Source organism: Salinicola sp. MIT1003, assembly GCF_001858555.1.
Taxonomy (GTDB): domain Bacteria; phylum Pseudomonadota; class Gammaproteobacteria; order Pseudomonadales; family Halomonadaceae; genus Salinicola; species Salinicola salarius.
This window is the reverse complement of record NZ_MCAP01000003.1, coordinates 57672-114328: the sequence shown is the minus strand read 5'-3', so window position 1 is coordinate 114328 and position 56657 is coordinate 57672. Positions and strand designations below refer to the sequence as shown.

Below are 56657 nucleotides of genomic sequence, written 5' to 3'. Positions count from 1 at the left end.
AACGCTGCATTGGTAACCGATGCATTCATGAATGAGCCTGTTGATGACGAGGATCGATTCATTCAAGCGTAGGCGGTTTGGCTACAACTTTCGTCGCGGCAGGCAGTTTTGTTCGAGAGCCTTCGCGGCTCGCAGGCAAACGCGCCCGCCCGGGAACCCGAGCGAGCGCGTGGGGCAGGTTACGGTTACTGGGAAAGCCCGATCTGGCGCGAGATGTCTTCGATCTGGGCGATCTGGTCGTTGACGAACGTGGTGAAGGCTTCGCCATGCATCTCGAAGGGCATCAGGCCGTTCTGCGTCATGACGCCTTTCCACTCGTCACTCGCGTACAGCGTGTCGACGGTGTCCACCCACCACTCATAGGCGTCTTCGGAGACGTCCGCCGGCATGTAGAACCCGCGCCAGTTGGGGGCGATCGTGTCGATGCCCTGTTCGCGTGCCGTCGGCCACTGGTGCAGTTTGCCGGGCAGGCGCTCTTCGGAGAGGATCGCCAGGGGGCGCAGGTCGCCGGATTCGATGAAGCTGACCACCTCCGAAATGTCGCCGGTGAAGGCGTCCACATGGCCGCCCAGGGTCTGGGTCACTGCCTCGCCGCCGCCGTTGTAGCCCAGGTAGGCGATGCGGGCCAGATCATCGACGCCGGCCTCGTTGGCGGTCATCAGCAGTTTCAGGTGATCCCAGCCGCCGGAAGCAGTACCGCCGGTGAAGGTCAGCGCGCGCGGGTCTTCCTTGAGCGCTGCCATGACTTCATTGAGCGACTGATAGGGAGAGTCGGCGGCGACCGCAATCACGCCGTAGTCCGCTCCCAGCGTGCCGATCCAGTTGACCATGCCGGCGTTCATTCCCGGGAACTGGCCGCGTGCCAGGCCTGTCGTGGTCACGGTGCTGGCGGCGACGATCAGGTTCTCCTGTCCGGCGCGCTTCTGGACCACGTGGGAGAAGCCGACGCCGCCGCTGGCACCCGGCATGTTGGTGGTCTGCACGTTGCCGTCGACCAGACCGAGATCGCCGAGCACCCGGCCGACGGAGCGGCAGGTGAAGTCCCAGCCGCCGCCGGGATTGGCCGGGGCGATGCAGTCTACCTTGCCGCTCTGCTCGAAGGCCTGGGAAGTGCTGGCGGCGCTCAAGAGCAGGCCGCCGGCGATCAGCGTTTTCAGGCTACGTGGGGTCATGGCGTGTTCCTCTTCGTGTTGTTATCGAGCTGCGCTTTCGCTCGTTGCTCGTTGCTCGTTGCCTTCTGGCCGCTGCTCACGATCGATCGACAGCGAACATGGCGCAGCGGTGTGTCTCGAGAGGACTCTAGCGAGCGGCGTCGGCGGGAAAAATTGGCATTTGAACAAGCGAGCCTTCGCGCTTTTCGAAGGGTTTACACCTTCGTCGTAACACCAGCGGAAGCCGAGTTGCGGGCGTCTTCGGCATCGGCACCGACATCGGCATCGGCGTCAGTATCAGTATCGGGGCCGGGATCCCGCGAACTGGCGCCGGCGAGGTGCTCGACCATCTGGCGGGCGATCAGCGGCAGGGCCTCCAGATCGCGGACGCCGATGACCAGTTCCCGTTCCGCCCACTCGTCGATCAGCGGAATCGTCGCCAGCGACAGGCTTTCCCGATAGGCGGCGACGGCGCGGGCCGGGAGAATGCCGATGCCCATGCCGCGATCGATCATCCGGCAGATGCCTTCGAAGCTGCGTACCTGGATGCGCATCCGCAGCGGCTGCGCCAGACGTTGGGAATCCTGGTGCAACAGGGCGTGAAGCGAGGAGTCCTGCTCCAGGCCGATGAAGTCGTAATCCAGCGTCTCGGCGAAGGCGAGGCGCTGGCGTGTGGCCAGCGGGTGATCCCGGGCCGTGACCAGGACCAGCCGATCCCGGCGATAGGGGTGGATCGACAATCCTTCGGCGGGAATATGAGCGGAGAAGATGCCGATATCGGTGAGGCCGTCGCGCACCGCTGCGATGATCTCGTGGCTCAAGCGCTCCTGCATGTCGATGCGGATCTGCGGGTAGCGCGCGGTGAAATCGCTCAGGTCGTCGGGAAGGAATTCGATCACCGCCGAGGTGTTGGCATGCAGGCGCACGTGGCCACGGATCCCCACGCTGTACTCGCTCAAATCGGCGTTGAGATGATCGAGGCTGTCGAGCATGTGGCGGGCGTGATGGAGCAGGGCGTGGCCGGCGGGCGTCAGCTCGACGCCACGCGGGCGCCGGTAGAGCAGTGTCGTCGAAAGCTGCGTTTCCAGATCGCTGATCCGCTTGCTGACCGCCGCCAGCGCCAGGTGCTCGCGTTCGGCTGCACGGGTCAGGCTGCGCGAATCGGCAATCGCGACGAATAGCTTGAGGGTGACGAAGTCGAGTCGTTTCATGGCGATTGGCATCGGAGCGGAGCGATTGACGCCCTACTGTAGCGTTCGTCGCTGACGAAGCCTAGCTTGACGATCGCCTAATTGTTGCCGCGCGTCGGCTGGGTCAACCTCTGACCATCGATAGAAGACACATCATTAGCGGTGTTTCGACACCGTTGGACATTCACGGAGGAGAGCGACATGGCGACCGGCGACGACAAGGCGGTCAGCGACAATGCACAGGCGCTGGCGGGACTCAAGGTGGTGGAGCTGGGCCAGCTGATCGCGGGGCCTTTCGCCAGCAAGTTGCTGGGGGAATTCGGCGCGGATGTGGTCAAGATCGAGCCGCCGGGAACGGGCGATCCGCTGCGCAAGTGGCGCGTGCTCAAGGACGACACTTCGCTGTGGTGGCACGTCCAGACTCGCAACAAGCGCTCGCTGGCACTCGACCTGCGCTCCGAGGAGGGCCAGGAGATCGTGCGGCGTCTGGTCGACGAGGCGGACATCGTGATCGAGAACTTCCGCCCCGGCACGCTCGAGAAGTGGGGCCTGGGGTGGGAGACGCTGAGTCAACGCAATCCCGGCCTGATCATGGTGCGTATCTCCGGCTACGGCCAGACCGGCCCCTATCGCGACCGCCCGGGATTCGGCGTCATCGGCGAGGCGATGGGCGGGCTGCGCTATCTTTCCGGCCACCCGGACCAGCCCTCGGTGCGGGTGGGTATCAGCATCGGCGATTCGCTGTCCGCGCTGTACGGCGTGATCGGCGCCTTGCTGGCGTTGCAGGAGCGTCATCGCAGCGGGCAGGGGCAGTACATCGATGTCGCGCTCTACGAATCGGTGTTCGCGATGATGGAGAGCCTGATCCCCGAATACGACGGCGCAGACGTGATCCGCGAGCCCAGCGGCAGCGCCTTGCCGGGCATCACGCCCTCCAATGCCTATCCCTGCGCGTCGGGCGAAGGCGTGGGTGAGGAGTACGTCCTGATCGCCGGCAATGGCGATAGCATCTTCAAGCGCTTGATGACGGCGATCGGCCGCCAGGATCTCGCCGACGACCCGCGCTTCGCCCACAACGATGGCCGCAGCCGCCACGCCGAACTGATCGACGGGGCGATCGCGGACTGGACCCGGCAGCACGAGCGCGACTACGTGCTCGACGTGCTGGAGAGCGCTCACGTGCCGGTGGGCTACCCCTATACGGCCAAAGACATCGTCGCCGATCCGCACTATCTGGCGCGAGAGATGATCGAGACCATTCGGCTGGGCGATGGCGAATCGCTCAAGGTGCCCGGCGTGCTGCCCAAACTGAGCCGCACGCCGGGTCGGATCGAGGGTGGCGGCCCGGCGCTGGGGCAGCATACCCAGGATGTGCTCGACGAGCTGGGGATCGACCGCGAAACCCAGGCGAAAATGCGTGAAAGAGGAGTGATCTGATGACCGATTCGATGACCGGGACGAACACCCAGACCCGCGTCGCCATCAATGACGTGGCGCCGCGAGACGGTCTGCAGATCGAATCGCGCTTCGTGCCGACGGAAGAGAAGATTCGGCTGATCGACGCGCTGTCCCGTACCGGGTTGGCGAAGATCGAGGCGACGTCGTTTACCTCGCCCAAGGCGATTCCCAACCTGCGCGACGCCGAAGAGGTCATGCGTGGCATCGAGCGCGTGCCGGGGGTCGACTATGTCGTGCTGGTGCCCAACGAGAAGGGGGCCGAGCGCGCGCTGGCCTGCGGTGTCGACGAGATCAATCTGGTGCTGTCGGCCAGCGACAGCCATGGTCGTGCCAATCTGCGCATGACGGCGGAACAATCGCTCGAGCGCTTCGCCAATATTCTCGAGATCACCAAGGGTAGCGATGTGTTCGTCAACGCCTCGATCTCGACGGCCTTTGGCTGCCCGTTCGAGGGCGAGGTGCCGTTCAAGCGGGTGCTTTCGATCACCGAAAAGCTGTTGGCGCTGGGCGTGCAGGGGATCTCCCTCTGCGATACCACCGGCATGGCCAATCCGCGCCAGATTGCCGATCTCTGTCGTGAGACGCTGAGCCGCTGGCCGTGGCTGCCGGTAACGCTTCACGTCCACAACACGCGCGGCATGGGGCTAGCCAATGCGCTGGTGGCGTGGCAGAACGGCATCACCCGGTTCGACGCCTCGCTGGGCGGCCTGGGGGGCTGTCCGTACGCGCCCGGCGCCACCGGCAACGTCTGCACCGAAGACCTGGTTCACATGTTCGAGCAGATGGGCGTCGATACCGGCGTGGATCTCGAACGGCTGATCATCGCCGCCGAACTGCTGCCGGCGATGATCGGCCACGACGTGCCGGGCCAGGTGGTCAAGGCCGGCACCTCGGACCGCCGTTATCCGCTACCGGAGGCAGCGATCGGCTAGGAAGCCGCGGGATACGCGCGCACGGGAATCGGGAGTCAGAAATCGAGAGTCACGCCGCTACCGCATCGCGGTCGTGAACCAGGCGCCCGTTGGCCCAGCTTGCCGCGACCGTGCGGTCGTCGCCCAGCATCATCATGGCGAACAGGCGCTCCGACAGGGTCTTGGTCTGCGACAGGCGGCGCGCCATCAACGGGGTGGATTCAGGGTCGAGAACGACGATATCCGCCTCGAACCCCGCCTGCAGGCTGCCGATCCTGTCATCCAGATGCAGCGCCCGCGCGTTGCCGAGGGTGAGACGGTAGAACCCCTGCCAGCCGGTCAGCGCCTGGCCGAGCAGAGCACCGACTTGATAGGCGCCCTGCAGGGTGCCGAACCCCGAGAGCGAAGTGCCGCCACCGACATCGCTGGCCAGCGATGTCGCGAGCCCCGCGTCCCGACACGCCAGGCGATCCATCAACCCGCTGCCCAGAAACAGGTTCGAGGTCGGGCAGAAGGCGACGTTGGCGCCACGCTGGGCCAGCCGCCGACGCTGCTCGTCATTCAGGTGAATGCCGTGGGCGAAGGTGCTGCGCGGCCCGACCAGATCGTACCGCTCGTAGACGTCGAGATAGTCCCGGCTTTCCGGGAACAGCTCCGCCACCCAGGCGACCTCGCCGCGATTCTCGGACAGGTGAGTCTGCAGATAGAGATCCGAAGCGTTGCGCAGCACGCCGCCCACGGCGTCGAGCTGCTCGCGGGTGGAGGTCGGCGCGAAACGTGGCGTCAGGGTGTAGCTGAGCCGATCGCGGCCGTGCCAGTCGGCGATCAGGCGTTCGCTGTCGCGCACGCCGCCCAGCGTGTCGTCGGTCAGCGCCTCCGGGGCGTGGCGATCCATCAGCACCTTGCCGGCGATCATGCGTAGCTGGCGACGCTGGGCGGCGCTGAAGAAGCTGTCGACCGACACCGGATGCGAAGAGCAGAACACCTGGGCGGTCGTGGTGCCGACGCGCAGCATCTCGTCCAGGAACCGCTCGGCGCCGGCCTGGGCATAAGCGGCGTCGGCAAACCGGCATTCGGCGGGGAAGGTGTAGTCGTTGAGCCAGTCGAGCAGCTGGCGGCCATAGGACGCCATGATGTCGAGCTGCACGTAATGCACGTGGCTGTCGATGAAGCCCGGCATCATCAGCTTGTCGCGGTAATCGACGATCTCGATGCCTGCCGGCAGCCGGTCGACCAGCGCCTCGAAAGCGTCGACGGCCTGGATATGGCCGTCGACGATCCAGATCGCGCCATCCTCCAGATATCGCGTGGTATCGGGCAGCGGCGTCGCCTCCTCTCCGGGATCGCCGAGGCAGGTGAACAGGGGGCCGCGGAGCAGGCGTTGGTACGTGTTCATGATCTCTACCTATGATTTTCGACCGAAGATTCACGGTCGTGTCGCTCAGTGTCGAGCGGCTGAAAAGGTGTGACGCAGGGTTTCCGGTGCGATGCCGCGCTGCGCCGGCTTGTTCGAGGGTCGGGGTTGGGCCAGCAGTTCGGCGGCGACGCTGATCGCGATCTCCCGGGGGCGCTTGGTCACGGTCGCGCCCAGGCCGATCGGACAGCGAACCCGAGCCAGCGCGGCGTCGTCGAATCCGGCGGCGGTGAGCCGCGAGCGGAAGCTGGCCCATTTGCTCTTCGAGCCGATCATGCCGATGGATTTCAACGCCTCGCGACCCGGGTTTTCAGGCGATAGCAACGCCGCGATCAGGTCGCGGTCCTGTGCGTGGTCGTGGGTCATTATCAGCACGTTACTGGTGGGTGGAATGGCCGCGATGGCCCGTGCCACGCCTTCGGCATCTGGTGATAGCCGAATGGGTCGCACTCGGGCGGGATAGCCTTCGTGGCCGTTCTCATGCTCGCTCTGGTGCGGAAAGGCCTCGGCCCGGCTGTCGTACCAGTCTATGCGCCAGGGCAACGGCGCGAGCAGTTCCACCAGCGCCTGGCCGACATGCCCCGCGCCGAACAGCGTCAGGTGGCTTTCGGCGCCGGCGAAGACTTCGATCAGCACATGCACGAACCCGCCGCAGCACTGTCCGGAGCGCCCGCCCAGCGGGAACGCTTCCAGATAGGTGCCGGACGAGACGGGTGTCGTTGCCAGATGCTGGCGGGCGATCTCGATCACCTGCTGTTCGAGGTGGCCGCCGCCCAGGGTGTCGATCACGTCCGTCGGCGTGACGACCAGCTTGGCGCCGGGCTCACGCGGGGTCGAACCGGCGGCGCCGACCACGCTGGCCAGCGCATGGGGCGTTCCGCTCTCCTGCAGCCGATGCAGCGCGGCGTGCCAGCTTTCGTGCCGATCCTGGGCTTCGAGAGAGCTGCCTCGGGTTTCGAGATAGCCGCCAGCGCTCATCGCGACGCTCCGGCGTTCGGATTCTCGGCTCGCAGTGCTTCGGCTCGTATTGCCTCGGCCGTCATCAGTACGCGTTCCGGCGTGGCGGGGGTGTCCAGCGGCGGGCTGACACGATAGTCGGCAAGGCTCGACAGGGCGTCGCGCAGTGCCGACCACACTGAAATACCGAGCATGAACGGCGGCTCGCCCACGGCCTTGGAGCGATAGAGGCTGGCCTGGGAATTGGGATGGCCTTCGAGCAGTTCGACATTGAAGACTGGCGGCAGGTCACCGAAGGTCGGGATCTTGTAGGTCGCGGGGCCGTCGGTGAGCAGGCGGCCCGCGTCGTTCCACTTCAGCTCCTCGCTGGTCAGCCAGCCCATGCCCTGGATGAAACCGCCCTCGACCTGGCCCAGGTCGATCGCCGGGTTGAGCGAGTCGCCAACGTCGTGAAGGATATCGACGCGCTCGACGCGGTACTCGCCGCTCAGCGTGTCGACGCGGACTTCGCTGACCGAGGCGCCGTAGGCGAAGTAGTAGAACGGCCGGCCCTGCCCGCTATCGCGATCGTAATGAATCAGCGGGGTGGAATAGAAACCGGTCGCCGACAGCGAGATGCGGCCGAGATAGGCGGCCTGGATCAGTTCCCCCCACGATACCGCGGGCGTCACCGCGCCGATGTCGGAGACGAGTTGCCCATTCTCGAGACGCAACCCTTCGCGATCCAATCGGTAGTGCTCGGCGGCGAAGTCGAGCAGGCGCTGGCGGATCTGCGTGGCGGCATCGCGTGCGGCCATGCCGTTCAGATCCGCGCCGCTGGAGGCTGCCGTCGGCGAGGTGTTAGGCACCTTGTCGGTGCGCGTGGCGCTGATGCGCACCGATTCGAAGTCGATGCCGAGTTCCCGGGCGACGACCTGGCACACCTTGGTATGCAGCCCCTGGCCCATCTCGGTGCCACCGTGATTGATCATCACGCTGCCGTCGGTATAGACGTGGAGCAGGGCGCCGGCCTGGTTGAGATGCTTGGCGGTGAACGAGATGCCGAACTTGACCGGCGTCAGCGCCAGCCCGCGCTTGATCACGGCGCTATGGCGGTTGAAGGCACGAATCTCCTCCCGCCGCTGCCAGTAGTCGCTGCTGCGTTCCAGCCGCTCGATGATCTCCACCATCAGCGGATGCTGGTCGACGTGCTGGCCGTAGTGGGTGGTGTCGCGACCGCTGCGATAGAGGTTGCGCTTGCGCACGGTCAACGGATCTTCGCCGATGTGGCGGGCGATATCGTCCATCGCCCGCTCGACGATCATCATGCCCTGGGGGCCGCCGAAGCCGCGAAACGCGGTATTCGATGCCGTATGGGTGCGGGCGCGATGGCCGGTCACCCGCGCGGCGCCCAGCGAGTAGGCGTTGTCGGCATGGAACATGGCGCGATCGACCACCGCTTCGGAGAGATCCGGCGAATGGCCGCAGTCGCCGATCAGGGTCATCTCGCCGCCGATGATCACGCCGTCGTCGTCGAAACCCAGCCGATAGCGGTTGTGGAACGGGTGACGCTTGCCGGTGGCACGGGTGTCGTCGGCACGCGGCAGGCGCAGGCGGATCGACCGGCCGGTGCGGCGTGCCAGCAGCGCCGCCATGCAGGCCCACGGCGCGGCCTGGGTTTCCTTGCCGCCGAAACCGCCGCCCATGCGCCGGTTTTCCACCGTCACCGCATGGAAGGGAATGTCGAGCACCTCGGCGACCAGCTTCTGGGTCTCGCTGGGATGCTGGTTGGATGTGTAGACGGTGACGCCTTCGTCTTCGCCGGGCACGACCAGACAGGCCTGGCCTTCGAGGTAGAAATGCTCCTGGCCGCCGATGAACTGCTCCGCCTCGAGCACGTGGGGTGCGCGCTCCAGCGCCTGCTGCCAGTCGCCGCTCATCTGCACGTGCGTCGGGCGCACGAACTCGCCGGCATCGGCGGCGGCAACCGGATCGAATCGGGGCGGCAGCGGCTCGATCTCCACGACCGCGGCCTTCACGGCGCGGCGTGCCTCGAGATAGCTGGTGGCGGCAACGGCGAACAGCGGCTGGCCGACGTAGCTCACTTCCTCGTCGGCGAACATCGGATCGCCAGGGAAGACCGGGCCGATATCGCGATGCCCCGGGATGTGCTGCGCGGTGATGACGTCGATGACGCCGGGCATTGCCCGCACCGCGCCGAGATCGAGTCGCGTCACCCGACCGTGGGCCACGTCGCTGAGGCCCACCATGGCGTGCAGTGTGCCATGCGGCGCCGGCAGATCGTCGATGTAGCGGGCGCGTCCGGTAACGTGCTTGATGCCGCTTTCATGGGCCTGGGCGTGGTTGACATCACGTCGCTTCGGGCGCGGTGCGACGGTGTCGCGCGCCACCGGCTCGTCGCCTTCGAGGCGGCCGATCGCTTCGTCGGCGCCGGTCGATTCGGATTCGATCCGAGGCGCCAGCGAGGGTTCGGTCATGGGCGCTTGCTGCGGCTGGTCCGCACCGGCCGTGGCGGTTTCGGCGGTGGCTTGTGAATCCGTGGCACGCGAGGCATCGAAGACCCGTTTAGTGAGCGTACGCATCGAGAGCGACCTCCTGCGTGGGCGTGGTCGAATCGGTATTGGCCAGCGTCAGCCGCCAGCGTTCCAGCAGATTGGCGGCGGCGGTCAGGCGATAGTCGCAGGAGCCACGGGCGTCGCTCATGGGAGTAAGCGACTCGCGCAGTGCCTGCCTGGCGGCATCGAAGGTCTCTGCGTCGGGCTTTTTGCCTTCCAGTGCGGCCTCGATGGCAGTCACTCGCAGCGGTATCGCTGCCATGCCGCCGTAGGCGACACGCACGTCGGCCAGCACGCCGTCTTTCAGTCGCCAGCGGAACGCCCCCAGCAGCGTCGAGATATCGTCTTCACGCCGCTTGGAAAGCTTCCAGACGCGTTGCTCGAGATCGGCTTGCGGCTTGGGGAGATAGATGGCCGCGACGCATTCGCCCGGTTCGAGTGCGGTCTGCTTGTAATCCAGGAAGAACGATGCGAGCGGCAATTCGCGCACGCCCTCGGGGCCGGCCAGCCGCAGCGTGGCATCCAGCGTCAGCAGCACGGGCGGGGTATCGCCGATGGGCGAGGCGTTGGCGATGTTGCCGCCCACGGTGCCTCGGTTACGGATCTGGGCCGAGCCCAGCCGGGTCAGCAGATGCGCGAACGCCGGATAGTGTTCAGCCAGCAGCGGCTCCCACTCCCGGTAAGTGACCGCCGCGCCGATCCACCAGCCGTCGGCGGTTTCCTCGATCTGGCGCAGTTCCTTGACCTGGCGCAGATCGATCAGCGTCTCGAAATGCTCGAGCCGCTGGGTGACCTCGAGCCAGAGATCGGTGGCGCCAGCCACCAGCCGGGCGTCGGGGTGACGCTGCATCGTGTCTATCAGGTCGGCCAGCGTTGACGGAGTGAGATAGCGCGCCTGGCTCTTGCTGTTCTGATTCTTGCTGCCCGCTAACGGCGCCAGATGGCGGATCTCGCGTTCGAGCTCGGGATCGTCGGCCCAGGGCGGGCGAGTGTCGGGGCGCTCGCCCATGCTCAGGGCGGCGTCTCGAATGGGCCGGTAACCGGTGCAGCGGCACAGGTTGCCGCCCAGGGCCGCTTCCAGGCGATGGTCGTCCAGCGGCTTCCGTGGCGCCGGTGTGGCGCGCTGCTGTTCGTGCAGCGCGAACAGCGACATGACGATGCCGGGGGTACAGAATCCGCACTGGCTGCCGTGGCAGGCGACCATCGAGGCTTGCGACGGGTGCAGCGCGTCACCGCGAGCGAGACCTTCGACGGTGATCAGGTGCGTGCCCTGAAGCTGATGCGCAGGCGTTATGCAGGCGTTGACGGTGCGGTAAACGAGCGGCTGCCGGTCATCTTCCGGAGAGGCAATGGCGACGGTGCAGGCGCCGCAGTCGCCGGAAGCGCAACCTTCCTTGGTGCCGCAGTGCGAAACCGGTCCGCGCAGCAGTTCAAGCACGCTCGTGTCGGGCGCGGCGGCCACGCGTTGGCGTTGGCCGTTGAGAAAGAATTCGATCATCGGAAGTCTGCCGTTGTCATTGTACGGGTCGCCATTCGACGCCGGGACGAAGACCGGCGACCTTGCAGGGAAATCCTGACCGATCGGTCAGCTTTTGTCAGCCTCTTTGATTCTGCCGCTCTTGGCAAGCTCTCTTTTCGCGACCTGGCGCGGCGCCGTCGGCAGACAATCGTCTGGATTCAGCATAGCATCGGCGTCGGTTATCTTGTGGCGAGGAAATGACTAGGCGACCGCGGGTCTCCGTTCAAGCGTTTTATGGTCATTTCCAATGAACGACGAATAACGCAGCAACGCGGTTCACGCTGAAACGTCAACGGATCCTAAGGAGCCCAGGTGGGCAATCACAATCTTCCCGAAGCCACGGTTCGGGAGCGCAACGAACAGCGCATTTTCGATGCGGCGGAGAGTGTATTCGCCCGGCATGGCTACCGTGGTGCGAGCATTCAGGCGATTGCGTCGGCGGCCGGACTTCCGAAGTCGAACGTTCTGTATTACGTCGGCAGCAAGCGGCGGCTCTACATTACGCTGCTGGAGCGCACGATGTGGCGCTGGAACGAGATGCTGAGCGATGTCAGCGCCGGCGATGATCCGGCGGAGGTGCTGGAGGCTTTCATTCGCAGCAAGATGCGCCTGAGCCAGACCCACCCGCAGAGCTCGCGACTGTTCGCCAGCGAGATACTTCAAGGGGCGCCGTTTCTGAAGGAATCGCTCTTCGGCGACATGCGGGAATGGGTGGAATCCCGCACCCAGGTTTTCCGCGAGTGGGCGGAGCAGGGATTGATGGATCCGGTGGACCCGGTGTGGCTGATTTTCCTGATCTGGTCGGCGACGCAGCACTACGCCGACTTCGAAACGCAGATCGTCGGCATCACTCAACGCGAAGCGCTCGACGCCGAAGATTTTCGGTCGGCCAGTGACTTCCTGTGTCAGGTCATCTTGAAAGGCTGCGGCGTCCGCCGGCGTGATGCGTCGATGCGTGATCGGTGCGGGAATCAGGAGGAGCGGGAAAGCAAGAGAGAGCCAGAGCGAAGCCGATGAAAGCGAAACAGGTGAAAAGCAAGGGGAATGGGTAGATCACCGTTCGATCCGAAATCGGAAGCGAGTCCATTCGCGCTCAACTTCCTGTCGAGTCTCAACCTTGAGGGCCGGCAACGTCCTGTTGCACTGCGGTCGATCCCTGGATGCTGTCCCTAGTCGCATTCCGTGCGAACTCGGATCATCCCTGAAGGTGCGTCCTTGCTGCAGCGGCATCCTGCCATCCGCAGTTTATACGAGGTTCGATCCATAAAGCGAATAGGAAATTTGAAGAAAAACATTAGTTACAAAGAAATACGTTCAATTTCCGATTTCCTGAGCAGTCTTTTTCGAGCTTTCTACAAGCCCTTGTTTCCAGACTAAAATCGCGAATCGAACGCGACGCTCCGAATGAGTGCGATGACGGTCTTTCCTGCTTCCAGTTGCATTTCGTCACAAGCCTGGCGGGTGAGCCGGGCGCGTAGCCGCTGCCGGCCCACACGCAGCCGCACTTCGCTGGCACTCGGTGCCTGGGGCGATGGCTCGATCGCCTCGATCACGGCACTGAGACCGTTGCGATAACTCGTCCCCTCGGGCATGGCATGGGCAAGTGCCACGTCGCGCACGCCGACGCGCAGGCGTATCGGCGTGCCGGGCGGCTGTTCGATAGCGGGAATGCGCAGCGTCTGGCCATCGTCGAGGGCGACCCGCGTCAGCGAATAGTGCCTGTCATGGTCGACCACTTGGGCGCTGAGGCGTGTGGCGGCGTCGAAGCCGCCCAGCCGGTCGGTCAGGTCCAGCCGCATCATCAGCTCGTCCAGCTGACCATGGGCCGTCAGGCGCCCCCGTTCGATGAGCGCGAGGTGATCGGCTATCGCCGAAATCTCGGCGGTGTCGTGACTGACGTAGACCACCGGAATGTCGATTTCCCGGGTCAGGCGGACGAGATAGCGCAACAGCTCCTGCTTGCGCTCGCCATCCAGCCCAGTCAATGGCTCGTCCATCAATAGCAGGCGAGGCTGGGTCAATAGCGCTCTGCCGATAGCGACGCGCCGCGCCTCGCCGCCGGAAAGCGTGCCCGGCAGGCGTTCCAGAAGATGCTCGATGCCCAGTAACGACACCAGGTCATCGAACCGCGGGCGAGCGCTCGGCGGCATGCCGTAGGTGAGATTGCCGCGAACCCGATAGTGCGGAAATAGCCGCGCCTCCTGAAACACCACGCCCAGTTGACGCTTGTGGATCGGCACGTGAATGCGGCTCGCGATGTCTGTCAGGGTGCGCTCGCCGAGCCGGACGTGACCGGCATCGGGGCGGTCGAGACCGGCAATCAGCCTCAGCAGGCTGGTCTTGCCGCTGCCCGACTGGCCGAACAGGGCCGTCACGCCGCTGGCAGGCACCGAAAGCGAGATATCGAGGTTGAAGTCGCCCAGGCGCTTCTGTACGTGGCACTCCAGGGCATTGGCGTCGCTCATCGGTCGCGCTCCTTTAGACGCTGCCTGGCACGGCGGGCCAACCATTCCGATGCGATCAGCGAGAGCATGGCGATCACGATCGACAGCACGCAGAGTCTGGCGGCGGCGGCTTCCTTGCCCGGCGTCTGGATCAGCGTATAGAGCGCCAACGGCAGGGTGCGGGTTTCGCCGGGGATGTTCGAGGCAAAGGTGATGGTGGCACCGAATTCCGAGAGCGCGCGGGCGAACGCCAGTACCGTGCCGGTCAGCAACCCCGGTATTGCCAGCGGCAGCGTGATCGTGAACAGCACCCGCCATCGATTGGCGCCCAGCGTGCCCGCGGCGGCTTCCAGCTTGGGATCGACGGCCTCGAGCGAGAGCCTGACGGCGCGAACCAGCAGCGGAAACGCCATTACGCCACCGGCGACGGCGGCGCCTTGCCAGGTGAAGGGGAGCGAGAAGCCGAATCCCTGATACAGCCACCGGCCCAGCCAGCCGTTGCGACCCAGCGATAGCAGCAGCAGATAGCCTACCACCACCGGCGGCAGAACCAGCGGCAGATGCAGCAGGCCGTCGAGCAGCGCCTTGCCGCGAAACTCGTGACGCGCCAGCAGCCAGGCGACGGCGATGCCGGGGACCAGGATCCAGCCGACAGCGCTGCCGGCGATCTTCAGGCTGAGCACGATCGCCTGCCATTCGGCGTCGGAGAGCGCCATCGCCTCAACTAGCATCCAGGCCTCGGGTCTCAGTTGGCGTCAACGGGCGTAAAGCCATAGCGGGAGAAGATCGCCAGCGCGTCGTCGCCGGCCAGCCATTGACGGAACGCGTCGGTCGCATCGCTCGGTGCCGGATTCACCACGGCGAGCGGATAGGTGATGGGGTCGTGACTGTCGTCAGGGAAGATGCCGATTTCCCTGACCCGGTCGCTCGCTTTGGCATCGGTTTCGTAGACGATCCCGAGCGGCGCTTCGTCGCGTTCGACCAGCGCCATCGCAGCGCGCACGTTGTCGCCGTTGGCCAGTCGCGGTTCGAGGGCGTTCCATTCACCGATCGACTGCAGTGCCTGTTTGGCATAGATGCCGGCCGGTACGTGGCTGGTTTCGCCCACTGAAAGCCGCTCGCCATCGCCGAGGCGTGAGGCGATGGTGATCTCACCGCCCGGCGTGAAATCCGCGATGTCGCTGGCGGCGGGGGCGATCAGCACCAGCCGGTTGCGCAGCAGATCCACGCGTTCGCCGACCGGCACGTTCTGCTTCTCGAGCCAGTCCATCCACTGTTCGTTGGCGGAGACGTAGATATCGGCGGGCGCGCCATTGGCAATCTGGCGCGCGAGCGTCGAAGACGAGGCGTAGATCGGGACGATGTCGACGTCATGATCGGATTCGTAGGATCGAATCGCCTCGTCCATGGCATCGGTCATCGACGCGGCGGCGTAGACCTGAACCTGCTCGTCGGCGGCATGAGCGGCAAGCGGCATGGAGAGAGCCAGCGCCAGAAAGCAGAAGGACGTTTTGCGTACCGATGAAGTCACGATTTTCTCGCTCACGTTTTTTCGCTATGTATGAATGGAAATAACGGGAAATCACTATAGCTTTCGATGCCGCGACGGTCGAGGGAAAATCGGGCAGCGCGGCGCTCAATCGGGTGCAGGGTCCGAATCCGGCCTCGAATCGGCGAGCGGGGGCGACTCGGCCTGGCGACGGGTAGAGAGGCTGTCCAGCAGGGCTCGGCCGCTGGCATGTTCTGTCAGGTCCGCGGTCAGCTGGCGGTAATGCCGAATAATGTCTCGGCCCAGGTCGGTCAGCGTGGCGCCACCGCGCTGGGTGCCGCCGGTGGCGGTATGGACCACCGGCGCCGCCAGATGGCGGTTCATGGTATCGAGCAGTTGCCAGGCCTTCTTGTAGCTCAGGCGCATCTCGCGGCACGCCGCCGCGATCGAGCCGTGTCGCTCGATCGCTTCCAGCAGGTCGATCTTGCCGGGGCCGATCACGATCTCCTTGTCGGCGACCAGGCGAATCTGAAGGCGTGGCGTGGGGTGGTGCGTACGGGTCATGGCGATATACCTGGCATGCGAAGCGGCCTTTCTGGTGTGGGATGGAGGGTTGTAGCACAGGATAGCCACGCTCTCAGCCATCGTGATCCCATCCGGCCCGTCAGGTCGACGTCACGACCGTGGCGGGGCGCGCGAACCGCCAGCGTAGCCAGTCGATCACGACGAACACGGCAAGGCTGGCACCCATGACCGGCAGCGCGTACCCCAGCGCGATGGCGATAACGGCAACCGTCAGCTTCGCTCGCGTGCCGAGGCCACGGTAGATCGCCGTGAAAGCTTGCGGCGCGTTGGTGCTCGTGGAGGCGGCGCCGGCAAGAGACGGGCGGCGTCGCCACCACATCAGGTAGCCCCAGCACACCAATGTCGCGAGGCCCGTGGCGAAGGCGACCAGGACCAGCTGGTTGGGCAGCCCGAACAGTATGCCCATGTGCAGATCGATGCCCCAGCGGGTCAGCTTGGCGGCGAGCGGAAAGGTGGCGAAATCGGCCCGATTGGTGACGGCAAACGTTTGCGGATCGAGCGCCACCTGATCGACCTGGGTCGGCCATTCCCTGGCCACTTCACGAATGGCCCAGGCCTGATGCGGTGACGGCGGGGGCACGATTTCGACGCTGTCGGCGTCGATGCCGGCGGCTCTTGCCGCGCTCAAGGCGTGATCGAAGTCGCCAGGCGACAGCGGCGAGGGCTGCGCCATGTTCATCCCGGCATGTTCGGCAGCCGCATGATGCGCTGCATGCGGATCTGCGCCCCGCTTCGAGTCGGAATGCGAGGCTGCAAGCTCGGTGGAGACAGCGGGTGTCCCCCAGCCCCAGGCATGACGCAGCTGAGCGATGTTGCCGCCGGCCCACTGCGACCAGGTCAGCCCCGTCGCCGAGAAGAACAGCAGGCCGATCAGCGCCACGATGCCCAGCGTGGCATGACGTCGGCGCAACCGTGGCCGGCCTGCTGCCGTGATTCGGCGCTGGCGCCACCACAGGAAGGCGCCGCTGAGTGCGGCGATCCATAACCAGGAGGCCGCCAGTTCACTGTAGTGTCGGCCGATATTCCCCAGCAGCAGGCTTCGGTGGAACTGATCGATGGCGGTGCGTAGCGGTAGTATGCCGCTGGTCCCGTAGACCGGCATGTCGCCGCGAATCTCCAGCGTGACCGGGTCGACGAACAGCGCCCGGTGTTCGGAGGGGCCGAATGCTTCGCCATCGAACATCACTCGAGTGGTCGTTCCCGGCGCTGGCGCAGGGCGAACGGCGGCGGGTGAGGCAGCGATGCCAGCAATATGCTGGGCGGCTTCGATCTGGTGTGACAACGATTGGGATTCGCCGCGACTCTGCGTGGTCAGGGCGTCGTGATAGAGCCAGTTTTCGAGCTGCGGCGTCAGCGCATAGGCAATGCCGGAAAGCGCGGCGACGAGCAGGAAGGGGCCGACGAACAGGCCGACGTAAAAATGAAGGCGAGTGGTCAATGCAATCCACGAGGGAGGCTGGCGGCGGCCGGTCGCCGACGAGACGGTATCCATGGATGAACTCCGAACCTGAATGATTTTCAGCCTGAGCCCCGGCCGAAGGCCAGGAGCACGTACGACGCCGGCAATGCAGCCCGGGAGGCGGCATTCGCGGCGACAGGAGACGGAAAGGACTTCAGGCGCGGGGCGGCGCGCGGGAGGCGTAGCGGGGATAGGCCGCTGTGGTGAAGGGCAAGACCACGACGGTGGGCGGATGGAAGGTCGCTGGCGGTGGCGCCGACGGCGGCAGCACTTGCGGGAGCTCGAGCCCCGGCGCGTGCAGGAAGAGTTCGCAGTAGCCACACGCGGCCATGTCGAAATGGTGGAGAATATGGACCTCATCCACCGCCTGTGGCTGGCCGTGGGCGTGAGGTTCGGCGTCGCCATGACGGGGCATTTCCGCCATGGTGCCGACCGGCATTTCCATCAGCCGCTGCATCTGGCTGATCAGCGGCCCCGTGAACGCCAGCAGCATGGCGAACAGCGCGAGCGCGGTCAGCGGGCGATACCAGCGGTGCCAGAAAGATGTCATATCCGTTCCAGGACGACGTCGTCAGGCCGCGACTCTACCCGTTGAGGGTTTGGCCGCCAATTGTCGCTGGCGGGGTGTGTGATTATGTCGCACCGAGGGTGAGCTGCTCCGGCTGCTGGTCTTCGCCGATGAGGGCCCGCTCGTGCTGCAGAAGCCAGCGCTTGCGATCGAGCCCGCCAGCATAGCCGGTCAGCTTGCCGTTGGCGCCGATGACACGATGGCAGGGCACGACAAGACATAGCGGGTTGCGCCCGTTCGCCGCGCCGACGGCCCTTACTGCGCGTGGCGCGCCGATGGCGACGGCGATTTCCCGATAGCTGCACGTCTGGCCGTAGGGAACGCTCTGCAGGGCTTGCCACACGCTCAGCTGGAAATCGGTACCGCGTGGTGCCAGAGGCAGGTCGAACGTCGTCAGCTCGCCCAGGAAATAACGCTCCAGCTGGCTGGCGCAGCGCGCCGTGAGGGCATTGCCGCGCTCGACCACGTTCGGGCTGCTCGAAAAGGCGAGCCAGGTGAGGCCGTGATCGGTCGCCCGTATCTCGATGGGGCCGAGCGGAATTGACTCGGGCGGTCGATAGATCTGGACGTAGTCGTCGTGACGCAGCGGCAGGCGCGAATCACTCAATGGCGAAAAGGTGTTCATATCACTCGATTCCACAGTTGTAGCGTGAGATAGCTGCGCCAGGGCGAGGCGGCGGCGAGATCCAGCGGTGTCGTCAGGGCCGCGAGCGCACGGCGCACGCCGACATCGCCATCCAGCCAGATATCCGGGTTCCCGTTGCCGCGAAAGTCGGCGATGTTGGCCGTCCAGGGGCCGATTCCCTTGAGCGAGCGCCACTGCTGGGGATCGTCGTCGATCTCGCTGCCGGCGTAGGCGACAGCCAGACGACGAACGGTGTCCCGGCGGCTGCCGGGGAGCTTCAGAAAACCCAGCTCGCTGGCGGCGATGGCTTCGGCGGTGGGGAAACGACGGCGGCCCTCCTCATCGCTTTCACCGAGCCGGTCGACGAGCTGCTGGATCAACCGGTTGGCGGCGGCCATCGACACCTGCTGGCCGAGTACCGCGCGGATACCTGCCTCGAAGACATCCCATGATCCTGGCAAGCGCAATCCTTCTGCCAGTGGAAGCGCTGGAACGGATTGGCGCAGATGGGCCTCGATGGTCTGCGTGTCGGCGTCCAGATCCAGCATTCTCCGAATCCGACGAACGATCGCATGGAGATCGTCCAGTTCGCTCAACACCAGGGTGACGTCGAACTGATGCCGCCTGGCGTCGTGGCGGGCTTCGAAGTGTCCCGTCGTCGTGCCGTGGCGGATCGTGCGGCCCAGCGTGTGTTCGCCTACCCATTCGAGACCCTCGATGGCATGCAGCGCATGGAAATGGCGTAGCCGTTCCCACTGGTAGGGCGGGCGGTAGGCCAGTTTGAGCGTCAAGGCGGCGCTTTTTCGGCTTCGGCGGCGGCGGATCTCGGTAGGCGTCAGCGCCATCTGGCGTTTGAAGGCGTCGTTGAAGCGGCGCAGGCTCGAAAATCCACTGGCATGGGCGACCTCGACCACCGGCAGCGTGGTTTCGTGAAGCAGCTTCTTGGCGAACAGGCACTGGCGGTAGAGCGCGTAGGCCTTGGGGGATACGCCGAAGCGGCGCTGGAACAGCTGGCGCAGGTAGCGCTCGCCGATGCCCAGTCTCTCGCAAAGCCGTGCGACGTTGCCGCCCTGGAGGGCGCCGCTGTCGATCAACTGGATCGCTCGGGTCAGCGTGGTTCGGGAACCCATCCAGGCGGGCGAATCCGGCGCGCTGTCCGGCCGGCAGCGCAGGCAGGGGCGAAAGCCGGCGTTGGCGGCGGCGACCGCCGACTCGAAGTAGCGCACGTGCCGTTCCTGCGGGAGCGTCGCCGGGCAGACGGGGCGACAGAAGATGCCGGTGGTGCTGACGGCGATGAAGAAGCGGCCGTCGAAACGGGCATCGCGCGCCAGTCGCGCACTCCGGCATTGCTGAGGGTCGAGCATGGCATGCGTCCTGGTCGTCGTCGCGAGCTCATTCGTCTTCTCGAGCCCATTCGTCTTGGGCTCATTCGTATCGGGCTCATTCGTATCGGGCTTATTATAGTGCGCGGCCATGGGGCGACTGGCCGGATCCGGCACTGAATGCCCGTGCCGAACATAGCGGCGAACGCCGGTGCGAAGATCGGCCACTGGGCGGTGCTTCAATAGGGCGGTGCATCAATAGGGTGGCGCATCAATAGGGCGGTGCATCAGCGAAAGGTGAAGATTACCGTCAGGATACTCCCTCCCGCGAGGCGAATTTCGCTAAGCTGTCGGCTCGTGCAGGATCGCATTTCATGGATAGTGAGGAGGCTTGATGAAATCCGTATCGGTCGGCGGGCTGGCAGTCGCCAACGACGCGCCCTTTACCCTGTTTGGTGGCGTCAACGTGCTGGAGGATCTGGACAGTACACTCGCGGCGTGCGAGGCCTATGTCGAGGTGACGCAGAAGCTCGGCATTCCCTTCGTGTTCAAGGCTTCCTTCGACAAGGCCAATCGCTCGTCGATCCACTCCTTCCGGGGCGTCGGGCTCGACGAGGGGTTGAAGATCTTCGAGGCGGTCAAGCACAAGTTCGGCGTGCCGGTCATCACCGATGTGCACGAGGTCGACCAGGCGCAAGCCGTGGCCGAAGTGGCGGATGTGATCCAGTTGCCGGCGTTCCTGGCCCGTCAGACCGATCTGGTCGTCGCCATGGCGAAGACAGGCAAGCCGATCAACGTCAAGAAGCCGCAGTTCCTGAGCCCGGGCCAGGTCAAGAATATCGTCGACAAGTGTGCCGAAGCGGGTAACGAGCAGGTCATCCTGTGCGAGCGCGGCAGTTGCTTCGGCTATGACAATCTCGTCGTCGACATGCTGGGCTTCCGTGAAATGATGGACGTCAGCGGCAATGCGCCGGTGATTTTCGACGTCACGCACAGTCTGCAACGCCGTGATCCGACCAGTGAAGCCTCCGGCGGTCGGCGCCGCCAGGTCCTGGAGCTGGCGCGCTCCGGAATGGCAGTCGGTCTGGCCGGACTCTTTCTCGAAGCGCATCCCGATCCCGACAATGCCCGCTGCGATGGCCCCAGTGCGCTGCCGCTGGACAAGCTCGAACCCTTCCTGGCCCAGATCAAGGCGGTCGACGATCTGGTCAAGAGCCTGCCCCGGCTCGAGATCGACTGATGGCATCTCGGGATCGAATGATGGCGCGTCCGGATCGTCGTGCCCAGATCGAGCTGGTGCTGTTCGATGTCGATGGCGTGCTGACCGATGGCACGCTGCTGATCGGCCCGGAAGGAGAAGCGCTGAAGCCGTTCAACGTGCGTGACGGCGTCGCGGTTGGTCTGTTGCGCCAGCACGGGATCAAAAGCGGCGTGCTCTCGGCCAAATCGAGCCAGCCCTTGATCACGCGAGCCACACAGCTCGGCATGGACGTGATCAAGATCGGCTTCAGCCACAAGCTCGAGGCCATTCGCCAGATTGCCGAGGAGGAGGGGATCGCCGCGGATCGCATCGCTTTCGTGGGAGACGACATCATCGATATTCCGGTGATGCGGGACGTCGCCACGGCCTACGCGCCGGCCGATGCGCACCCTCTGGTCATCGAGGCGGCCGATCATGTGATGAAGGCGAACGGCGGGCGTGGTGTCGCGCGTGAAATTGCCGAAGACCTGCTCTCGGCACGTGGTCTCGATCTGCACCAGATGTACGCCCACCTGCTGGGAGACGATGACGCGCTGCGCCGCATGGTTCAGTAGGCATGTCGGCTCGATGGGCCGGTCACCGCTCGCTTCGGGGCGGTGGCCGGCAATGTCACAGCCCGAAGAGTTGCACGATGGGAGGCAGCACGAATGCCGTGACCAGCCCCGAAAGCCCCATCGCCAGCCCGGAAAAGGCGCCGGCCACTGCGCCGACGGAGGCGAAGCAGTAGGCGGTGCCGAAACCGTGGGCCGCCAATCCCATCGAGTATCCCTGAATGGTCGGATCGGTGACCCGGGTCAACCGGAATATCCAGGGGCCGACGATGCAGCCCACGACGCCGGTCAACAGCACCAGACCCGCGGTCAGCGAAGGGATGCCGCCCAGCTTTTCGGCGATGCCCATGGCGATGGGCGAGGTCACCGATTTCGGTGCCAGCGAAAGCACCGTCTCGGTGTCGGCGCCCAGGATCATGGCGATGCCGACGGCGGAAACGACCGCGGTGGCGATACCGGCCATTGTGCCAATGGCGATGGGCCACAACATGCGGCGCACGCGCTCGCGGTGGTCGTAGAGCGGAATGGCCAGCGCGACCGTGGCTGGCCCCAGCAGAAAGTGCAGGAACTGGGCGCCGGCGAAATAGGTGGGATAGTCCGTGTCGGTCACCAGCAAAAAGCCGATCAGCAGCGCAATGGCGACGATGACGGGATGAAGAAGTGGCGTTCCGCCCGCCCAGCGGTTGATTCTGGTGGCGGCGATGAAGGCCAGCAAGGTCGCCAGCAGATGCAGAAGCGGGCTGGCGGAAAGGTAGACCCATGCCTGCTCGAGACCGAGGCCGTTCATGCGTCGTGCTCCCTGGGAGGTGTTCTTTTTCGGGCGAGGCGCTGCAATGTCTGGCTGGTCACCAGAATCGTTACCGACGTCGATACGACCAGCGTGATGATCAAGACCCAGATTTCTCGACTGATCAGGCCGAAATGCTGGATGAGCCCTACGCCGGCGGGTACGAACAGCAGCGTCAGGTATTTGAGCAGGCCTTCGCCCATGGTCCGTAGGCTTCCCGGCACACTGCCTCGGATCATCAAGCCGATCAGCAGAATCAGCATGCCCAGGACCGGCCCGGGAACGGGAAGGGTGAAAGCGCGGCTGATGACTTCTCCCAGAAACTGACAGCCGAGCAGAATGCTCATTCCGATAATCAATGACATCTCGTCACCTTAGACTTTGGTCTAGATTTCGAGGCATTGTACCACCAGCAGGAGACGAGACTTGCCATGCCGATGCCGAGCGGATCCAGACGGCATGTATGCGCATAAAAAAATGGCCATCGGACAAAATCCGATGGCCATTCTCATGTTTGGTCGGAGCGACAGGATTCGAACCTGCGACCTCTGCAACCCCATTGCAGCGCGCTACCAAGCTGCGCCACGCTCCGGTTTCTGCCGGCCTGTCCGTGACAGTCCCTGCGAAACGCTGCGTATACTACCTTGCAGTTCGATAAATGAAAAGCGCTTCTTAAGGCTTTTTTTTCAATCGCTTGCGAAAGCCTACCGATACTGCTGCCGAGCGGAACCCCAGGCCGTCATCGAAGCGCGCTGGCGTCAGAGTGTGGTCCCGACGCCAGCGGGGCTGTCGATCCGACTGGGCTGTTATAGCCACAGCAGCTTGATCAATCCAAGGCAGATCAGCGTGACCAGGATCGTGCCGGTGAGGTTGAGGAAGAAGCCGGCGCGAATCATCGACTGGATATTCATGTGGCCCGTCGCGAAGACGATGGCGTTGGGCGGCGTGGCCACCGGCATCATGAAGGCGCAGCTGGCGGCAATCGCGGCCGGCACGGTAATCAGTAACGGGTCGACGCCGAGTGACATGGCCAGTGCACCGAGTAGCGGCAGGAATGCTGCTGCGGTCGCTGTGTTCGAGGTCAGTTCGGTGAGGAAGATGATGACCAGGACGATGGCGCCGATCAGCAGGATGAGCGGCAACGTGCCGAAGACATTGAGCTGATTGGCGATCCAGTCCGCCAGGCCGGAGCCGCTGATGGTGCTGGCCAGGGCCAGGCCGCCGCCGAACAGTAGCAGAATGCCCCAAGGCAGGTCTTTGGCATCTTCCCACAGCAGCAGTGGACGATACCGCTCGTTGCCGCTGGGAATCAGAAAGAGCACGACACCCGCGAGCAGCGCGACCGAGGTGTCGGACAGCCATTCGATTCCCCAGTCGTTCAGGAGAGGCCGCGTTACCCAGGCCAGGGCGGCGAGCAGGAAGACGATCCCGACTCGTGCTTCCGCCGGGCTCAGCTTGCCAAGCTTGGCAAGCTCGTCGCCGATGACGTTGCCGCTACCATCGTCGAGCCGGAGCTTGAAGCCGCCGCGAGTCAGCCACCACCAGGCCACGGCCATCATCGCAATGCTCACCGGCAGGCCGACGACCATCCACTGCGCAAAGCCCAGTTCGATATTCTGCTCGCTGGAGAGATAGCCCGCGAGAATGGCATTGGGAGGGGTGCCGATGAGCGTGGCGATGCCGCCGATACTGGCCGAGTAGGCGATGGCCAGCAGCAGTGCGGTGGCATAGCGCTTTACCTCGCCGGAGTCGGCGTTGGCAAAGAGGGAAACCACCGACATGCCGATGGGCAGCATCATGATGGCAGTGGCGGTGTTGGAGACCCACATGCTGATGAAGCCGGTTGCCAGCATGAAGCCGGCGATCTGTTGCTTGGGTTTCTGGCCGACGACGTTCAGAATGCGCAGCGCAATTCGACGATGCAGATTCCAGCGTTGCATGGCGATGCCCAGTAAAAAGCCGCCCAGGAACAGGAAGATCGTCGGGTTGGCATAACTGGCGGCGGTGCCCTTGAGGTCGGCAATGCCGAGGGCGGGTGCCAACGGGATGGGGAGTAGCGAGGTGGCCGGGATCGGAATGGCCTCGGTGGCCCACCAGGTCGCCAGCAGCAGGGCGAGCCCGACGCAGTGCCAGGCAGCGGGTTCCATACCGGCGGGTGCTGGCATGACTTGCGTCACGATGACCCAGATGGGGCCGAGAATGAGGCCGATTCGGGCGGCTATCGAGGGTGCGCTTGGCGCTTGATCTGCGGTGTCCGTCACGTGACGTCCTTTTTCGAGAGGCTTGAACCTTTTCTATTCTACTTAAGACGTAGAGCGTCCTGAGAGAACCGCGAATTAGCCTTTGGTCTAATATGGGGCCATGGGCGGGATACTTGCCCTCTGATCGCGCTCGTGCGCGACGGCTTGTTTATCGAACTCGCCATTGAATTTTCCAGTAAAGAGCAGGTCCATGACGACATCTCTGCATTCCCTCATCGCGCCTCTCGTGGCGCTGTCCCGTAAAGCCGGTGAAGCGATCGAGGCGATCGGGCGAGACGCCTTCGATACTCAGCGCAAGGCGGATGACAGCCCGGTAACGGCTGCCGACCTGGCGGCTCATCAGGTGATCGTGCGGGAGTTGCCATCGATCGGTTGTCGCGATTGGCCGATTCTGTCCGAGGAGTCGGCCTCGATTCCCTGGTCGGAGCGCCGGAACTGGTCCACTTACTGGCTGGTCGATCCGCTGGACGGCACCAAAGAATTCATTCGCGGTTCGGATCAGTACACCGTCAACATTGCCTTGGTCGATCAGAACCGGCCTGTGCTTGGCGTCGTCGAGAAACCCCGCACTGGCGAGGTCTGGATCGGTGAGCCGACTCGGGGAGCCTGGTATCAGGCTGATTTCGATGAGCCCTGGCAAGCCTTGCAGGTGCGCGATTCCCTGCCGTTGCGTCTGGTGGTCAGCCGTTTTCATCGCGGCGCGAGCACCCGCCGCCTGATCGAGTCGCTGCCCGATGTCGAAGTCGAGGAGTTGGGGAGTTCGCTCAAGTGTTGTCGTGTGGCCGAAGGGCTTGCGGATCTCTATCCCCGGTTCGGCCCTACCAGCGAGTGGGATACCGCCGCGGCTCAAGCCGTCGTTGAAGGGGCCGGCGGTCATCTCGTGGACTGCGAAGCCTGGAAACCGCTGCGTTACAACACTCAGGACAGCTTGCTGAACCCGGCCTTCGTGGCATGCGCGTCCCTGGACGGAGCCTGGCGACCTTTCTGGGCACGCTGAGTCAACGCCAGTCCGGGATCGAGAAAGTAGGTGTGTCCTGTGGATGCTGTTACCCTGCGGGTCGCGCCGAAATGGCAACAGCTCCTAGCAATCCATATATCACCAGAAGGCGGCTTCTCTTTCATGTCGTTGTCTCTTGCGGCGGGGCTTTCCGCCCTCGCCATCCTGATCATTGTCTCTCTCGCTGCTTATGCCTGGCGTCTGTGGCGCGAGGTCGAGCGGCGAAAAGCGTTTCGGGCTGCCGAAATCGCCCGCGCCAATCAAAACTGTATCGATAGCTTGAGTGCTCTATCGCAGGCCATGGTCGAGCGCCAGGTGGACATGGTAGAGGGGGCGTTACGCTGCAAGGTGCTGCTCGATATCATCGATAATCGACTGGTGGAGCGTGATGCGTGGCGGGTGCTCGGCGAGGTGCAGTCCGAGGCGGAATCCCTGCACACGCACCAGGCGCGTCGCGAGCTGTCACCGCGAGAACGCCATCGTGAGGATCTTGTTCGTGAGGAGATCGCTCAGCGACACGACGGCAGGCTCCATCTCGCAGCGATCGAAATCCAGGCCTTTTGTCAGGATTGGACGCAAACCATCAGCGACAGCTCAAGAAAATAAGCATCCTTTCGTTGTAGAGAAGGAGGAAGGCGAGAGGTGACGTATCATTCGCCGAGCGGTGGAAAGGGCCGAGCCTGTCTTGCTAAAGGATAGGGTCAGAAACATGAAGTTTTTGCCAATCCCCTTTGCCAATCTGGGAAATGGTGCTAAAACAGAACAGTGTTTCCCGACACGGGTTTGCATCTCGGGCTGGAATCGATAATGCTGTTATGGAGCTGCAAAGAAAAGGGACAATGGGAACCATTGACCACTGCTCAAGTCGACGCGCATGGCGGTCGCCGAGAGATTTCTTTGTCGTTGGGGAAGGAACATCTTTCTCTTGACGAATTCGGCTTCTATACTCGAAGCCGCTGGGTAACGCCCGTTACGACTAGCGCTGTGTTAAGAAGGAGTCTTACATGAAAAAATCAACGACTGGCTTGCTACTGGGTTCTGCTCTGGTAGTCGGTCTTTCTGGCTGTGCCAGTTCCGGTATGGAATCCACTGGCAGCTCGTCCGATCAGGCTTGGTATCAATCTCCGTTCGTCTGCGGCATTGCCGGCGGTCTGATCGGTGGTGGTGTTGGTTACGCTACTAGCGGCGATTCCGATGAAGATACTGGTGCCGCGGTTGGTGGTGTTGCTGGCGCGACTGCCGGCGCGCTGCTGTGTGCCGACTACTCTTCGGACGTCATGGACAGCGATGGCGACGGCGTGCCCGACGATCGTGACCAGTGCCCGAACACGCCGGCTGGCGTAGCGGTTGATGCCGTTGGCTGCCCGCTCGACACCGACGGTGACGGTGTGCCGGACTACATGGACCAGTGCCCGGGAACGCCGGCCGGTGTTGAAGTCAACGCCCAGGGCTGCCCGCTGGATTCCGATGGTGACGGCGTGCCGGACTACCAGGACCAGTGCCCGGATACCCCGGCTGGTGCCGAAGTCAACTCCTTGGGCTGCGTGGAAGATCTCGTCCTGCGTGACGTCAACTTCGAGTTTGACTCCGCTCAGCTGACGGCCAACGCTGAAGCCATCCTGGATGGCGTGTCCGAGAAGCTGATGACCAACGACCAGCTGCGCATCCGTCTTGAAGGCCACACCGACTCCGTCGGTCCTGCTGCCTACAACAAGGAGCTGTCCCAGCGTCGCGCCGATTCCGTGAAATCCTACCTGGTCAACAAGGGTTTCTCCGCGGATAACATCACTACTATCGGTTATGGTGAAGAGCAGCCGGTTGCCAGCAACGACACCGCTGAAGGCCGTGCTCAGAACCGTCGCGTCGAACTGGGTGAGTGGGAATAAGCTTTATCCCGACACACTGTTCACGTGATCATGAGGGCGCCTTCGGGCGCCCTCATTGTTTGTGGCCTTGGAACGTCTTTTAGACCTGCTTGCCATCGGCCACGAGTCGCTGCCTATGGATGGCAAAGTGCCTTTCTCGCTGCTAGTCTACTTCCCCCACGATCACCGATAGAGATCGTAAGGTCGTATCTCATGCGCATCCGCTGGCCTGCCCGTATGCAGACCTGCCGCGAAGGAGATGTTCCTGCCTATTAATCGAGTTCATGTGATCCTTGGTGTGGACCACCACTGAACGTAAGGATGTTTTCATGCCCATTGTGACGCTGCCTGATGGCAGTCAGAGAAGCTTTGAAGAGCCTATTACCGTCATGCAACTGGCCGAGTCCATCGGACCCGGGCTCGCCAAGGCGTGTGTTGCCGGCAAGATAGACGGCATTGAAGTCGACGCAGCCGACATCATCGATCATGACGCCGAAGTGGCTATCTTGACCGCCCGCGATGAGGAAGGGGTGGCCATCATTCGCCATTCCTGTGCTCATTTGCTGGGACACGCGATCAAGCAGTTGTACCCGAACGCCAAGATGGCGATCGGCCCGGTCATCGACGATGGCTTCTATTACGACGTCGACTTCGGAGAATCCATTTCTTCGGAAGATCTGGAAGCCATCGAAGCGCGAATGAAATCGTTGATCGACCAGGAGTACGACGTCGTTCGGGAGTACGTCGATCAGGCAAAGGCGCTCTCGACATTTGCGTCAAGGGAGGAGCCATACAAGCGGGAGATCGTCGAAGGTATTCCTGAAGGAGAGACGATTCGTCTCTACCATCACCAGGAATACATCGATATGTGCCGCGGGCCTCACGTACCCAATACACGGCACCTCAAGGCATTCAAGCTGACCAAGCTGGCTGGAGCCTACTGGCGTGGTGATGCGTCGAAGCCCATGTTGACGCGAATCTACGGCACGGCGTGGGCTGACAAGAAGTCCCTCAAGGCATATCTGCTGCGCCTCGAGGAAGCCGAGAAGCGTGATCACCGTAAACTGGCACGGCGATTCGACTTCTTCCACATGCAGGAAGAAGCGCCCGGCATGGTGTTCTGGCATCCCCGTGGCTGGACGCTATGGCAGATTGTCGAGCAGTACATGCGCGGCGTGTACAAGCGCAGCGGGTATCAGGAGATCAAGTGCCCGCAGATCATGGATGTGTCGCTCTGGAAAAAATCCGGGCACTGGGACAATTACGCGGAGAACATGTTCTTCACCGAGTCGGAAAAGCGTGAATATGCGCTAAAGCCGATGAATTGCCCGGGGCATGTCCAGGTCTTCAATTCCGGATTGCGCAGCTACCGCGAGCTACCGATTCGCTATGGGGAGTTCGGTGGCTGTCATCGCAACGAGCCTTCTGGCGCGCTACACGGTATCATGCGGGTCCGGGCATTCACGCAGGATGACGGTCATGTCTTCTGTACCGAAGGGCAGATAGAATCTGAAGTGACGGCGTTCCACCGTCAGGCGCTCCAGGTTTACGGTGATTTCGGTTTCGAGGACATCGCCGTGAAGATCGCGCTGCGGCCTGACAAGCGCCTCGGCAGCGATGAAACGTGGGATCGTGCCGAAGGGGCGCTGAGGGCTGCGTTGGGCAACTGCGATGTTCAGTGGCAGGAGCTGCCGGGCGAGGGGGCGTTCTACGGGCCCAAGATCGAGTATCACATGAAGGACTGCCTGGGCCGGGAGTGGCAGGTCGGTACCATGCAGGTCGATTTCATGATGCCCAGTCGTCTGGGGGCGCAGTACGTCGCCGAGGACGGATCCCGCCAGACGCCCGTGATGTTGCATCGGGCGATCGTGGGGTCGATGGAGCGTTTCATCGGCATCCTGATCGAACATTACGCCGGGGCCTTGCCTTTATGGCTCTCTCCGGTCCAAGCTGTAGTGCTCAATATCACGGATGCTCAGCGTGATTATGCCGAAAATCTCTCCAAAAGCTTGCGTGAAGCGGGTTTCCGGGTCGAGTCGGACTTGAGGAATGAGAAAATCGGCTTTAAAATTCGCGAGCATACGCTGCAGAAGATTCCTTATCTGCTGGTTGTCGGCGATAAGGAAGTCGAATCGGGTGCCGTTGCAGTGCGTACTCGATCCGGCGAGGATCTGGGTTCCCTGTCCGTCGATGATCTGAAAGGACATCTTCAACAGGCCGACCAACCGGGTCAGCACTGAGCAGCAACGTTAATCGCCAGATGGAGATCTAACGATCAAGCGTAATAATCAGCGCGGGCGCCCTCAGGAAAAGCGCGCGCCCATAAACGACCGTATTCGTGCAGACGAAGTTCGCCTTATCGATGCCGAGGGTGAACAGGTGGGAGTCGTTCCCATGCAGGAGGCGCTCGAACGCGCCGAGGAAGCCGGTATGGATCTCGTCCAGATTTCCAATGCCGATCCTATCGTCTGTAAAATCATGGACTACGGCAAGTTCCTCTTCGAGCAGAAAAAGCAGAAGTCTGCTCAGAAGAAGAAAACCAAACAGATCCAGGTCAAGGAAGTGAAATTCCGTCCTGGCACGGACGAGGGCGATTATCAGGTGAAGTTGAAAAACCTGATTCGTTTCCTCGAAGGTGGCGACAAGGGTAAGGTCACCCTGCGCTTCCGTGGTCGTGAAATGGCACACCAGGACATCGGTCGCCGACTGATGGAACGGATTGCCGCCGACCTGGAAGAGCTGGCTGCTGTCGAGTCCTTCCCCAAGATGGAAGGCCGTCAGATGATCATGATTCTTGCGCCCAAGAAGAAGTGATCCGCGGGCAAGTCGAACGGGAAACGACGAGCGTCATCGCTCGTCGTTTTCGGCCTCGGGTTTTCTAAAAAAGAGCGGAGTGGAGTTTTCCCATGCCGAAAATCAAGAGTAACAGCGGCGCTGCCAAGCGCTTCAAGAAGACTGGTAACGGCTTCAAGCACAAGCAGTCTTTTCGTAGTCACATCCTGACCAAAAAGTCTACCAAGCGTAAGCGTCAGTTGCGCGGGATGAAGCAGGTACACGCTGCCGACAAGCAGCTCGTTACCCGCATGCTGCCCAACCTGTAACACTTGGTCGTCAGTTTTTAACGTCAGGAGAGTACTATGTCTCGCGTCAAGCGTGGTGTCGTCGCACGTCGTCGTCACAAGAAGATCATGAAGCAGGCCAAGGGCTACTATGGTGCGCGTTCGCGCGTTTTCCGCGTAGCCAAGCAGGCCGTCATCAAAGCCGGTCAGTATGCCTATCGTGACCGTCGCCAGCGTAAGCGCCAGTTCCGCGCTCTGTGGATCACGCGTATCAACGCGGCAGCTCGTGTCAACGGCATGTCCTACAGCCGTTTCGTGGCAGGTCTGAAAAAGGCCGGTATCGAAATCGACCGTAAGGTGCTGGCTGATCTGGCCGTTCACGAGAAAGCGACGTTCGCGGCAATCGTCGAGAAAGCCAAAGCTGCATAACAGGTCATTTTGCCCTGCGAGGGCGATGAGTCATGTGACCTATCCAGGGGAAGAGCAGCTGCTCTTCCCCTGTTTTTTTATACTGCATCGCCGCGTCGTTCGTGACCGACGGCGCTGCGTAACGAACGATAAGCGGAGCTCGACGGATGGATCATCTTCCTGCCCTGGTCAACGAGGCGAAAGCGGCCATTGCCGCGGCCGAAGACGCCCAGGCTCTCGACCAGGTGCGTGTGCGTTTTCTGGGCAAGAAAGGCGAGATTACGGCGTTGCTCAAGGGGTTGGGGCAACTATCACCCGAAGAGCGACCGGCTGCCGGTGAACGCATCAACGAAGCCAAGCAGGCGTTGCAGCAGGAGCTCGAGCATCGCAAGCAGGTGATCGAACGGTCCGCCATGCAGGCTCGGCTCGAGGCGGAGCGCATCGACGTCACCCTGCCGGGACGGGGCGAAGCCAACGGTGGCCTGCACCCCGTGACCAAGACGCTGGAGCGTATCGAATCCCTGTTTCAACACATTGGCTTCGAGGTCGCCGTCGGTCCGGAAATCGAGGACGATTTTCATAATTTCGAAGCGCTGAACATTCCCGCTCATCATCCTGCGCGCGGCATGGCAGATACCTTCTATTTCGACGCCACTCGTCTGTTGCGGACGCATACCTCACCGGTACAGGTGCGTACCATGCAGTCGCAGGAGCCCCCCATTCGCATCGTCTGCCCGGGGCGGGTCTATCGCAGCGATTCCGATCTGACCCACACGCCGATGTTCCATCAGGTAGAGGGTCTGCTGGTCGACGAAGGCGTCAGTTTTGCCGACCTCAAAGGGACGATCGCCGACTTCTTGCAGGCGTTCTTCGAGCGAGACGATCTAGAGGTGCGCTTCCGGCCATCCTATTTTCCGTTCACCGAGCCCTCGGCCGAAGTCGATATTCAATGCGTGATGTGTCAGGGCGCTGGCTGTCGCGTCTGTTCGCACAGCGGATGGCTCGAGGTGATGGGGTGCGGGATGGTTCATCCGGCGGTGTTTCGTCATTCGGGCGTCGATGCCGAGCGTTATACCGGCTTTGCCTTCGGCATGGGAGCGGAGCGGCTGGCCATGCTGCGCTACGGGGTGAATGATTTGCGGCTGTTTTTCGACAACGATCTGCGTTTCCTGAGTCAGTTCAACTGAGTCCGTCGCCCAGTCAAGGAGTATCAAGATGAAGTTTTCCGAAGCGTGGCTGCGCGAATGGGTTTCACCGGCGCTCGATACGCAGGCCCTGGCAGACGCCATTACCATGGCGGGCCTGGAAGTCGATGCCGTCGAGCCGGTCGGTGCCATTTTTCAGGGCGTTATCGTGGCCGAGGTCGTCGCCAAATCTCAGCATCCCGATGCGGACAAGCTCAATGTCTGCCAGGTCGATGACGGTTCCGGGGAGCCGGTTCAGGTCGTCTGCGGTGCGCCTAACGTCGATATCGGCCAGAAGGTGCCTTTCGCGCGTGTCGGTGCAGTGCTTCCCGAGAATTTCAAGATCAAGAAAGCCAAGCTGCGTGGGGTCGAATCTCGCGGGATGATCTGTTCTGCCTCCGAACTCGACCTGGAAGAAGGGCGCTCGGAGGGAATTTATGTCTTGCCGCAAGACGCACCTGTCGGTGAGGATTTCCGGACCTGGTTGCAACTGGATGACCACACCATCGAGGTGGACCTGACCCCAAATCGCGGCGACTGCCTCAGCCTGCGGGGCATGGCGCGGGAAGTCGGTTGCGTGACCGGAACACAGGTCGTCGAACCGAGCATCGCCCCGGTCGAGGCGCGCCATGATGCGCAGTTCCCGGTCGCTGTGAGTGACGAAGAGCGGTGCCCGCGCTACCTGGGCCGTATCATTCGTGATGTCGACGTCACGGCGAGTACGCCATTGTGGATGCAGGAGCGCCTGCGTCGCAGCGGGATTCGCAGCATCGATCCGGCGGTCGATGTGACCAACTATGTCATGCTCGAACTGGGGCAGCCGATGCATGCCTTCGATCTCGATGCCTTGAAGGGCGGGATCGAAGTCCGTCGGGCGAATGCCGATGAGCGTCTTACGCTGCTGGACGGCCAGGAAGTGGTGTTGAACGAGGATACGCTCGTCATCGCCGACCAGGATCGTGCGCTGGCCATCGCGGGTGTGATGGGAGGCGAGGCGACCGGGGTGACCGGCGAGACGCGTAATCTGTTTTTGGAAGCCGCTTACTTTTCACCGATTGCGGTGGCTGGCAAGGCGCGCGATTTCGGGCTGCATACGGATGCTTCGCACCGTTTCGAGCGCGGCGTGGATCCGGAGATCACGCGTCCAGCCATGGAGCGGGCCACCGAGTTGTTGATTGCCATCGTTGGAGGTTCTCCTGGTCCCATTACCGAGGTAATGCAGCCGGCGCACCTGCCTCGGCGTCCGGATGTCGAGCTTCGCCGTGAGCGGCTGTCCGCTTGCCTGGGCGTTCGTCTGTCCGACGAGGAGATCCAACGCATCTTTCAGTCGCTGGGAATGGCCAGCACGGCGGCGGATCGGAGCTGGCATGTGCAGATCCCGAGCTGGCGTTTCGATGTCTCCATCGAAGAGGATCTGATCGAGGAAGTTGCTCGTATTCACGGTTATAACCGGCTGCCGGTACGTCGCCCGCAGGCGCGTCTCGGCCTGACGACAGACGACGAGGCGTCTCTGCCGCTGCGACATCTGCGTCGCCACATGGTTTCTCGCGGCTATCAGGAGGCCGTGACCTACAGTTTCGTATCGCCGGATCTCCAGGCGTTGATCACGCCGGACGCAGTTTCGCCGGCGCTGGCCAACCCGATCTCCAGCGACATGTCGGTGATGCGGCATAGCCTCTTTCCGGGGTTGATCAAGGCGCTGATGCATAATCTCAACCGTCAGCAGCACCGCGTGCGGCTGTTCGAGGCCGGGCTGGTTTTCCAGGGCGAGCTGGACGAACTGGTTCAGACGCCGATGTTCGGTGGCCTGATTTGCGGCTCCCGAGACGTGGAAGGCTGGTCTGCCCATCGTGACTCGGTCGATTTCTACGATCTGAAGGGCGATCTCGAAAGCTTGGTCGCGTTGGGGGGAAAGGCCGATGAATGGACTTTCGTTGCCGCAACGCACCCCGCGCTGCATCCGGGGCGTTCTGCACAGCTCTGCCGTGATGGCAAGGTCGTCGGATGGTTGGGGGCCTTGCATCCCGGCATCCGTGCCCAGCTCGATATCAAGCCCGAGGTTTACGTCTTCGAAGTGGAGCAGGCAGCGCTGACCCAGGGAGCGATACCGCAATTCAAGCCGCTGTCCCGGTATCCCGAGGTGCGTCGGGATCTGGCGTTCGTGGTCAAGGAAGAGGTCGAGATTGCGCCGCTGGTTGATGCCATTCGGAGTCGGGCCGGTGACTGGTTGACGCAGTGGCAGCTATTCGACGTGTATCAGGGCAAAGGAGTGGACGATGGTGACAAGAGCGTCGCCCTGGGCTTGACCTGGCAGCATCCTTCGCGCACTCTCAACGATGAAGAAATCAATCAGTTGATTGCAGACGTGGTGGAAGTCGCGCAAGTGCGCTTCGGTGCCAAACTGCGAAGTTGATCTGTCATCCTGCGCGAAGGGAGCGATCATGGGAGCGCTGACGAAAGCTGAGCTTGCGGAGCATCTTCACGCCGAACTGGGTTTCTCCAAGCGGGAGGCCAAGTACATGGTGGAAACGTTCTTCGAGGAAATTCGCGGTTGTCTGCGCGAGAATGAGCAGGTGAAGCTGTCCGGATTCGGCAACTTCGATTTGCGGGACAAGCGGGAGCGGCCCGGACGTAATCCCAAGACGGGAGAGGAGATTCCGATCTCCGCTCGGCGAGTCGTTACTTTCCGCCCTGGCCAGAAGCTCAAGGCCAAAGTGGAAAGCTTTGACGGCGAGCTGCAAGAGGACTGAGCCGCGCCCGTGCCCCATCGACCGCCTGCCAGTGAAAACTGGCGGGCGGTTGTGTTTGGGGCCTTGCCGCGTGAGACCCAAGGGCGAGCTGTGCTAAGCTCCCGCGCAAATCCATCGCTGACCGAGTGTTATGCCCAAGCTGAAAATTTTCGTCGGCACCGTTTATGGTGGTGCACTGGATGTCGCGGAACAGGTTTCGCCGTTATTCGAGCAGGCGGGTTACGACGTGTCCGTCATCGAACAGCCGAGTGTGAATGACCTGACCGAAGACATGCCGGATCTGGCGTTGTTCTGCGTCTCTACCACGGGGAGCGGCGACTTTCCTGGCGACTTCGTCCCTTTCGTGCGTGAATTGAAGTCGCAGCCGCCGAGTCTCGCTGCTCTGCGCTATGGTCTGATCGCCTTGGGGGACAGCTCCTATGGCGACACTTTCTGCGGTTCCGGTAGGGCGCTGGACGAGCTGCTTGCCGACCTGGGTGGGCGACGTCTGGGCGAACGTCTCGAAATCGATGCAATGGAAACTTTCATGGCAGATGATGCTGCCGTTCCCTGGGTGGAAGCATGGATAGAATCCGAAGGCCTCGCGACGTGACGGAGCCGCAGTCATCGGCTGCGGCCAGAACGTTGACGGCCACGCGCTGGAGTACGCTGTTGGGCCTGTGGCTGGTCATGCTGGTATCGCTGCCCCGTTACTGGTTGCAGCACGATACGACGCGCCTGGCCCTGCTCGCGATTCTGATGGTCGCGATCGTCGTGGCATTGATCGGATTCTGGCGACTGATGGCCTCGGCACAGCGGGAGCGTTGTCCCGCCGCGATCAAGCATCTGGGTGGATGTCTGTTGATCGGTTGCCTGTTGATTGGCGCCTGGCACTGGGCGGACGTGGCGGCCGATCATTGGGCGGTCATCCTGTCGCAAGGCGCGGCACTGGGTCTGCTGCTCCATGTGGTCGTTCGAATCTGGCGGCGTCGTCACTGAGAACCGGATTGATCGAGCCAAGTTTGATTGATGCTAGACCCGTCTGCCTGATACATGCGTGAAGTTCAACAGGAGTTCTTGCTCTAGACTTCTCGATCAACGAAGACGGCGGGCCAATTGGCCCGCCGTCTTCGTCTCCAAGATCCACCGTTTCCGACTTCCAAACGCCGCGCTTTGCGTCAGCGGCCCAGCGAATCGTTGCGCTTAGCCAAGGGTGTAGCAGGGCACGTATTCTTTGCCGGGCAGCTTCATGCGGCCCTGGGCGACGAATGACGTCAACAGTGCATCCAGGCGGGACATCAGTTCAGGCTCTGCATGCAGCCGAAAGGGGCCACGGGCTGCGATGGCGCGGATGCCGGGTTCCTTGACGTTGCCGGCAACGATTCCCGAGAACGCGCGACGCAGATTGGCGGCCAGGATGTGGTTGGGCTGGTCATGGTGAAGCGCCAGTGCTGCCATGGCCTCGTGAGTCGGCTCGAAGGGCTCCTGGAATCCGCGCTCGATATTCAGCCGCCAGTTGAAGTAGAACGCATCGTTCTGTTGGCGACGGAATTCGGCGACTTCCTGGATGCCGTCACGCATCAGGCGAGACACCGTGACCGGATCGTCTACCACGATACGATAATATCGGCCCACGTCTTCCCCCAGGGTATAACGCAGGAATTCGTCGATACGCTGGAAATAGGCCCGCGCGCTTTCCGGCCCGGTAAAGATGACCGGGAAAGGGATGTCGCGGTTCTTCGGGTGCATCAGAATGCCGAGCAGATAGAGGATCTCTTCCGCCGTGCCCACACCGCCCGGGAATACCACGATGCCATGGCCGATACGCACGAAAGCTTCGAGACGTTTCTCGATGTCCGGCATGATGACCAGTTCATTGACGATCGGGTTGGGCGATTCGGCGGCAATGATGCCGGGTTCGGATATGCCCAGGTAGCGGCTGTCCTTGCGACGCTGCTTGGCGTGGGCGAGGTTGGCGCCCTTCATCGGGCCTTTCATGGCCCCCGGGCCGCAGCCGGTGCAGATATCCAGCCCGCGCAGGCCCATGTGGTAACCCACGGCCTTGGTGTAGTCATACTCTTCGCGGGTGATCGAGTGCCCGCCCCAGCACACCACCATGCTTGGTTCCTGGGCCGTGCGCAGGGTGCTGGCGTTACGCAGGATGTGAAAGACGGCGTTGGTCGATCCCTCGTTGGTTTCCAGGTCGAACTTGGGATTGTTCTGGATCTCGTTGTAGACGTAGACGATGTCTCTCAGCACTGCGGAGAGCTGTTCCCGCACGCCGCGAATCATGCGTCCGTCGACGAACGCGCAGGCCGGGGCATTGGAGAGCTTGAGTCGGATACCGCGATCCTGCTGCAGAACCTCGATGTCGAAATCCTGATAGGCTTCCATCACCGCCAGGCCATCGTCGGTGGGCGTGTCGCAATTGAGAATCGCCAGCGCGCAGCGTCTGACCAGATCGTGAAGGCCGCTCGTCGACGTGTCCCGCAGTCGATTGACTTCGGATTGAGACAGCACCTCGAGACTACCCTCGGGGGAAACGATGGTTGATAGCGTCTCAGGCATGGACGGCATCCTCATGGAAGTAGATATCGGTCATTCAAAGAGCGGCGCGTGCGGCGGCGGTCTGCCAGAGAGAGGCGATCTGCTCTTGATCGGCTTCGCTCATGTTGTCCTGGGCGAACGTGCTCTCCAGCCACTGCCAGTAGGTCGCATCGAAATCTTCGGCCTCGACTTCAGCCGGATCGTATTCGGCCATTTCCTGTACCAGGCCGATTTGCGGAATCATGTAGCCTAGGGCGAAAAGCTCGCTGTCATCGGCATTTTCTTCCATCACGAGTAGCGTTTGCTGCACGGCCTTGGCGCGCTGCGCAAAGGGATCAGACATAGGGTTCTTCAATCCTGAGTGGGAGCTTGCCAATGCTAACATGAGCGGCTGGTCGTCGCAGTGGGGCTGGGTGTGTCGGGGGCGGCTGGCAAACAGTGCTACGTGTCGACGACCGTGGTCGGGCAGTGGTTGAGGTGGTTAACAGGTGCGGTTTTTCCTATAAATTGGTATGATTGGAAAGTTCATATCTGACAACTAGGCGTTATCGAAATGCGGTCTGCGGCGCATTCCGGGTCGAAGCGCTTTAACTGCCGTACAGCTTGAGTGGTTCGAATTCCCATGTTCAACGCCCAGTATTTCCGTACTTACATGATGCTCGTCGAGACGGGTAGCTTTACCCAGACCGCGCGCAAACTCGACATGACCCAGCCAGGCGTCAGCCAGCATGTGCGCAAGCTCGAGGAGTATCTCGGACGCTCCCTGCTCAATCGTCACGGCCGCCGTTTCTCGTTGACCGATCCCGGCCGTCGGGCCTACGACTATGCGGTCAAGCTGTTTGCCGAGCACGAACATTTCCGCCATTCGCTGGATGACGACTCTCCGGACAGCGGCGAGTGTCGGATCGCCTCTCCGGGTAGCGTCGGCCTGATGTTCTATCCGTTCCTGTTGGGTTATCAGCAGATGCATCCCGGGTTGACGGTCAACTACAGTTTTGCGTTCAACCATGAAATTGCCCATGACGTGGTGGCGGGGCGCTACGACGTTGGCATCGTCACCGAAATCAGCAAGCAGCCCGATCTGACCTTCGAGGCCTGGCACCAGGAGCCCCTGTGTCTGGTGGTTCCGGCGGATTTCACGGGAACCACTTTCAGTGAGCTGCTGGCGTTGGGGTTCGTCAATTACAACGATGGCAATACCAATGCGAGTCTCCTGCTGCGGAGCAACTTCGGCAGCGAATTTCGCAGCATGAGCCATTTCCCGCGCCAGGGTTTCACCAACGAAGTGGGCCAGGTGCTGGATGCGGTGGCCCGTGGGCTGGGATTCACGGTGGTTTCCCGGCCCGTACTGGAAACCTCGCCATGGCAGCGCCAGGTCAAGGAGATGACATTGTCGCAGCCGGTCTACGAGACACTGCACCTGGTATCGCGGACGGATGTCGAGCTGCCCAAACGCTATCGCCAGTTGCTGGAGTCGTTTCGCCAGCAGCGTCTCAATGCTCTCTACGGCTACAGTGATCTTCCCACGCTGGAAACGACGGGAAGCGAAGAGGTCTGATAGCTGCGGCGCGCTCACTCGGTGCGTCGTCTACCGGATATTCGTTGGATCGAGAATGGCCGCTCATCGAGCGGCCGTTCTGGTTTTTGCTAATGCAGCGTCAATCTATGACGCATCGCGGTAGGCATCGATCGGCGGGCAGCTGCAGATCAGGTTGCGGTCGCCGAAGACGTTGTCGACACGATTGACGGCCGGCCAGTACTTGGCATCGCGCACGGCTTCCGTGGGGAAGACCGCCCGCTCGCGGGAGTAGGGGCGCTCCCAGCTCTCCTCGGTGATATCCGCCATGGTATGGGGCGCCATCACCAGCGGGTTCGAATCCTTCGGCCATTCGCCGGACTCGACTCGCGCGATCTCTTCACGGATGGCGATCATGGCATCGCAGAAGCGATCGAGCTCGTAGCGGGATTCGGATTCGGTCGGCTCGACCATCAGTGTCCCGGCAACCGGGAAGGACATCGTCGGGGCGTGGAAGCCGTAGTCCATCAGGCGCTTGGCGATATCCTCTTCGCTGATACCCGACGTCGCCTTGAGCGGACGCATGTCGAGAATGCACTCGTGAGCGACCGTGCCATTGGCGGCCTGGTAGAGCACCGGATAGTGCGGCGCCAGCCGCTTGGCGATGTAGTTGGCATTGAGGATGGCCAACTCGGTCGCTTCGCGCAGACCACGAGCGCCCATCATCTTGATGTACGCCCAGGAGATTGGCAGGATCGAAGCGCTGCCGAAAGCGGCAGCCGAGACGGCGCCCGAGTCCTTCTCGATCCCTTCCTGCGGGGTCACGACGTGATTGGGCAAATGGGGGGCCAGATGCCCCTTGACGCCGATCGGACCCATGCCCGGGCCGCCGCCGCCATGCGGAATGCAGAACGTCTTGTGCAGATTGAGGTGCGAGACGTCGCCGCCATAGTCCCCGGGGCGGCACAGGCCGACCTGGGCGTTCATGTTGGCTCCGTCGATGTAGACCTGGCCGCCGTTGTCGTGAATGAGCTGACAGGCCTGGCGGATATTCTCCTCGAACACGCCATGGGTCGAGGGATAGGTCAGCATGATCGCGGAGAGATTGTCGCGGTGCCGGGTAGCCTTGGCCTCGAGATCGGCCATGTCGATGTTGCCGTCCCGATCGCATTCGACGACGACGACTTTCATCTGCGCCATCGCGGCAGAAGCGGGGTTGGTGCCATGCGCCGAGCTGGGAATCAGGCAGATATCGCGATGACCTTCGCCGATGGCGGCCTGGTAGCGGCGAATGGCGACCAGCCCGGCGTACTCACCCTGGGCGCCGGAGTTCGGCTGCATCGAGATGCTGTCGTAGCCGGTGATCTCGATCAGGAAATCGCTGAGCTCGGTGATCATCTGGCGGTAGCCGGACGTCTGTTCGCTGGGCGCGAACGGATGAATGTTGGCGAATTCCGGCCAGGTGATCGGAATCATTTCGCTGGTGGCGTTCAGCTTCATGGTGCATGAACCCAGCGGGATCATCGCGTGCGTGAGCGACAGGTCGCGATTTTCCAGCCGCTTGAGATAGCGCAGCATTTCGGTCTCGCTGCGGAAACGCTGGAAATTGGGATGCTGGAGAAACTCGCTGTCGCGACGGTAGGCGGTCGGAATCCCGCTGGCGCCGCGCTCGACGGCCTCCCGGTCGAGCTCGCTCACCGACAAACCATGCTCTTCGCCGATCAGCACGTCGAACAGTGCCGCCAGGTCGGCGGCGGTGGTGGTTTCGTTGAGACTCACGCCGACCTCGCCGTCGGCGGGGTAACGAAGATTGATCTCGTGGGTCAGGGCGCGTCCCTGGATGCGATGACTGTCCACGCCGGTCAATGTCAGAGTATCGAACCAGCTGTCGTGCTTGAGGGTGATGCCATGGCGTTCGAGACCCGACGCCAGCAGCGTGGTCAGGCGGTGAATGCGGCCGGCGATGGTGCGGAGACCCTCGGCACCATGGTAGACGGCGTAGAAGCCCGCGATGTTCGCCAGCAGCGCCTGCGCGGTACAGATGTTGGACGTGGCCTTTTCGCGGCGGATGTGCTGCTCGCGTGTCTGCATCGCCATACGCAGCGCCGGGCGTCCACGGCTATCCTTGGAGACACCGATGACGCGGCCCGGCAGCGAACGCTTGAGCGCCTCGCTGGTTGCAAAGAAGGCTGCATGTGGGCCGCCGTAGCCCATGGGGACGCCGAACCGCTGGGAATTGCCCAGCACGATATCGACACCCATGGCGCCTGGCTCCTTGAGCATGACCAGGCTCATCAGATCCGCCGCCACGCAGGTCATGATCTGGCGCGAGCGCGCCTCGGCAACGATGCCTTCGATGTCACCGATATCGCCGTCGACACCCGGGTATTGCAGCAGGGCGCCGAACACGTCTTCCTCGGCGAGCCGGGGCGCAGGGGCCACGACCAGTTCGAAGCCCAGGTAGGCCGCGCGCGTGCGCAGGACGTCCAGGGTCTGCGGCAGCACGTTGTCCGCCACGAAGAAGCGCTGGCTCTTGTGCTTCTTGTTCGCACGCCGGCACAGCGCCATCGCCTCGGCAGCCGCCGTCGCTTCATCGAGCAGCGAGGCGTTGGCGATGGCCATGCCGGTCAGGTCCATTACCATCTGCTGGAAGTTGAGCAGCCCTTCGAGACGCCCCTGGGCAATTTCCGGCTGGTAGGGTGTATAGGCAGTATACCAGCCCGGGTTCTCCAGCACGTTGCGCTGGATCACCGCCGGGAGATGCGTCGGATAGTAGCCTTGGCCGATGTAACTCTTGAACACCTTGTTCTGCCGTGCCAGACCCCGCAGATAGTCCAGCGCCTCTGATTCTCCGCGCGGACCATCCAGGTCCAGATCGCCTTCGAGACGAATCCCCTTGGGTATGGTTCGATCGATCAGTGTCTTCAGCGATGGCATATCGAGCGTCTTGAGCATCTCGCTGATATCGCTGGGCGCAGGACCATTGTGGCGCTGAAGAAAGTCGGCGTGATTGGCCAGGTCGGTTAACGGTCGAGTCTCGGTGGGCATGATCTATCCGGCGAGGTTGGCAGGGAAGGGAAATCGACCGCTCGATGGCTCGCCACCGAACGGTCACGGCTTGAGGGCATGGAGGAGAATGATCAGCTGTCCTGATCTTCCTCGGCGGCGACCAGACCGGAGTAGGCCTCGGCCGACATCAGCGATTCCAGATCGCTCTGGTCCGCCAGTTGCAGCTTGAGTATCCATCCTTCGCCATAAGGGGAGTCGTTGACGGTCTCGGGACTGTCCTCCAGTGCTTCGTTGACCTCGACGACTTCACCCGCCAGCGGCGAGTAGAGGTCGGACGCGGCCTTGACCGACTCGATGACGCCGAATTCGTCGCCCGCATCCAGTTCGCGGCCCGCTTCCGGCAATTCGACGAAGACCACGTCACCCAGTGCTTCCTGAGCGTGATCGGTAATGCCGACGGTCACCGTACCATCGCCGTTGTCCAGCACCCATTCGTGGCTGTCGGTATAGAGCAGGTTGTTGGGGATTTCGCTCATGAAGGTTTCCTATACGAAACAATTTTCGAGTCAGGTAATTTTGGTGGGCATTATGCCTCAATGTGGCGTCGATTGGCATAGCCCCACATGCTTCCCGCTCAAGGAACAGGAATCGCGCTACTAGATTGAGCCCAGATCCGGGAAACGTCCAGTCTCGTAAGGAGGGTTTCCGTCCCTCGTGGCGTGGCTGCGCACTTTCGATGCAGGGGCTCCGGCCAGTCATCGGTGCCAGGAAGCGCCATCGGAAGATGGTGTCGGAAATTTGACGGCCTGGCGCTTTCCCTCGAAGCCGGGAGCACGTGTTTCTTATTGGAAACAAAAGAGGCTTTTCGCTAAGGTAGCCAACGACACGCCGAGGCCCATGCAGAGGGGTAAAGGCTTTGGGATCATTGTGGATGCGTAGTGGAATCCTCTATCGTTGCCACGTTTTGGCCATCCATGAGCGTTCGTGGCTATTGCGGCACGCTCTGGCCTGTTCGACAGCGACAACAACCCAATAAATGGAGTTCGACGTGGATCAACTCACTACGATTTTCAGCGCTATCAACGGCGTGGTCTGGGGCCCGCTGATGCTGATTCTGCTGTTCGGGGTCGGTATCTACCTGCAACTGGGGCTCAAGTTGATGCCCATCCGCAAGCTTGGGCTCGGTTTCAGTTTGCTATGGAGCGGCCGCCGCAGCGAGGCCGACAGCCACAACGACGGCGAGATATCACCGTTCAATGCGCTGATGACGGCGCTTTCGGCCACGATAGGGACAGGGAATATTGCCGGTGTGGCCACGGCCATCGCGCTCGGCGGCCCGGGGGCAGTGTTCTGGATGTGGCTGACTGCGCTGGTCGGCATGGCAACGAAATTCGCCGAAGCCGTGCTGGCAGTTCGGTATCGGCAGACGGATTCCCGGGGTGATCACGTCGGCGGGCCGATGTATTACATCCGTAACGGGCTGGGCAAGCGCTGGGCGTGGCTGGGCGGGATGTTCGCTTTCTTTGGTGCCGTGGCGGCTTTCGGTATCGGTAATACCGTGCAGGCCAATTCCGTCGCGGATGCATTGACGACGTCCTTCGGCGTGCCTGCCTGGCTGACCGGAGTCATCATCATGGTGCTCGCCGGTGCGGTCATTCTGGGGGGAATCAAGCGTATTTCCAGTGTTGCCGGCAAGCTGGTGCCATTGATGGCCGTGGCCTACTTCGCCGCCGGCATCGTCGTGCTGATCATCAATGCCGATCAGATCGGTAACGCCCTGGGCACGATTTTCGCGCACGCGTTCCAGCCCATCGCGGCCAGTGGCGGTTTCGCCGGCGCTGCGGTCGCAGCCGCCATCCGCTTCGGTGTGGCGCGGGGGATCTTTTCCAACGAGGCCGGTCTGGGTAGTGCGCCGATCGCGCATGCGGCCGCGCAGACGCGTAATCCGGTCCGTCAGGGGCTGATCGCCATGCTGGGCACGTTCATCGATACGCTGGTCGTGTGCACGATGACCGCGCTGGTCATTCTGACTTCGGTACACTGGCTGGACGGCGAAAGCGGCGCGGCATTGACCTCGCTGTCTTTCGATAGCGCGCTGCCGGGTATCGGCCAGCATATCGTCGCGATCGCGCTGTCGATATTCGCCTTCACGACGATCCTGGGCTGGTCGTTCTACGGCGAGAAGTGTTTTCAGTACCTGTTCGGCGACCGGGCGATTCTGCTCTATCGGATTCTGTTCGTGCTGGCGGTGCCAGTTGGCGCCATGGCAAAGCTGGATTTCATCTGGCTGGTGGCGGACACCTTCAATGCGATGATGGCGATCCCGAACCTGATCGCTCTGGCGCTGTTGTCCCCGGTCGTATTCAAGCTGACTCGCGATCACTTCGCCGGCAAGACCGTTCTGCCGGGAGAGGCGCTGGAAGGCCGTGATCGATAAGCATGACTTTTCTCTCTGCGCTTAACTGGAGACTTCGATGTCTACTATGAAACAGACCCCGCTGTTCGCGCTGCATCAAGAGCTCGGTGGCAAGATGGTGCCGTTCGCCGGCTACAGCATGCCCGTGCAGTATCCGCTGGGCGTCAAGAAGGAGCACGAGCACACGCGTCGGGCCTGTGGTCTGTTCGACGTCTCTCACATGGGCCAGGTGAGAGTGACCGGGCCTTCCCCCGCCGCGGCGATGGAAACCCTGGTGACCGCCGATGTCGTGGGGCTGGCCGAAGGCGGGCAGCGCTACGCCCTGTTCACCAACAGCGAAGGCGGCATCCTGGACGACCTGATGATCGTCAATCATGGCGATTCGCTGTACGTGGTTGTCAACGCGGCGTGCAAGGATCAGGACGTTGCGCTGATGCGCACCGGCCTCGGTACCGGCCATGACGTGGAAGTTCTGGATCGGGGCTTGTTGGCCGTGCAAGGCCCGCAGGCTCGCGACGTCATGCAGCGTCTCTGCCCGGCTGCCTGCGAACTGGTGTTCATGCAGCATGGCCGTTTCGAGGTGATGGGTCATGAGCTATGGATCAGTCGCAGCGGGTACACCGGTGAGGACGGGTTCGAGATTTCGGTACCGGCGGAGGCCACCGAAGCGCTGGCGCGCTGGTTCCTCGATCAGCCGGAAGTCGAGCCGATCGGCCTCGGAGCGCGGGATTCGTTGCGTCTCGAGGCCGGCCTCTGCCTCTACGGTCACGATATCGACACCACGACTACGCCCGTCGAGGCGAGCCTCTCCTGGGCCGTGGGCAAGCCGCGCCGGGTTGGCGGCGAGCGGGAGGCCGGTTTCCCCGGGGCCGATATGGTGCTGCATCAACTGCAAGCCAAGGACCACCGTCGCCGTCGCGTCGGATTGATCGGCGAGGGCCGGGCGCCAGTGCGGGAGGGTGCCAAACTGTTCGACGCGGATGACCGCGAGGTCGGACAGGTCACGTCGGGAAGCTTCGGGCCCAGCATCGGGGCGCCGGTCGCCATGGCCTACGTAGCGATCGAGGCGGCCGAGAAAGGCACGACACTCTATGCCGATGTCCGTGGCAAGCGGTTGCCGATGACCATCAGCGCGATGCCATTCGTGCCGGCCAATTACTATCGCGGATAATCGACGCAGGACTCGAAGCCGTCGAGTTCTATTTATACCGTTATCTTCCTTCGCCTCCCCAAATCAGGGAGGCGTTTTTGTTTCCAGGCAGAGGTGCTGAAGCTGGAAAGGGTGGAGACGCTAAAGAATCCGTCGGAAAGTGAGATTGATACGAACGCCGTCGATCGCTCGCGGGGCTAATGCGTGTTGCCACCTGGCCTGGGCGCCGGGCCCCATCAGTAACAGGCTGCCGTGGGGCAACCAGACGTTGAAGGCGCGGCGAGGTGTGGCCGTCTTCTCCCGAAAACGAAGAGGACGCTCGCTACCCAGCGACACCGAGGCCACGATCGGATCCTCGCCGAGTTCCGGCTCATCGTCGCTATGCCAGCCCATGCGCTGCTCGCCGTTGGCGTAGCGATTCAGCAGCACGCTATTGAAACCGGCCGACGGCATCTCGTGGGCCTGCAATAGCTGCTGAACCCGATCCTTAAGCTTTTCGATCTGCGAATGCCACGGCTGTGGCTGGAACGCACGCCCGGAGTAGCGATAGTGCGCATCATGGTCGCCCATCCAGCATTGGGAGCGCGGAATGACGTGCCGGCGTCCGTAAAGTTGAAGGGTTGGGGAGGTCCATTCGATTTGATGATCGAGCGCGAGACAGAGCCGGGAAGCCTCTTCTTCGTCGAGAAAATTCGGTAGCAGAGCCAGCATCGGCGACTCTTCGATGCGTTGCCAATCGTTGCTGTCCGGCTCGGACATGGCAGCGTTACCCGCCCCAGAAGAACAGGGCGGCCAGGCCGCTGCCCCAGGCCAGAGCGAATCCCAGCAGCGCCCCCACGATGACGTCGCTGACATAGTGCAGACCCAGCACCACGCGCGAGATCGCGATCAGGACGGCAAGCGGAATCACGATCGGCAGTAGCTGCGGAGTACTCGCGGCGGTCAGACAGCTGAACATCACCGCGTGCAGGGTGTGGCCGCTGGGGAAGCTGTAACGGTCGACCGGCGGCATCGTGCAGCGGATCGTATCGAAGGTGATGTAGGGGCGTTCCCGGCACAGCTGGGTCTTGAGCAGGCGATACACGAGAGCGGCAACGCTGGCCGTCAGCCCCCAGTGCGCCGCGATCAGCCATCCCTCCCGGCCCAGCAGGAGGGGTTGCAGCAGGGCGACTGCGACCCAGGCCGGCCAGTCGCCGAGACGGCTGACCAGACGGAATAGCCAGAGGGTCGGCGCGAGGCGAGAGAATTCCGCCAGCCAGTGGCTGAGCCGGCTCTCGGCGCGATCCAGCTGTTCAAACCTGAGACGTTGAGTGCGTGGCGGCATGCTGTGTTCCCTGGACCTGAATGAGATGGGCAAGAAAACGGTCGCCGATATGGGCCCAGCTCAGCCCCGAAGCGCGCTGGCGTGCCTGGCGACCCAGGCGGGCGTAGAGAGCGGGCTGCTGGCAAAGCTCGCTCGCTGCCTGGATGAAGCCATCGCGATCGTCCGGCGAGACCAGCCGCCCATCGACGTCATCGGTGATCAACTCCTTCGCTGCGGCATGATCGAATGCCACGACGGCGAGTCCGCTCGCCATCGCCTCTGGCACTACATTGCCGAAGGTTTCCGAGAGCGAAGGAAAGATGAACATGTCCGCGCTGGCGTAATGGCGCGCCAAGGCTTCTCCTTTCTGGAAGCCCGTGAACACGGCGTCGGGCAGTCGCTGGGCAATGCTCCTGCGAGCAGGGCCGTCGCCCACCAGCACTTGTACCAGCGACGGGTTGGCCCGCTGCATGGCCGCCATGGTGGTGGCCAGCAGTTCGATATTCTTCTCGCTGGCGAGCCGGCCGACATAAAGCGCCACCGGATCGTGCGGGCTGGCGCCCCATTGGCGTCTCAGTTCCGCATCCCGCCGTGAGGGTTGATAGCGCTCGGCGTCCACCCCCCGCGCCAGCACCGAGACGCGCCGGTAGCCATTATCCTCCAGGGCCTGACGCTGTGCCGACGTGGGCACCAGCGTCGCGTCGCAGCGATTGTGGAAGTATCGCAGACCGCGGCGGGCAATCGGAATGCTCCAGCCGAGGTGGTAATTACTGGCGTACTGATCGAAATTGGTGTGGAACCCGCTGACGACCGGTATCTGCAAGTGCCTTGCCGCATTCAAGGCTGACCAGCCGAGAGGACCTTCGGTGGCGATGTAGATGGCGTCGGGACGTTCCTGGCGCCAGAGCCGCACCAGCCGACGTCGGCACGGCCAGCCGACATGGACGTCGGCATAGATCGGTAGCGAAACGCCGCGGACGTGAACATCTCTTTCCGCCAGGGCATCACGCTCGCCACCCGCCGGATCGGGTCGGATCAGTTGCAGCGTGACGCCTTTGGAGACCAGGTGGCTGGCAAGTTGGCTCAGGGTGTGAGCGACGCCGTTGACCTCCGGCGCCCAGGTTTCACTGACCAGGGCTATGCGCATTTTGATGACTCCTTCCACGCCAGCGAAGCTGTCTGGATTCCCGACTCGCCGCCAACCGTAATCGATCTGGTTGTCGATCCTGCGGGGTACCGATGACGCCAATGTGTCAAGGTGATGACGAATGCATGACACGCCGATTAGCGTAGCACGCGCGCGGGATCCACGGGCTTTCCGCCATGACGAAGGTCGAACAGCAGGTGATAGCGGCTGCTGCCGCTTTCCTGACCGATGTCGCATAGCGGTGCCCCGCTGGAGACGGAGTCTCCTTCGGAGACCCTCAGCTTGTCGCAGAAGGCGTAGACGCTCTGCATGTTGTCGGCATGGTGGAGAATGACCACCTGACCCAGTTGGCGCATGCCGCTGGCAAACCGGACCTTGCCCGGCGCGGTGGCCTTGGCGACCGCCGGGGAGGGCGTCGACAGCATCATCGGCTGAAGGGTGCCGTGGGCATCCCGACCGAAACGACGCTCGACGGCGTAGTTCGCCAATGGCCATTGCCATTGGCGCGCCGAAGCGGGGAGCGGGCCGGGATCCGGAAGCGAGCGCGAAGCTGCCGGTGCTGACGCGGCACGACTGCCGCCGCTGCTCGAACCGCCGCCGATTGGCACCTGAATCAATTGCCCCACGGCCAGCCGGGAAGGGTCGATTCCCGTGTTGGCGGCCTGGACGCGCTGCGGGTCGGCACCGAAATAGCGGGCAATCGAATAGAGGGAATCACCGCGCCTCACCTGATAACGGTAGGGGCCACCGCCCGGCGCGCGTTCCTGCCGTGAGGGCAGCATCAGGCGTTGACCGATGGCCAGCTGGCGGGAGTCTACGCCAGGGTTGAAGCGCTGCAGGCGAAGCAGTGGAATGCCGGCTTGATCGGCGATCTTGCCCAGCGTATCTCCGCGTTGCACCGTCACCCAGCCGCCTCCGTTGGAGATGCTGGCTCCGCCACCGCTCGCGCAACCCCCGAGCAGTAGAATCAATCCCAGCAGTAGGAGGAGAGCGCCGCGTCTTTTTCCTGCCACCTTGCGTTCAACCATGTGTAGAAACGTTCCTTGTAATGGGCGTCGTCGTAGCTCCCCTTCAGCATCCAGTCCGGCCTGTCGAGGCGTTGCGCGATCATTGCGATATCCCGCTCGCGGCCGCAGAGGAAATCCCAGAAATTGGGTGTGCCACGACGGTAGTGCAACGTCACGTCGATGATGCCGTCCAGGCGTGACCCCAACAGCCCGATGACCTGGGCGACACCGCCGGCCTTGGGTCGCAACAGATGCCGATAGGGACTTTGCTGCTGGCGTTGCTTCTCCGGTGTGAATCGAGTCCCCTCGACGAAGTTGTAGATCGTCATGGGCATTTCCCGGGCATGTTCGCACATTCGCTGTGTCGCCCGGCGATCCTGCTCGGCCAGCCCGGGGCGGCGAGCGAGTTTTTCACGGCTGTAGCGACGCATGAACGGGAACTCGAGAGCCCACCAGGCCAGGCCGACGATGGGAACCAGGATCAGTTCCCGTTTGAGGAAGAACTTCGGCATGGCCAGGCGACCGGTCAATACGTAGAGCATGACGATGATATCGGTCCAGCTCTGATGGTTGGCCATGACCAGCCACCATTGGTTCGGCGAGAGCGACTCGGGAACATCGGCTCGAATCCGTGGGTGAATCCAGTAGCGGATCCAGGCATTGTTGGTTTTCACCCAGGCGAGTGCGATCCAGTGCAATCCGCCGAGCACCCGCAGGCGCCAGCGCCGAATCGGTGTGACCAGTTTTACCGCCGTCAGTACGATCAGAGGCACGCCCCAGAAAAGCGTGTTGAGAACCAGCAACAGGACGCTGATGCACCCTTTCAGGGTCGACATGCCATTCTCCATCAATGACTTGGCTCAATGTTACTGGAATGTCGTCAGGCTGCACAGCGCATCGGGTTCCCGTTCGCGGGGGCGACAGTGTACGGGATGGCGAGGGCGTGGCTTGGGGTGAACAGTGAGATTTGCCATTGTCGAAAAACTGACCAATTTAAGGTCAGCATGGGTAGGAACGACGACCGTTGCTGTCCGTCACCGGAAATGCACAGCGTTATCCACAGAAGATGTGAATAATTCATGTCGGTGTCGGCTGGTTACGGATGTCGCAGGATCTCGGCAAGATCGCCTCTAAATTGATAGACTGCCGCCGTTTTTGCCTCCGTTCGCGATGAGGTGCCGTTCATCGAGCCGGATCGGTGCCAACTCGTCGGATGGGTTTCTCAACCGCTGCTGTCTGGAGAATGCCGTTGCGTTCATTACCCGCGACTCTACCGATTCTGTTTCTTTGCGAAATCAGCTTCCTTCTCGGGCACGGGTTGATCATGACGCTGTTGGGCGTACGGATGTCGCTGGAGGCGTTCCCGTCGCAGATGGCAGGTCTGCTCATGTCCTGCTTTTCGCTCGGTTTCGTCGCCGGTAGCTACTGGCTGGAAAAGCGCATCCGTAGCGTAGGGCACATTCGCGTATTCGCCGCCTGTGCGGCATTGCTGGCGGCCACGGCCATCCTGCACGGGCTCTGGGTCGATCCGTGGGCGTGGCTGGTCTGGCGCCTGTTCGGCGGCGCGGCGACGGCGGGGCTGCTGATGGTGATGGAGTCGTGGGTATCCGGCGAGTCGACCAACGAAAACCGAGGGCGGGTGCTGGGGTGGTATCTGGTGATCTCGACCCTGTCGCTGGCGGGCGGGCAGTGGATGCTCAACATGGCCGACCCCGGCACGTTCGTGCTGTTTTCGGTAGCCGGCATCCTGTTCGCGCTGTCGCTGGTGCCGCTGTCGATTCACCGTATCCAAGGTCCGCTACGCAGCAGCCACGACGTGTCGGCAAAGATCTCGATGCGAACGTTGCTGGCGCGCGCACCGGTGGGCCTGGTCGGCGCGTTCGTGGCAGGGTTGATGGTGCAGGCCTTCTTCGCCATGACGCCGTACTACGGCCAGGAGATCGGGCTGACCACTGCGCAGACGGCGAAGTTCATGTCGATCACGACCCTGGTGGCCCTCATCGCCCAATGGACGCTCGGGCGGATTTCGGACCGTTTCGATAGGCGCAAGGTCATCCTGTGCATGGCGCTGGTGATGACCATCTCGGGCATTCTGATCGTGTTTGCCGCACGATCCAGCTACTGGCTGCTGGTTTTCGTGGCCAGTTTCCACACCGCGATGCTGCATACGCTCTACTCGCTGAGCCTGGCGCATACCCACGACTGGCTGGAGCCCGAGGAGACGATCCAGGCCAATGCCAAGATCCTGATGTGCTACGGGGTAGGCTCGATCGTCGGCCCGTTCAGTGCGTCTCTGTTGATGCAAGGGATGGGGCCGGACGGTCTCTGGCTGTTCCTGGGCGCAGCGGCGCTGGGCCTGGCTCTGTTCATCGTCTATCGGTTGTGGCGCCGCGAACCGGTCATGGCACCAGAGGAGCAGGAGCCTTACACCCCGTTGGTGCCGATGGTGGAATCGACGCACTACATCAACGAACTGGACCCACGACATGGGCCTTATCAGTATGAGCTGGATCTGGAGGGCGAGCCGGACCTGACCTTCGATGAGCCATCGGCTCAGCCGGCGTGAGTATCGGCCCGACAAACAGCCATGACGGGAAAGCTCTAGACATGACGGGAAAACATCCCAATGAACGACAAAAAGCCGGCTCGCGCCGGCTTTTTTGGATCTTCGCTTCCGCCTGTCTCGATCAGACGCTTTCCGGCATCAGTGCCTTGTCCTGCACGTACTGGTCGAATTCGGTGAAGCCACCGATATGCGTCTGGTCGACAAAGATCTGTGGCACGGTTTCCACCGGCTTGCCGATCGTCTTTTCCATGTCGGCCTTGGTGATGCCTTCAGCGTGGATGTCGATATAACGGTAATCGAAGTCTTCGCGAGCTTCCTTCAGCTTTTCGGCCAGATCTTTGGCGCGAACGCAAAACGGGCAACCGGGACGGCCGAAAATGACGGTCAGCATCGGTAATTCTCCTGTATCGGATTATGTATAGGCCTGAAAACGAGATGGGGCTTATTCTTTCGTATTAAACCCCGTCGGCCCAATAGAGTCTTTCTACGTGCATCATTGCGCGCCGCTATAAGCTTCATGGTGTCTGCCACCTTGAAGATCGTCAGTGGCGCGGTAACTCGAGACCGTGGCGGGACAGCGGGATCATGGCGCCACGGGACGCCCTGCATCGGCAGCACGCAGCAGGTCTCCCAGCGCACTGTGGATACCGGGAGCGCTGACCAGCAGATTCTCGCCGTAGAGTTCGACTGGGAGTCCTTCCGGACATTCGTAGAGGTGGCTCGTGCTGGCGCCGGCCTCCCGCGCGATGAGCAGCCCGGCGGCAAAATCCCATGGCGAGACGCTCTCGTAGTAGGCGTCCAGTTGGCCGCAGCCGACATGGCAGAGGTCGAGGGCGGCGGAGCCGTTACGCCGCACGTCGCGGCAGGCATGGACGACGTGATTGAGTCGCCTGATCAGCGGGGCGCGTTTGTCGCGGGCGTACGGAAAACCCGTCGCGACCAGGCTTCGCTCCAGTGTCGTCGGCCGACTGCAGTGCATCGATTCCTCGTTGAGCCGCGCCCCCTGGCCGCGCATGGCAGTGAAGGTTTCGCCGAGGAACGGTGCGTGAACCACGCCGAGCTGGACTTCCCCATCCACTGCCCAGGCGATCGATACGGCAACGTGAGCGTGCCCATAGGCAAAGTTGACGGTACCGTCGATGGGATCGACGACCCAGAGCGGGCCGCGCTGCTCGAGCTGACTGCGATCCGGCGCTAGCTCTTCGGTCAGCCTGGCTTCGCCGGGGAAGAGGGCTTCGAGTTCCTCGGCGATCATCTGGTCGACGGCCACATCCACCTCGGTCACCAGTTCGTCCCCACCCTTGTAATCGTGGGAAAAGTTCTGCTTCTGGCGTGCCTGGACGATCATGTCGCCGGCCCGGCGGGCGATACGGATCATCTGTTCGAGGCGTTGGGGGTGATTCACGTTGGGCTCCTGTCGGATGGGAAAGTGAGTCGTCAGTGTCTTACCGGACGTTTCTGCAGTTTACGTTGCAACGTGCGGCGGTGCATGCCCAGCGCCCTGGCCGTGGCAGAGATATTGCCGTCGTGCTCATGCAGGACCTTCTGGATGTGCTCCCAGGTCACGCGGTTGACCGACGGCGGGTTGTCGGCGATTTCCACATCGACATCGCCGCTTTCGCGCTCCAGCGACAGCAGGATCTCGTCCGCGTCGGCGGGCTTGCAGAGGTAGTTGACCGCGCCCAGTTTTATCGCTTCCACGGCAGTGGTGATGCTCGAGTAGCCGGTCAGCACGACGATGCGACACGCCGGGGCCACCTCCAGTAGCGCGGGCAGCAGTTTCAGGCCGGAGTCGGATTCCAGCTTGAGGTCCAGCGTCGCCAGTGCGGGCGGTGCTTCCCGCGCTGCCGCGAGGGCCTGCTCATGCGTATGGGCGACGACCACGTCGTAGCCGCGGCGGCGCATGGCGCGCTCCATGACGAAACAGAGCTGTTCGTCGTCGTCGACGATCAGCAGGCGTTCCTGCGGATTCGTCCGTTCCTGGTCACTCATTGCTGACTCCTCATCGGTGTATGGCGGACCGAGGTGACATCACAGGCTCTCGCCAGCCTTGACGCGGGGAAGCTTGACCTCGGTCAACGTACCGCCTTCTTCATGGTTGTAGAGACTGACGCCGCCACCGAACCGGTTGACGGTAGCGTGAGTCAGAAACAGGCCGATACCCATGCCCTTGCTCTTGGTCGAGATGAAGGTGTCGCCCAACTGATCCGCGATCGACATCGGTACGCCCGGGCCATGATCGCGGATATCGATGACTACCTCTTCGGCATTCCAGTCTAGGCTGGTCACGATCGCATCGGGGCTGGCATCGGCCGCGTTATTGAGCAGGTTGATCAATGCCTGCTCCAGCGTCGCGTCCACCGCAATGCTGGGCTGACCTCGCTTGCCGAGCACCTCCAGCCGGTGATGAACGTCCGGCCGCAATACCAGCCAGCGCTGGATCAGATTCTCGAGCCAGGGAGTGGCGCGGCATATCTCGGGCTTTTCCAGGCGGCGTCGGTCGGCATTGGCGACGAGGGTCTGCAGGCGCTGCTTGCAGGTATCGACCTGCTTGCGAAGCATGTCGATATCCTCGATCAATGCCGGCTGTTCACTGGCTTCGTGGCGCATTTCATTGAGCAGCACCGCCATTGTCGAGAGCGGCGAACCGAGCTCGTGAGCGGTGCCGGCGGCCTGGGTGGCCACTGCCAGGATCTGCTCGTTGCGCAACGCCGCTTCACGGGTGCGGGACAGGGTCATGTCACGGCGACGCAGCGTATGCGCCATCTTGAAGATGAAGAACGTCAGCAGGCTGCCGGAGAGAATGAAGTTCAGCCACATCCCCAGGGTATGCAGTTGCACACCAAAGACGATGGTGCTGTTGGTCAGCTGTGGAACCGGCTGGTAGAACAGCATCATCGTGGTGTAGCTGGCGGTGGCTGCCATGGCGATGATCCAGGCGTGGAGCCAGGGAAGCGTGGCGGCGGCGATGCCCAGTGGAACCAGCAGATAGGTGATGAAGGGGTTGGTCGAACCGCCGGTGTAGTAGAACAGCAGGCTCAGCCCGGCAATGTCGACCAGCCAGTGCAGCAGATATTCGGTATCGGTAACCGCCCGGGGTCTGCCAAGACGCCACCAGGTCGCGACGTTGAACAACCCCATGGCGACGATGATGCTGATGACCGGCAGCACATGCAGCTGGAATCCCAGCACTTCGATGCCGAAGATGATTGCGGCGAGAAAGCCGGTCCAGGTGATGCCGCGGACAATCGTCAAGCGAACCAGGTTGCGGTTCGGCGTCGAAAGCGGAAGCGGCTGCAGCATGGTCTCTCCGGAGTCGAGTCGGCGATCGATTGACGGGCGGCTGACTCGATATCGCTGCCCGCGTCTTCCTTATGGTAACGCATGCCGGGAAGCGGCGTGAGTGCGTTCAGGCCGTCGAGAGGGGGGAAGAGGGGCGCCCGTTTGTCGCAGGCAGGTCTGGCCGGCGAGGGATTGACAACTGGTCAGGATTCATCGACCCGCAACGGGCGAAACGGGCTTTACCGCTGTCAATGAGAGGACGTGGCATCCGTCCGGCGACAATGAACGTCGTAGACCACGCTGCCATCGGTCATGCGCAAGCTCTGTACCGCATCGTCGGGGTTGTTGTGGGGCGCCAGGCCGGCAACGATGCCCAGCGACGGGGCGTCCGAAGCAGCCCGGGAGGCATCCATCGTTACGGTATCGCCCTCGCGGAGCGGTTTGTCGTCGGCGTCATGCCCTAGAATTGGCTTCATTTCGGAGCCTCTGCGCTGGAAGTCTTTGGAATGTTTCGGCGTGAATGCCGGGGGAATGTCACAAGCAGGCTACCACGTCGCCATGCGCCCAACCCGTCGAGAAAAGACGACTTGATAGCGCTTTTTCTCATGCTGAAAGACGAGATCAAGCGCTTTTCGAGCCCAGGAAGGCTGGCATCGAGGCAGCTACAACTCTTGCGGCTCAACGCGTACAATCGCCGCCATCTAATCGCCGCTATCTTCGATTTCCCGCGAACTCACTATCGATCGATGCCGTGTGAGTCGCCTTCAGTCAGTGAAACCACTCATGTCAGATTCTCAGCTTGCGCAGGAAGCGGCCCTCCGCCGCACTTTTGCCATCATCAGCCACCCGGATGCGGGCAAGACCACGATCACCGAGAAAATGCTGCTGTTCGGAAATGCCATTCAGCTCGCCGGTTCGGTCAAGAGCAAGCGGGCCGAGCGTCACGCCACGTCCGACTGGATGAAGATGGAGCAGGAGCGTGGCATCTCGGTCACCACCTCGGTGATGCAGTTCCCCTACAACGGGCGCATCGTCAACCTGCTCGACACCCCTGGCCACGAGGATTTCTCCGAAGATACCTACCGTACCCTGACCGCCGTCGATTCCGCCTTGATGGTCATCGATGCCGCCAAGGGCGTCGAGGACCGTACCATCAAGTTGATGGAAGTCTGTCGGCTGCGCACCACGCCGATCCTGACCTTCATCAACAAGATGGATCGGGAGACACGCGATCCGATCGAGGTGATGGACGAGATCGAGACGGTCCTCGGCATGCAGTGTGCGCCAATGACCTGGCCGATCGGCATGGGGCGTCAGTTCAAGGGCGTCTACCATCTCTATGACGATGTGATCCATCTCTATACCCAGGGGCAGGGCAACCGGATTCCGGAAGACAAGCGCATCGAAGGGCTGGACAGCGAAGAGGTCGACCGGATACTCGGCGAGAGCGCGGCGGAAGAGCTGCGCATGGAGGTCGAGCTGGTACGGGGCGCTTCGCATGAGTTTGACCTGGAAGCCTATCGTCGGGGGGAGCTGTCTCCGGTCTATTTCGGCACCGCAATGGGCAATTTCGGGGTGCGTGAAATGCTCAACGGGTTCGTCGAGTTCGCACCGACGCCCCAGGCCCGGGAAACCGATGCCCGTGAAGTGGTGGCCGACGATGGGCGTTTCTCCGGCTTCGTTTTCAAGATCCAGGCCAACATGGATCCCAAGCATCGCGACCGTGTGGCGTTTCTGCGCATCTGCTCCGGCAAGTACGAACGCAACATGAAGATGCGCCACGTGCGCATTGGCAAGGATGTCAAGATCGCGGACGCGCTGACGTTCATGGCATCCGACCGGTCTCACGTGGAAGAGGCCTGGCCCGGCGATATCATCGGTCTGCACAATCACGGCACGATCCAGATCGGGGACACCTTCACCGCCGGCGAGGATATGCGCTTCCTCGGGATCCCGCATTTTGCC

Annotated in this window: 54 protein-coding genes and 1 tRNA gene (2 of these 55 cut by a window edge); 22 read left to right on the top strand and 33 right to left on the bottom strand. The window is 62.4% G+C overall.

From position 1 onward, the window contains the following. The 3 genes from BC443_RS01735 to BC443_RS01725 all read right to left on the bottom strand — a co-directional run. A protein-coding gene (locus BC443_RS01735; RefSeq protein ID WP_071230108.1) for a mechanosensitive ion channel domain-containing protein crosses the window boundary here: on the bottom strand, positions 1-29 show its beginning. It extends 1378 nt beyond the left edge of the window; 29 of the gene's 1407 nt are visible here — the first part of the coding sequence; it begins with the start codon at positions 27-29; its stop codon lies beyond the left edge, outside the window. A gap of 156 nt (positions 30-185) precedes the next feature. Beyond that, positions 186-1172, bottom strand: a complete 987-nt coding sequence (locus BC443_RS01730) for a tripartite tricarboxylate transporter substrate-binding protein (RefSeq protein WP_071230107.1) — start codon at positions 1170-1172, stop codon at positions 186-188. A 194-nt stretch (positions 1173-1366) separates the two neighbouring features. Then, the gene (locus tag BC443_RS01725; protein ID WP_083387153.1) at positions 1367-2362 is read right to left on the bottom strand and encodes a LysR family transcriptional regulator; all 996 of its coding nucleotides are present in this window, start codon (positions 2360-2362) and stop codon (positions 1367-1369) included. Between the two features lie 180 nt (positions 2363-2542). On the opposite strand from BC443_RS01725, the gene BC443_RS01720 reads away from it, so the two are divergent. After that, positions 2543-3778 carry a CoA transferase gene (locus tag BC443_RS01720; RefSeq protein WP_071230106.1) on the top strand — a complete coding sequence of 412 codons (1236 nt, stop codon included), beginning with the start codon at positions 2543-2545 and terminating at the stop codon, positions 3776-3778. After that, positions 3778-4731 (top strand): hydroxymethylglutaryl-CoA lyase, encoded by a 954-nt coding sequence (locus BC443_RS01715; RefSeq protein ID WP_247643195.1) that lies wholly within the window; start codon positions 3778-3780, stop codon positions 4729-4731. Before BC443_RS01720 ends, BC443_RS01715 begins: the two co-directional genes overlap by 1 nt. A 49-nt stretch (positions 4732-4780) precedes the next feature. Here BC443_RS01715 and guaD read toward each other — a convergent pair whose 3' ends face one another. From guaD to xdhA, 4 genes are all read right to left on the bottom strand, one after another. Continuing rightward, complete coding sequence (gene guaD, locus BC443_RS01710; protein WP_071230105.1) at positions 4781-6106, bottom strand: guanine deaminase; 1326 nt, start codon at positions 6104-6106, stop codon at positions 4781-4783. Positions 6107-6151: 45 nt separating this feature from the next. Next, positions 6152-7102: a xanthine dehydrogenase accessory protein XdhC gene (gene xdhC / locus BC443_RS01705; RefSeq protein WP_071230104.1), complete on the bottom strand. Its 951-nt coding sequence runs from the start codon at positions 7100-7102 to the stop codon at positions 6152-6154. Next, entirely contained in the window at positions 7099-9558 is a 2460-nt protein-coding gene (gene xdhB / locus BC443_RS01700; RefSeq protein WP_071230127.1) for a xanthine dehydrogenase molybdopterin binding subunit, read from the bottom strand. The genes xdhC and xdhB overlap by 4 nt, the downstream gene beginning before the upstream one ends. A gap of 88 nt (positions 9559-9646) precedes the next feature. After that, the gene (gene xdhA / locus BC443_RS01695; RefSeq protein ID WP_071230103.1) at positions 9647-11134 is read right to left on the bottom strand and encodes a xanthine dehydrogenase small subunit; all 1488 of its coding nucleotides are present in this window, start codon (positions 11132-11134) and stop codon (positions 9647-9649) included. Positions 11135-11467: 333 nt separating this feature from the next. On the opposite strand from xdhA, the gene BC443_RS01690 reads away from it, so the two are divergent. After that, complete coding sequence (locus BC443_RS01690) at positions 11468-12172, top strand: TetR family transcriptional regulator C-terminal domain-containing protein (RefSeq protein ID WP_071230102.1); 705 nt, start codon at positions 11468-11470, stop codon at positions 12170-12172. 356 nt (positions 12173-12528) lie between these two features. Here BC443_RS01690 and modC read toward each other — a convergent pair whose 3' ends face one another. The 8 genes from modC to BC443_RS01650 all read right to left on the bottom strand — a co-directional run bounded on the left by modC (position 12529) and on the right by BC443_RS01650 (position 19689). Then, positions 12529-13620, bottom strand: a complete 1092-nt coding sequence (gene modC / locus BC443_RS01685; RefSeq protein ID WP_071230101.1) for a molybdenum ABC transporter ATP-binding protein — start codon at positions 13618-13620, stop codon at positions 12529-12531. Beyond that, positions 13617-14330 carry a molybdate ABC transporter permease subunit gene (gene modB, locus BC443_RS01680; protein ID WP_247643194.1) on the bottom strand — a complete coding sequence of 238 codons (714 nt, stop codon included), beginning with the start codon at positions 14328-14330 and terminating at the stop codon, positions 13617-13619. The genes modC and modB overlap by 4 nt, the downstream gene beginning before the upstream one ends. 14 nt (positions 14331-14344) lie before the next feature. Next, a complete protein-coding gene (modA, locus tag BC443_RS01675) occupies positions 14345-15130 on the bottom strand; it encodes a molybdate ABC transporter substrate-binding protein (protein WP_247643193.1) in 786 nt (261 codons plus the stop codon). A 105-nt stretch (positions 15131-15235) separates the two neighbouring features. After that, positions 15236-15652 carry a LysR family transcriptional regulator gene (locus BC443_RS01670; RefSeq protein WP_071230099.1) on the bottom strand — a complete coding sequence of 139 codons (417 nt, stop codon included), beginning with the start codon at positions 15650-15652 and terminating at the stop codon, positions 15236-15238. Positions 15653-15752: 100 nt separating this feature from the next. Next, entirely contained in the window at positions 15753-17165 is a 1413-nt protein-coding gene (locus BC443_RS01665) for a PepSY-associated TM helix domain-containing protein (RefSeq protein WP_071230098.1), read from the bottom strand. A 121-nt stretch (positions 17166-17286) separates the two neighbouring features. Further along, a complete protein-coding gene (locus BC443_RS01660) occupies positions 17287-17682 on the bottom strand; it encodes a DUF2946 domain-containing protein (protein WP_071230097.1) in 396 nt (131 codons plus the stop codon). 82 nt (positions 17683-17764) lie between these two features. Continuing rightward, positions 17765-18325: a methylated-DNA--[protein]-cysteine S-methyltransferase gene (locus BC443_RS19180; RefSeq protein WP_083387151.1), complete on the bottom strand. Its 561-nt coding sequence runs from the start codon at positions 18323-18325 to the stop codon at positions 17765-17767. After that, on the bottom strand, positions 18322-19689 hold the full coding sequence (locus BC443_RS01650) for an AlkA N-terminal domain-containing protein (RefSeq protein WP_071230124.1): 1368 nt from the start codon (positions 19687-19689) through the stop codon (positions 18322-18324). Before BC443_RS01650 ends, BC443_RS19180 begins: the two co-directional genes overlap by 4 nt. Positions 19690-20041: 352 nt before the next feature. On the opposite strand from BC443_RS01650, the gene kdsA reads away from it, so the two are divergent. Next, on the top strand, positions 20042-20887 hold the full coding sequence (kdsA, locus tag BC443_RS01645) for a 3-deoxy-8-phosphooctulonate synthase (RefSeq protein WP_071230096.1): 846 nt from the start codon (positions 20042-20044) through the stop codon (positions 20885-20887). Next, on the top strand, positions 20887-21462 hold the full coding sequence (locus BC443_RS01640) for an HAD hydrolase family protein (RefSeq protein WP_210766225.1): 576 nt from the start codon (positions 20887-20889) through the stop codon (positions 21460-21462). Before kdsA ends, BC443_RS01640 begins: the two co-directional genes overlap by 1 nt. 55 nt (positions 21463-21517) lie before the next feature. Here the strand turns inward: BC443_RS01640 and BC443_RS01635 are convergent, their stop codons facing one another. The 4 genes from BC443_RS01635 to BC443_RS01620 form a co-directional block, all read right to left on the bottom strand. Beyond that, positions 21518-22246 (bottom strand): LrgB family protein, encoded by a 729-nt coding sequence (locus tag BC443_RS01635; protein WP_071230095.1) that lies wholly within the window; start codon positions 22244-22246, stop codon positions 21518-21520. Beyond that, positions 22243-22611, bottom strand: a complete 369-nt coding sequence (locus BC443_RS01630; RefSeq protein WP_071230094.1) for a CidA/LrgA family protein — start codon at positions 22609-22611, stop codon at positions 22243-22245. Before BC443_RS01630 ends, BC443_RS01635 begins: the two co-directional genes overlap by 4 nt. Positions 22612-22761: 150 nt before the next feature. After that, a tRNA-Pro gene (locus tag BC443_RS01625) sits at positions 22762-22838 on the bottom strand. 214 nt (positions 22839-23052) lie between these two features. Next, a complete protein-coding gene (locus tag BC443_RS01620; RefSeq protein ID WP_071230093.1) occupies positions 23053-24507 on the bottom strand; it encodes a DASS family sodium-coupled anion symporter in 1455 nt (484 codons plus the stop codon). Positions 24508-24697: 190 nt separating this feature from the next. Here BC443_RS01620 and cysQ point away from each other — a divergent pair, with 190 nt between their 5' ends. The 12 genes from cysQ (at position 24698) to BC443_RS01560 (ending at position 35748) form a co-directional block, all read left to right on the top strand. Continuing rightward, the gene (gene cysQ / locus BC443_RS01615) at positions 24698-25504 is read left to right on the top strand and encodes a 3'(2'),5'-bisphosphate nucleotidase CysQ (RefSeq protein ID WP_071230092.1); all 807 of its coding nucleotides are present in this window, start codon (positions 24698-24700) and stop codon (positions 25502-25504) included. A 39-nt stretch (positions 25505-25543) separates the two neighbouring features. Continuing rightward, entirely contained in the window at positions 25544-26110 is a 567-nt protein-coding gene (locus tag BC443_RS01610) for a DUF2489 domain-containing protein (protein WP_247643192.1), read from the top strand. 398 nt (positions 26111-26508) lie between these two features. After that, positions 26509-27390, top strand: a complete 882-nt coding sequence (locus tag BC443_RS01605) for an OmpA family protein (protein WP_071230091.1) — start codon at positions 26509-26511, stop codon at positions 27388-27390. A gap of 308 nt (positions 27391-27698) precedes the next feature. Then, entirely contained in the window at positions 27699-29609 is a 1911-nt protein-coding gene (gene thrS / locus BC443_RS01600; protein WP_071230090.1) for a threonine--tRNA ligase, read from the top strand. A gap of 34 nt (positions 29610-29643) precedes the next feature. Beyond that, positions 29644-30183 carry a translation initiation factor IF-3 gene (infC, locus tag BC443_RS01595; protein ID WP_083387150.1) on the top strand — a complete coding sequence of 180 codons (540 nt, stop codon included), beginning with the start codon at positions 29644-29646 and terminating at the stop codon, positions 30181-30183. 92 nt (positions 30184-30275) lie between these two features. Continuing rightward, a complete protein-coding gene (gene rpmI / locus BC443_RS01590; protein WP_071230088.1) occupies positions 30276-30470 on the top strand; it encodes a 50S ribosomal protein L35 in 195 nt (64 codons plus the stop codon). Between the two features lie 36 nt (positions 30471-30506). Beyond that, positions 30507-30857: a 50S ribosomal protein L20 gene (rplT, locus tag BC443_RS01585; protein WP_071230087.1), complete on the top strand. Its 351-nt coding sequence runs from the start codon at positions 30507-30509 to the stop codon at positions 30855-30857. 146 nt (positions 30858-31003) lie between these two features. After that, positions 31004-32023: a phenylalanine--tRNA ligase subunit alpha gene (gene pheS, locus BC443_RS01580; RefSeq protein WP_071230086.1), complete on the top strand. Its 1020-nt coding sequence runs from the start codon at positions 31004-31006 to the stop codon at positions 32021-32023. A 28-nt stretch (positions 32024-32051) separates the two neighbouring features. Continuing rightward, entirely contained in the window at positions 32052-34433 is a 2382-nt protein-coding gene (gene pheT, locus BC443_RS01575) for a phenylalanine--tRNA ligase subunit beta (protein WP_071230085.1), read from the top strand. Positions 34434-34461: 28 nt separating this feature from the next. Continuing rightward, positions 34462-34770: an integration host factor subunit alpha gene (gene ihfA / locus BC443_RS01570; protein ID WP_071230084.1), complete on the top strand. Its 309-nt coding sequence runs from the start codon at positions 34462-34464 to the stop codon at positions 34768-34770. A gap of 130 nt (positions 34771-34900) precedes the next feature. Next, positions 34901-35362 (top strand): flavodoxin domain-containing protein, encoded by a 462-nt coding sequence (locus BC443_RS01565; RefSeq protein WP_071230083.1) that lies wholly within the window; start codon positions 34901-34903, stop codon positions 35360-35362. Beyond that, complete coding sequence (locus BC443_RS01560) at positions 35332-35748, top strand: hypothetical protein (protein WP_139284223.1); 417 nt, start codon at positions 35332-35334, stop codon at positions 35746-35748. The genes BC443_RS01565 and BC443_RS01560 overlap by 31 nt, the downstream gene beginning before the upstream one ends. Positions 35749-35952: 204 nt before the next feature. Here BC443_RS01560 and ppnN read toward each other — a convergent pair whose 3' ends face one another. Both ppnN and BC443_RS01550 read right to left on the bottom strand, forming a co-directional pair. Beyond that, complete coding sequence (gene ppnN, locus BC443_RS01555; RefSeq protein WP_110632827.1) at positions 35953-37317, bottom strand: nucleotide 5'-monophosphate nucleosidase PpnN; 1365 nt, start codon at positions 37315-37317, stop codon at positions 35953-35955. 34 nt (positions 37318-37351) lie between these two features. Further along, a complete protein-coding gene (locus BC443_RS01550) occupies positions 37352-37681 on the bottom strand; it encodes a YfcL family protein (RefSeq protein ID WP_083387148.1) in 330 nt (109 codons plus the stop codon). Between the two features lie 237 nt (positions 37682-37918). Here BC443_RS01550 and BC443_RS01545 point away from each other — a divergent pair, with 237 nt between their 5' ends. Next, a complete protein-coding gene (locus BC443_RS01545) occupies positions 37919-38854 on the top strand; it encodes a LysR family transcriptional regulator (RefSeq protein ID WP_071230080.1) in 936 nt (311 codons plus the stop codon). Between the two features lie 105 nt (positions 38855-38959). Here the strand turns inward: BC443_RS01545 and gcvP are convergent, their stop codons facing one another. Both gcvP and gcvH read right to left on the bottom strand, forming a co-directional pair. Beyond that, the gene (gcvP, locus tag BC443_RS01540; protein ID WP_071230079.1) at positions 38960-41860 is read right to left on the bottom strand and encodes an aminomethyl-transferring glycine dehydrogenase; all 2901 of its coding nucleotides are present in this window, start codon (positions 41858-41860) and stop codon (positions 38960-38962) included. A 92-nt stretch (positions 41861-41952) separates the two neighbouring features. Continuing rightward, entirely contained in the window at positions 41953-42357 is a 405-nt protein-coding gene (gene gcvH / locus BC443_RS01535) for a glycine cleavage system protein GcvH (RefSeq protein WP_071230078.1), read from the bottom strand. Positions 42358-42869: 512 nt separating this feature from the next. Here gcvH and BC443_RS01530 point away from each other — a divergent pair. Together BC443_RS01530 and gcvT are read left to right on the top strand one after the other, a co-directional pair. Further along, on the top strand, positions 42870-44258 hold the full coding sequence (locus BC443_RS01530; protein ID WP_071230120.1) for a sodium:alanine symporter family protein: 1389 nt from the start codon (positions 42870-42872) through the stop codon (positions 44256-44258). Between the two features lie 37 nt (positions 44259-44295). Beyond that, positions 44296-45408, top strand: a complete 1113-nt coding sequence (gcvT, locus tag BC443_RS01525; protein ID WP_071230077.1) for a glycine cleavage system aminomethyltransferase GcvT — start codon at positions 44296-44298, stop codon at positions 45406-45408. 120 nt (positions 45409-45528) lie between these two features. On the opposite strand, the gene BC443_RS01520 is transcribed toward gcvT, so the two are convergent. The 5 genes from BC443_RS01520 to BC443_RS01500 all read right to left on the bottom strand — a co-directional run bounded on the left by BC443_RS01520 (position 45529) and on the right by BC443_RS01500 (position 49680). Further along, complete coding sequence (locus BC443_RS01520) at positions 45529-46146, bottom strand: alpha-ketoglutarate-dependent dioxygenase AlkB (protein WP_071230076.1); 618 nt, start codon at positions 46144-46146, stop codon at positions 45529-45531. Positions 46147-46153: 7 nt separating this feature from the next. Further along, positions 46154-46711: a phosphatase PAP2 family protein gene (locus tag BC443_RS01515; RefSeq protein WP_071230075.1), complete on the bottom strand. Its 558-nt coding sequence runs from the start codon at positions 46709-46711 to the stop codon at positions 46154-46156. Beyond that, positions 46680-47837 (bottom strand): glycosyltransferase family 1 protein, encoded by a 1158-nt coding sequence (locus BC443_RS01510; RefSeq protein WP_071230074.1) that lies wholly within the window; start codon positions 47835-47837, stop codon positions 46680-46682. Before BC443_RS01510 ends, BC443_RS01515 begins: the two co-directional genes overlap by 32 nt. Positions 47838-47974: 137 nt before the next feature. Then, the gene (locus BC443_RS01505; protein WP_083387147.1) at positions 47975-48865 is read right to left on the bottom strand and encodes a LysM peptidoglycan-binding domain-containing protein; all 891 of its coding nucleotides are present in this window, start codon (positions 48863-48865) and stop codon (positions 47975-47977) included. Next, on the bottom strand, positions 48805-49680 hold the full coding sequence (locus tag BC443_RS01500; protein WP_071230073.1) for an acyltransferase: 876 nt from the start codon (positions 49678-49680) through the stop codon (positions 48805-48807). Before BC443_RS01500 ends, BC443_RS01505 begins: the two co-directional genes overlap by 61 nt. A gap of 377 nt (positions 49681-50057) precedes the next feature. On the opposite strand from BC443_RS01500, the gene BC443_RS01495 reads away from it, so the two are divergent. Beyond that, a complete protein-coding gene (locus BC443_RS01495; RefSeq protein WP_348769664.1) occupies positions 50058-51410 on the top strand; it encodes an MFS transporter in 1353 nt (450 codons plus the stop codon). Positions 51411-51531: 121 nt separating this feature from the next. Here the strand turns inward: BC443_RS01495 and BC443_RS01490 are convergent, their stop codons facing one another. The 5 genes from BC443_RS01490 to BC443_RS01470 form a co-directional block, all read right to left on the bottom strand. After that, the gene (locus tag BC443_RS01490; protein ID WP_071230072.1) at positions 51532-51801 is read right to left on the bottom strand and encodes a GrxA family glutaredoxin; all 270 of its coding nucleotides are present in this window, start codon (positions 51799-51801) and stop codon (positions 51532-51534) included. Positions 51802-51993: 192 nt separating this feature from the next. Next, the gene (locus BC443_RS01485) at positions 51994-52815 is read right to left on the bottom strand and encodes an inositol monophosphatase family protein (protein ID WP_247643190.1); all 822 of its coding nucleotides are present in this window, start codon (positions 52813-52815) and stop codon (positions 51994-51996) included. A 32-nt stretch (positions 52816-52847) separates the two neighbouring features. Next, positions 52848-53402: a response regulator transcription factor gene (locus tag BC443_RS01480; protein WP_071230070.1), complete on the bottom strand. Its 555-nt coding sequence runs from the start codon at positions 53400-53402 to the stop codon at positions 52848-52850. A 39-nt stretch (positions 53403-53441) separates the two neighbouring features. Continuing rightward, a complete protein-coding gene (locus tag BC443_RS01475) occupies positions 53442-54713 on the bottom strand; it encodes an ATP-binding protein (protein ID WP_071230069.1) in 1272 nt (423 codons plus the stop codon). 227 nt (positions 54714-54940) lie between these two features. Then, on the bottom strand, positions 54941-55168 hold the full coding sequence (locus tag BC443_RS01470) for a hypothetical protein (RefSeq protein WP_071230068.1): 228 nt from the start codon (positions 55166-55168) through the stop codon (positions 54941-54943). A 307-nt stretch (positions 55169-55475) separates the two neighbouring features. Between BC443_RS01470 and BC443_RS01465 the strand changes: the two genes are divergently transcribed. Then, on the top strand, positions 55476-56657 hold the 5' portion of the coding sequence (locus BC443_RS01465) for a peptide chain release factor 3 (protein WP_071230067.1). The gene runs 408 nt beyond the window's last position; only the first 1182 of its 1590 coding nucleotides appear in the window; its start codon is at positions 55476-55478; its stop codon lies beyond the right edge, outside the window.

Bases quoted from the DNA above. Each gene is read 5' to 3' on its own strand.
- BC443_RS01730 (WP_071230107.1), bottom strand. From the start codon at position 1,172: ATGACCCCACGTAGCCTGAAAACGCTGATCGCCGGCGGCCTGCTCTTG.
- BC443_RS01725 (WP_083387153.1), bottom strand. From the start codon at position 2,362: ATGAAACGACTCGACTTCGTCACCCTCAAGCTATTCGTCGCGATTGCC.
- BC443_RS01720 (WP_071230106.1), top strand. From the start codon at position 2,543: ATGGCGACCGGCGACGACAAGGCGGTCAGCGACAATGCACAGGCGCTG.
- BC443_RS01715 (WP_247643195.1), top strand. From the start codon at position 3,778: ATGACCGATTCGATGACCGGGACGAACACCCAGACCCGCGTCGCCATC.
- guaD (WP_071230105.1), bottom strand. From the start codon at position 6,106: ATGAACACGTACCAACGCCTGCTCCGCGGCCCCCTGTTCACCTGCCTC.
- xdhC (WP_071230104.1), bottom strand. From the start codon at position 7,102: ATGAGCGCTGGCGGCTATCTCGAAACCCGAGGCAGCTCTCTCGAAGCC.
- xdhB (WP_071230127.1), bottom strand. From the start codon at position 9,558: ATGACCGAACCCTCGCTGGCGCCTCGGATCGAATCCGAATCGACCGGC.
- xdhA (WP_071230103.1), bottom strand. From the start codon at position 11,134: ATGATCGAATTCTTTCTCAACGGCCAACGCCAACGCGTGGCCGCCGCG.
- modC (WP_071230101.1), bottom strand. From the start codon at position 13,620: ATGAGCGACGCCAATGCCCTGGAGTGCCACGTACAGAAGCGCCTGGGC.
- modB (WP_247643194.1), bottom strand. From the start codon at position 14,330: ATGCTAGTTGAGGCGATGGCGCTCTCCGACGCCGAATGGCAGGCGATC.
- BC443_RS01670 (WP_071230099.1), bottom strand. From the start codon at position 15,652: ATGACCCGTACGCACCACCCCACGCCACGCCTTCAGATTCGCCTGGTC.
- BC443_RS01665 (WP_071230098.1), bottom strand. From the start codon at position 17,165: ATGGATACCGTCTCGTCGGCGACCGGCCGCCGCCAGCCTCCCTCGTGG.
- BC443_RS01660 (WP_071230097.1), bottom strand. From the start codon at position 17,682: ATGACATCTTTCTGGCACCGCTGGTATCGCCCGCTGACCGCGCTCGCG.
- BC443_RS19180 (WP_083387151.1), bottom strand. From the start codon at position 18,325: ATGAACACCTTTTCGCCATTGAGTGATTCGCGCCTGCCGCTGCGTCAC.
- BC443_RS01650 (WP_071230124.1), bottom strand. From the start codon at position 19,689: ATGCTCGACCCTCAGCAATGCCGGAGTGCGCGACTGGCGCGCGATGCC.
- kdsA (WP_071230096.1), top strand. From the start codon at position 20,042: ATGAAATCCGTATCGGTCGGCGGGCTGGCAGTCGCCAACGACGCGCCC.
- BC443_RS01640 (WP_210766225.1), top strand. From the start codon at position 20,887: ATGGCATCTCGGGATCGAATGATGGCGCGTCCGGATCGTCGTGCCCAG.
- BC443_RS01635 (WP_071230095.1), bottom strand. From the start codon at position 22,246: ATGAACGGCCTCGGTCTCGAGCAGGCATGGGTCTACCTTTCCGCCAGC.
- BC443_RS01630 (WP_071230094.1), bottom strand. From the start codon at position 22,611: ATGTCATTGATTATCGGAATGAGCATTCTGCTCGGCTGTCAGTTTCTG.
- cysQ (WP_071230092.1), top strand. From the start codon at position 24,698: ATGACGACATCTCTGCATTCCCTCATCGCGCCTCTCGTGGCGCTGTCC.
- BC443_RS01605 (WP_071230091.1), top strand. From the start codon at position 26,509: ATGAAAAAATCAACGACTGGCTTGCTACTGGGTTCTGCTCTGGTAGTC.
- thrS (WP_071230090.1), top strand. From the start codon at position 27,699: ATGCCCATTGTGACGCTGCCTGATGGCAGTCAGAGAAGCTTTGAAGAG.
- rpmI (WP_071230088.1), top strand. From the start codon at position 30,276: ATGCCGAAAATCAAGAGTAACAGCGGCGCTGCCAAGCGCTTCAAGAAG.
- rplT (WP_071230087.1), top strand. From the start codon at position 30,507: ATGTCTCGCGTCAAGCGTGGTGTCGTCGCACGTCGTCGTCACAAGAAG.
- pheS (WP_071230086.1), top strand. From the start codon at position 31,004: ATGGATCATCTTCCTGCCCTGGTCAACGAGGCGAAAGCGGCCATTGCC.
- pheT (WP_071230085.1), top strand. From the start codon at position 32,052: ATGAAGTTTTCCGAAGCGTGGCTGCGCGAATGGGTTTCACCGGCGCTC.
- ihfA (WP_071230084.1), top strand. From the start codon at position 34,462: ATGGGAGCGCTGACGAAAGCTGAGCTTGCGGAGCATCTTCACGCCGAA.
- BC443_RS01565 (WP_071230083.1), top strand. From the start codon at position 34,901: ATGCCCAAGCTGAAAATTTTCGTCGGCACCGTTTATGGTGGTGCACTG.
- BC443_RS01560 (WP_139284223.1), top strand. From the start codon at position 35,332: ATGGATAGAATCCGAAGGCCTCGCGACGTGACGGAGCCGCAGTCATCG.
- ppnN (WP_110632827.1), bottom strand. From the start codon at position 37,317: ATGCCTGAGACGCTATCAACCATCGTTTCCCCCGAGGGTAGTCTCGAG.
- BC443_RS01550 (WP_083387148.1), bottom strand. From the start codon at position 37,681: ATGTTAGCATTGGCAAGCTCCCACTCAGGATTGAAGAACCCTATGTCT.
- BC443_RS01545 (WP_071230080.1), top strand. From the start codon at position 37,919: ATGTTCAACGCCCAGTATTTCCGTACTTACATGATGCTCGTCGAGACG.
- gcvP (WP_071230079.1), bottom strand. From the start codon at position 41,860: ATGCCCACCGAGACTCGACCGTTAACCGACCTGGCCAATCACGCCGAC.
- gcvH (WP_071230078.1), bottom strand. From the start codon at position 42,357: ATGAGCGAAATCCCCAACAACCTGCTCTATACCGACAGCCACGAATGG.
- gcvT (WP_071230077.1), top strand. From the start codon at position 44,296: ATGTCTACTATGAAACAGACCCCGCTGTTCGCGCTGCATCAAGAGCTC.
- BC443_RS01520 (WP_071230076.1), bottom strand. From the start codon at position 46,146: ATGTCCGAGCCGGACAGCAACGATTGGCAACGCATCGAAGAGTCGCCG.
- BC443_RS01515 (WP_071230075.1), bottom strand. From the start codon at position 46,711: ATGCCGCCACGCACTCAACGTCTCAGGTTTGAACAGCTGGATCGCGCC.
- BC443_RS01510 (WP_071230074.1), bottom strand. From the start codon at position 47,837: ATGCGCATAGCCCTGGTCAGTGAAACCTGGGCGCCGGAGGTCAACGGC.
- BC443_RS01505 (WP_083387147.1), bottom strand. From the start codon at position 48,865: ATGGTTGAACGCAAGGTGGCAGGAAAAAGACGCGGCGCTCTCCTCCTA.
- BC443_RS01500 (WP_071230073.1), bottom strand. From the start codon at position 49,680: ATGTCGACCCTGAAAGGGTGCATCAGCGTCCTGTTGCTGGTTCTCAAC.
- BC443_RS01495 (WP_348769664.1), top strand. From the start codon at position 50,058: ATGGGTTTCTCAACCGCTGCTGTCTGGAGAATGCCGTTGCGTTCATTA.
- BC443_RS01490 (WP_071230072.1), bottom strand. From the start codon at position 51,801: ATGCTGACCGTCATTTTCGGCCGTCCCGGTTGCCCGTTTTGCGTTCGC.
- BC443_RS01480 (WP_071230070.1), bottom strand. From the start codon at position 53,402: ATGAGTGACCAGGAACGGACGAATCCGCAGGAACGCCTGCTGATCGTC.
- BC443_RS01475 (WP_071230069.1), bottom strand. From the start codon at position 54,713: ATGCTGCAGCCGCTTCCGCTTTCGACGCCGAACCGCAACCTGGTTCGC.
- BC443_RS01470 (WP_071230068.1), bottom strand. From the start codon at position 55,168: ATGAAGCCAATTCTAGGGCATGACGCCGACGACAAACCGCTCCGCGAG.